The sequence below is a fragment of the Azoarcus sp. DD4 genome, from assembly GCF_006496635.1.
Taxonomy (GTDB): Bacteria; Pseudomonadota; Gammaproteobacteria; order Burkholderiales; family Rhodocyclaceae; genus Azoarcus.
The window spans coordinates 4,310,990-4,366,837 of sequence record NZ_CP022958.1 but is presented as its reverse complement, the minus strand read 5'-3'; the positions used below and the strand labels follow the sequence as shown (position 1 = coordinate 4,366,837).

The 55,848-nt window shown below is 63.8% G+C and carries 54 protein-coding genes and 1 tRNA gene (1 of these 55 running past the window's edge); 22 read left to right on the top strand and 33 right to left on the bottom strand.

The annotated features are described in order from the left end of the window. The 10 genes from CJ010_RS20135 to CJ010_RS20090 form a co-directional block, all read left to right on the top strand. Positions 1-49 carry the end of an XrtA/PEP-CTERM system amidotransferase gene (locus CJ010_RS20135; protein WP_141019706.1) on the top strand. 1,889 nt of this gene lie to the left of the window's left edge, so 49 of the gene's 1,938 nt are visible here — the last part of the coding sequence; the start codon falls outside the window, past its left edge; it ends in the stop codon at positions 47-49. 16 nt (positions 50-65) lie between these two features. After that, on the top strand, positions 66-1,067 hold the full coding sequence (locus tag CJ010_RS20130; protein ID WP_141019705.1) for a hypothetical protein: 1,002 nt from the start codon (positions 66-68) through the stop codon (positions 1,065-1,067). Between the two features lie 4 nt (positions 1,068-1,071). Beyond that, positions 1,072-2,277 carry a TIGR04063 family PEP-CTERM/XrtA system glycosyltransferase gene (locus CJ010_RS20125; RefSeq protein ID WP_141019704.1) on the top strand — a complete coding sequence of 402 codons (1,206 nt, stop codon included), beginning with the start codon at positions 1,072-1,074 and terminating at the stop codon, positions 2,275-2,277. Beyond that, positions 2,274-3,377, top strand: a complete 1,104-nt coding sequence (locus CJ010_RS20120) for a glycosyltransferase family 4 protein (RefSeq protein WP_141019703.1) — start codon at positions 2,274-2,276, stop codon at positions 3,375-3,377. The genes CJ010_RS20125 and CJ010_RS20120 overlap by 4 nt, the downstream gene beginning before the upstream one ends. A gap of 14 nt (positions 3,378-3,391) precedes the next feature. Next, positions 3,392-4,750 carry a phenylacetate--CoA ligase family protein gene (locus tag CJ010_RS20115; protein WP_141019702.1) on the top strand — a complete coding sequence of 453 codons (1,359 nt, stop codon included), beginning with the start codon at positions 3,392-3,394 and terminating at the stop codon, positions 4,748-4,750. Positions 4,751-4,758: 8 nt separating this feature from the next. Next, a complete protein-coding gene (locus CJ010_RS20110; protein ID WP_141019701.1) occupies positions 4,759-6,102 on the top strand; it encodes a putative O-glycosylation ligase, exosortase A system-associated in 1,344 nt (447 codons plus the stop codon). A 4-nt stretch (positions 6,103-6,106) separates the two neighbouring features. Next, complete coding sequence (locus CJ010_RS20105) at positions 6,107-7,081, top strand: polysaccharide deacetylase family protein (protein ID WP_141019700.1); 975 nt, start codon at positions 6,107-6,109, stop codon at positions 7,079-7,081. A gap of 80 nt (positions 7,082-7,161) precedes the next feature. After that, positions 7,162-8,127 carry a glycosyltransferase gene (locus CJ010_RS20100; protein WP_141019699.1) on the top strand — a complete coding sequence of 322 codons (966 nt, stop codon included), beginning with the start codon at positions 7,162-7,164 and terminating at the stop codon, positions 8,125-8,127. Continuing rightward, a complete protein-coding gene (locus tag CJ010_RS20095; protein WP_141019698.1) occupies positions 8,124-9,107 on the top strand; it encodes a glycosyltransferase family 2 protein in 984 nt (327 codons plus the stop codon). The genes CJ010_RS20100 and CJ010_RS20095 overlap by 4 nt, the downstream gene beginning before the upstream one ends. Before the next feature lie 166 nt (positions 9,108-9,273). Further along, positions 9,274-9,981, top strand: coding sequence for a class I SAM-dependent methyltransferase (locus CJ010_RS20090; RefSeq protein ID WP_141019697.1), 708 nt, complete (start codon positions 9,274-9,276; stop codon positions 9,979-9,981). A 38-nt stretch (positions 9,982-10,019) separates the two neighbouring features. Here CJ010_RS20090 and CJ010_RS20085 read toward each other — a convergent pair whose 3' ends face one another. From CJ010_RS20085 to CJ010_RS20035, 11 genes are all read right to left on the bottom strand, one after another. Further along, entirely contained in the window at positions 10,020-11,060 is a 1,041-nt protein-coding gene (locus tag CJ010_RS20085; RefSeq protein ID WP_141019696.1) for a polysaccharide pyruvyl transferase family protein, read from the bottom strand. Continuing rightward, positions 11,029-12,222 (bottom strand): glycosyltransferase family 4 protein, encoded by a 1,194-nt coding sequence (locus CJ010_RS20080; protein ID WP_141019695.1) that lies wholly within the window; start codon positions 12,220-12,222, stop codon positions 11,029-11,031. The genes CJ010_RS20085 and CJ010_RS20080 overlap by 32 nt, the downstream gene beginning before the upstream one ends. Before the next feature lie 9 nt (positions 12,223-12,231). Beyond that, complete coding sequence (locus CJ010_RS20075) at positions 12,232-13,761, bottom strand: lipopolysaccharide biosynthesis protein (RefSeq protein WP_141019694.1); 1,530 nt, start codon at positions 13,759-13,761, stop codon at positions 12,232-12,234. A gap of 72 nt (positions 13,762-13,833) precedes the next feature. Beyond that, positions 13,834-15,084, bottom strand: coding sequence for a pyridoxal-dependent decarboxylase, exosortase A system-associated (locus CJ010_RS20070; RefSeq protein ID WP_141019693.1), 1,251 nt, complete (start codon positions 15,082-15,084; stop codon positions 13,834-13,836). Between the two features lie 43 nt (positions 15,085-15,127). Next, positions 15,128-17,005 carry an asparagine synthetase B gene (locus CJ010_RS20065; protein WP_371415673.1) on the bottom strand — a complete coding sequence of 626 codons (1,878 nt, stop codon included), beginning with the start codon at positions 17,003-17,005 and terminating at the stop codon, positions 15,128-15,130. A gap of 93 nt (positions 17,006-17,098) precedes the next feature. Beyond that, entirely contained in the window at positions 17,099-18,712 is a 1,614-nt protein-coding gene (locus CJ010_RS20060; protein WP_141019692.1) for a glycosyltransferase family 39 protein, read from the bottom strand. Further along, a complete protein-coding gene (locus CJ010_RS20055; protein ID WP_141019691.1) occupies positions 18,709-19,647 on the bottom strand; it encodes a glycosyltransferase family 2 protein in 939 nt (312 codons plus the stop codon). The genes CJ010_RS20060 and CJ010_RS20055 overlap by 4 nt, the downstream gene beginning before the upstream one ends. A gap of 9 nt (positions 19,648-19,656) precedes the next feature. Next, positions 19,657-20,055, bottom strand: coding sequence for a GtrA family protein (locus tag CJ010_RS20050; protein ID WP_141019690.1), 399 nt, complete (start codon positions 20,053-20,055; stop codon positions 19,657-19,659). 10 nt (positions 20,056-20,065) lie between these two features. Continuing rightward, positions 20,066-20,917, bottom strand: coding sequence for a glycosyltransferase family 2 protein (locus CJ010_RS20045; protein ID WP_168224992.1), 852 nt, complete (start codon positions 20,915-20,917; stop codon positions 20,066-20,068). Positions 20,918-20,969: 52 nt separating this feature from the next. Further along, positions 20,970-22,553, bottom strand: coding sequence for an acyl-CoA ligase (AMP-forming), exosortase A system-associated (locus CJ010_RS20040; protein WP_141019688.1), 1,584 nt, complete (start codon positions 22,551-22,553; stop codon positions 20,970-20,972). A gap of 43 nt (positions 22,554-22,596) precedes the next feature. Further along, positions 22,597-23,355 carry a GNAT family N-acetyltransferase gene (locus CJ010_RS20035; protein ID WP_205754827.1) on the bottom strand — a complete coding sequence of 253 codons (759 nt, stop codon included), beginning with the start codon at positions 23,353-23,355 and terminating at the stop codon, positions 22,597-22,599. 177 nt (positions 23,356-23,532) lie between these two features. Between CJ010_RS20035 and CJ010_RS20030 the strand changes: the two genes are divergently transcribed. From CJ010_RS20030 to CJ010_RS20010, 5 genes are read left to right on the top strand one after another with little or no spacing between them, the layout of a single operon-like run. After that, complete coding sequence (locus tag CJ010_RS20030) at positions 23,533-23,781, top strand: acyl carrier protein (RefSeq protein WP_141019687.1); 249 nt, start codon at positions 23,533-23,535, stop codon at positions 23,779-23,781. Positions 23,782-23,787: 6 nt separating this feature from the next. Continuing rightward, positions 23,788-24,615 (top strand): hydrolase 2, exosortase A system-associated, encoded by an 828-nt coding sequence (locus CJ010_RS20025; RefSeq protein WP_141019686.1) that lies wholly within the window; start codon positions 23,788-23,790, stop codon positions 24,613-24,615. Next, complete coding sequence (locus CJ010_RS20020) at positions 24,612-25,583, top strand: hydrolase 1, exosortase A system-associated (protein ID WP_141019685.1); 972 nt, start codon at positions 24,612-24,614, stop codon at positions 25,581-25,583. The genes CJ010_RS20025 and CJ010_RS20020 overlap by 4 nt, the downstream gene beginning before the upstream one ends. After that, the gene (locus tag CJ010_RS20015; RefSeq protein ID WP_141019684.1) at positions 25,580-26,317 is read left to right on the top strand and encodes a tetratricopeptide repeat protein; all 738 of its coding nucleotides are present in this window, start codon (positions 25,580-25,582) and stop codon (positions 26,315-26,317) included. The genes CJ010_RS20020 and CJ010_RS20015 overlap by 4 nt, the downstream gene beginning before the upstream one ends. A 3-nt stretch (positions 26,318-26,320) precedes the next feature. Then, positions 26,321-28,792, top strand: coding sequence for a hypothetical protein (locus CJ010_RS20010; protein ID WP_141019683.1), 2,472 nt, complete (start codon positions 26,321-26,323; stop codon positions 28,790-28,792). On the opposite strand, the gene CJ010_RS20005 is transcribed toward CJ010_RS20010, so the two are convergent. The 13 genes from CJ010_RS20005 to CJ010_RS19945 all read right to left on the bottom strand — a co-directional run bounded on the left by CJ010_RS20005 (position 28,789) and on the right by CJ010_RS19945 (position 41,925). Continuing rightward, entirely contained in the window at positions 28,789-29,904 is a 1,116-nt protein-coding gene (locus CJ010_RS20005) for a hypothetical protein (RefSeq protein WP_240794423.1), read from the bottom strand. The genes CJ010_RS20010 and CJ010_RS20005 overlap by 4 nt on opposite strands. A gap of 104 nt (positions 29,905-30,008) precedes the next feature. Further along, entirely contained in the window at positions 30,009-30,908 is a 900-nt protein-coding gene (gene argB / locus CJ010_RS20000; protein ID WP_141019681.1) for an acetylglutamate kinase, read from the bottom strand. Positions 30,909-31,013: 105 nt separating this feature from the next. Next, the gene (locus CJ010_RS19995; protein WP_141019680.1) at positions 31,014-31,436 is read right to left on the bottom strand and encodes an Hsp20/alpha crystallin family protein; all 423 of its coding nucleotides are present in this window, start codon (positions 31,434-31,436) and stop codon (positions 31,014-31,016) included. Between the two features lie 116 nt (positions 31,437-31,552). After that, positions 31,553-31,996, bottom strand: a complete 444-nt coding sequence (locus CJ010_RS19990; RefSeq protein ID WP_141019679.1) for a barstar family protein — start codon at positions 31,994-31,996, stop codon at positions 31,553-31,555. Continuing rightward, positions 31,993-32,358 (bottom strand): ribonuclease domain-containing protein, encoded by a 366-nt coding sequence (locus tag CJ010_RS19985; RefSeq protein ID WP_141019678.1) that lies wholly within the window; start codon positions 32,356-32,358, stop codon positions 31,993-31,995. The genes CJ010_RS19990 and CJ010_RS19985 overlap by 4 nt, the downstream gene beginning before the upstream one ends. A 22-nt stretch (positions 32,359-32,380) precedes the next feature. After that, positions 32,381-34,033, bottom strand: a complete 1,653-nt coding sequence (locus tag CJ010_RS19980) for a tetratricopeptide repeat-containing response regulator (RefSeq protein WP_141019677.1) — start codon at positions 34,031-34,033, stop codon at positions 32,381-32,383. Between the two features lie 183 nt (positions 34,034-34,216). Next, positions 34,217-36,016 carry an aspartate--tRNA ligase gene (gene aspS, locus CJ010_RS19975; RefSeq protein WP_141019676.1) on the bottom strand — a complete coding sequence of 600 codons (1,800 nt, stop codon included), beginning with the start codon at positions 36,014-36,016 and terminating at the stop codon, positions 34,217-34,219. Between the two features lie 59 nt (positions 36,017-36,075). After that, on the bottom strand, positions 36,076-36,702 hold the full coding sequence (locus CJ010_RS19970; RefSeq protein WP_141019675.1) for a DUF502 domain-containing protein: 627 nt from the start codon (positions 36,700-36,702) through the stop codon (positions 36,076-36,078). 12 nt (positions 36,703-36,714) lie between these two features. After that, the gene (locus CJ010_RS19965; protein WP_141019674.1) at positions 36,715-36,975 is read right to left on the bottom strand and encodes an FmdB family zinc ribbon protein; all 261 of its coding nucleotides are present in this window, start codon (positions 36,973-36,975) and stop codon (positions 36,715-36,717) included. Positions 36,976-37,131: 156 nt separating this feature from the next. Further along, a complete protein-coding gene (locus tag CJ010_RS19960) occupies positions 37,132-37,983 on the bottom strand; it encodes an A24 family peptidase (protein ID WP_141019673.1) in 852 nt (283 codons plus the stop codon). 46 nt (positions 37,984-38,029) lie between these two features. Continuing rightward, the gene (locus tag CJ010_RS19955; protein WP_141019672.1) at positions 38,030-39,265 is read right to left on the bottom strand and encodes a type II secretion system F family protein; all 1,236 of its coding nucleotides are present in this window, start codon (positions 39,263-39,265) and stop codon (positions 38,030-38,032) included. Between the two features lie 23 nt (positions 39,266-39,288). Beyond that, a complete protein-coding gene (pilB, locus tag CJ010_RS19950) occupies positions 39,289-41,004 on the bottom strand; it encodes a type IV-A pilus assembly ATPase PilB (protein ID WP_141019671.1) in 1,716 nt (571 codons plus the stop codon). Between the two features lie 93 nt (positions 41,005-41,097). After that, on the bottom strand, positions 41,098-41,925 hold the full coding sequence (locus CJ010_RS19945; RefSeq protein ID WP_141020791.1) for an inner membrane protein YpjD: 828 nt from the start codon (positions 41,923-41,925) through the stop codon (positions 41,098-41,100). A gap of 51 nt (positions 41,926-41,976) precedes the next feature. Between CJ010_RS19945 and ffh the strand changes: the two genes are divergently transcribed. Genes ffh through gloA form a run of 5 tightly spaced genes read left to right on the top strand, consistent with a single transcriptional unit; the run spans position 41,977 to position 46,032 of the window. Continuing rightward, positions 41,977-43,335, top strand: coding sequence for a signal recognition particle protein (ffh, locus tag CJ010_RS19940; RefSeq protein ID WP_141019670.1), 1,359 nt, complete (start codon positions 41,977-41,979; stop codon positions 43,333-43,335). Positions 43,336-43,337: 2 nt separating this feature from the next. Beyond that, positions 43,338-44,120 (top strand): EI24 domain-containing protein, encoded by a 783-nt coding sequence (locus tag CJ010_RS19935; protein ID WP_141019669.1) that lies wholly within the window; start codon positions 43,338-43,340, stop codon positions 44,118-44,120. Next, a complete protein-coding gene (locus tag CJ010_RS19930) occupies positions 44,117-44,866 on the top strand; it encodes a molybdopterin-binding protein (RefSeq protein ID WP_141019668.1) in 750 nt (249 codons plus the stop codon). The genes CJ010_RS19935 and CJ010_RS19930 overlap by 4 nt, the downstream gene beginning before the upstream one ends. Beyond that, positions 44,848-45,633: a M48 family metallopeptidase gene (locus CJ010_RS19925; protein ID WP_141019667.1), complete on the top strand. Its 786-nt coding sequence runs from the start codon at positions 44,848-44,850 to the stop codon at positions 45,631-45,633. The genes CJ010_RS19930 and CJ010_RS19925 overlap by 19 nt, the downstream gene beginning before the upstream one ends. 3 nt (positions 45,634-45,636) lie before the next feature. Then, positions 45,637-46,032 carry a lactoylglutathione lyase gene (gene gloA, locus CJ010_RS19920; protein WP_141019666.1) on the top strand — a complete coding sequence of 132 codons (396 nt, stop codon included), beginning with the start codon at positions 45,637-45,639 and terminating at the stop codon, positions 46,030-46,032. 13 nt (positions 46,033-46,045) lie between these two features. On the opposite strand, the gene CJ010_RS19915 is transcribed toward gloA, so the two are convergent. From CJ010_RS19915 to rpsU, 5 genes are all read right to left on the bottom strand, one after another. Next, positions 46,046-47,080 carry an HD domain-containing phosphohydrolase gene (locus CJ010_RS19915; protein ID WP_141019665.1) on the bottom strand — a complete coding sequence of 345 codons (1,035 nt, stop codon included), beginning with the start codon at positions 47,078-47,080 and terminating at the stop codon, positions 46,046-46,048. Between the two features lie 128 nt (positions 47,081-47,208). Further along, a tRNA-Ile gene (locus CJ010_RS19910) sits at positions 47,209-47,285 on the bottom strand. Between the two features lie 38 nt (positions 47,286-47,323). Then, positions 47,324-49,303 carry an RNA polymerase sigma factor RpoD gene (gene rpoD, locus CJ010_RS19905; RefSeq protein ID WP_141019664.1) on the bottom strand — a complete coding sequence of 660 codons (1,980 nt, stop codon included), beginning with the start codon at positions 49,301-49,303 and terminating at the stop codon, positions 47,324-47,326. Between the two features lie 49 nt (positions 49,304-49,352). After that, positions 49,353-51,182 (bottom strand): DNA primase, encoded by a 1,830-nt coding sequence (gene dnaG / locus CJ010_RS19900; protein ID WP_141019663.1) that lies wholly within the window; start codon positions 51,180-51,182, stop codon positions 49,353-49,355. A gap of 78 nt (positions 51,183-51,260) precedes the next feature. Further along, complete coding sequence (rpsU, locus tag CJ010_RS19895; protein WP_004260978.1) at positions 51,261-51,473, bottom strand: 30S ribosomal protein S21; 213 nt, start codon at positions 51,471-51,473, stop codon at positions 51,261-51,263. A gap of 132 nt (positions 51,474-51,605) precedes the next feature. Between rpsU and tsaD the strand changes: the two genes are divergently transcribed. Then, complete coding sequence (gene tsaD, locus CJ010_RS19890; protein WP_141019662.1) at positions 51,606-52,625, top strand: tRNA (adenosine(37)-N6)-threonylcarbamoyltransferase complex transferase subunit TsaD; 1,020 nt, start codon at positions 51,606-51,608, stop codon at positions 52,623-52,625. A 2-nt stretch (positions 52,626-52,627) separates the two neighbouring features. Here the strand turns inward: tsaD and plsY are convergent, their stop codons facing one another. After that, on the bottom strand, positions 52,628-53,224 hold the full coding sequence (plsY, locus tag CJ010_RS19885) for a glycerol-3-phosphate 1-O-acyltransferase PlsY (protein ID WP_141019661.1): 597 nt from the start codon (positions 53,222-53,224) through the stop codon (positions 52,628-52,630). Positions 53,225-53,327: 103 nt separating this feature from the next. Here plsY and CJ010_RS19880 point away from each other — a divergent pair, with 103 nt between their 5' ends. Continuing rightward, positions 53,328-53,705: a dihydroneopterin aldolase gene (locus CJ010_RS19880; RefSeq protein ID WP_141019660.1), complete on the top strand. Its 378-nt coding sequence runs from the start codon at positions 53,328-53,330 to the stop codon at positions 53,703-53,705. A 148-nt stretch (positions 53,706-53,853) separates the two neighbouring features. Here the strand turns inward: CJ010_RS19880 and CJ010_RS19875 are convergent, their stop codons facing one another. The 3 genes from CJ010_RS19875 to xerD form a co-directional block, all read right to left on the bottom strand. Continuing rightward, positions 53,854-54,213 carry an H-NS family nucleoid-associated regulatory protein gene (locus CJ010_RS19875; RefSeq protein WP_141019659.1) on the bottom strand — a complete coding sequence of 120 codons (360 nt, stop codon included), beginning with the start codon at positions 54,211-54,213 and terminating at the stop codon, positions 53,854-53,856. A gap of 133 nt (positions 54,214-54,346) precedes the next feature. Beyond that, positions 54,347-54,838 (bottom strand): Cys-tRNA(Pro) deacylase, encoded by a 492-nt coding sequence (ybaK, locus tag CJ010_RS19870; RefSeq protein ID WP_141019658.1) that lies wholly within the window; start codon positions 54,836-54,838, stop codon positions 54,347-54,349. A 42-nt stretch (positions 54,839-54,880) separates the two neighbouring features. Continuing rightward, positions 54,881-55,798, bottom strand: a complete 918-nt coding sequence (gene xerD / locus CJ010_RS19865; RefSeq protein WP_141019657.1) for a site-specific tyrosine recombinase XerD — start codon at positions 55,796-55,798, stop codon at positions 54,881-54,883. Between the last annotated feature and the right edge of the window lie 50 nt (positions 55,799-55,848).

Here is a 55,848-nt window from a genome sequence, read left to right as displayed (position 1 = left end):
CCAGCAGGGCGCGAGTGCATCGCCGGTAGCGGCGGGTGTCGCCGCCTGACACATCGGAGCCGTTCATGAACCCGCCGCAGGTCGCCGCCGTCATCCTCAGCTCGCGCGAGTCGCCCGACACCCTGCTCGGCGCGATGGCTGCCGCCGCAGCGGATCCGGCGCTGCGCGACGGTGTGCTGGATGTGGTGGTGAATGGCAACCGCGAGCTTGCCGAGGCCTGCAATGCGCGGCTGGACAAGGGCGCCATGGGCGATCCGGGGGCGTTGGTACGTCTCTGGTTCCTGCCGCTCGGTGACAAGTCGCACGCCTGGAACACCTACGTCCACGAGCTCTGGCCCGATGCCGCATGCACCGTCTTCATCGACGGCTACGTCCGGGTGGCGCGCGGCGCGCTTGGCATCCTCCATCGAGGGCTGGCCGAGGCGCCGGAAGCGCTGGCAGTCACCGGCGTGCCGACGGTCGGGCACTCGGCCGCCAGGCTGCGGCGCGAGATGGTGAGCGGCGGCGGCATCCACGGCAATCTGTACGCTCTGGGCCGAACGGCCATGGACCTGGTGCGCTGCGAGGGTTTCCGGCTGCCGCTGGGGCTATACCGCACCGATCCGCTGCTGGGCGCCGCACTCCTGTTCCGGCTTGCCCCGGATTCCGACACATGGGATCCGCGCCGGATCAAGGTTCTGCCGGATGCGACCTGGCAATTCGATCCCTTGCGTTGGTGGCGGGCTGCCGATCTGGTGACGCAGGGCCGGCGTCTGCTGCGCCAGCGTCAGGGAACGCTGGAGAACCTGGCCTTCCGTTATCAGCTTTGCGTAGCAAAGCTCAAACCGTCCGCTCTGTCCAGGACCGCCGCGCAGATGGTGGACGCCTGGGTCGAAGCCTGCCCCGCAGAGGCTGGGCAGGTCCTGCGCTGGAGCCCGCTGCTCGATCACGCCCTGCGCCGCTTGCGCCGGCCGCGCGACTGGTCGTCGGCAGACCTGCCAGCGAAGCTGCTGTGGCAGTCCGGGCGCACGCCGAGCACCGGCGACAACCTTCACGCGGGGGCACTGGCGCCCGCGCCGAGTCGATAAGTCCATGCGCATCCTCCACATCCTCGATCATTCCATTCCCCTGCACAGCGGCTACACCTTTCGCACCGCGGCGATCCTGCGCGAGCAGCGCGCGCTCGGCTGGGAGACCTTTCACCTTACCTCGCCGAAGCAGGGCAAGGTCGGCGCTCAGGTCGAGGATGTCGATGGCTTGCGCTTCTACCGGACGCCTGCGCGGGCTTCCAACCCGCCGTTGCTCGGCGAAGTGCGCCTGATGTCCGATCTGCAGCGGCGCATCGCCGAGCTGGCCGAGGAGTTGCGGCCGGACATCCTGCATGCGCATTCGCCGGTGCTCAACGCGGTGCCGGCGATCCGTGCGGCGCAGCGCCTGGGCATTCCGGCTGTCTACGAGGTGCGGGCGTTCTGGGAAGACGCTGCGGTCGACCATGGCACCACGCGCGAGGGCAGCCTGCGCTATCGCCTGACGCGGGCGCTGGAAACCTGGGCGTTCCGGCGTGCCGACCATGTATTCACGATCTGCGAGGGCTTGCGGCGCGACATCGTCGGCCGCGGAATCGATGCCGCCAAGGTTACGGTGATCCCGAACGCGGTCGATGTCGACAATTTCCAGCTCTCGGGTGAGGCCGATGCGGACCTCAAGGCGAAGCTCGGCCTGGCGTCGGCCACGGTGCTGGGATTCGTCGGCTCTTTCTATGCCTACGAAGGCCTGGATCTCCTGCTCGACGCCTTCCCGGCGATGGTGGCACGCCAGCCGGCCTTGCGCATCCTGCTGGTCGGTGGCGGACCGCAGGAGGCAAACCTGCGCGCCCAGGCGGACCGTCTCGGCATCGCCGACAAGATCGTCTTCACCGGGCGGGTGCCGCATGGCGAGGTGTCGCGTTACTACGACCTCATCGATCTGCTGGTCTATCCGCGTCACTCGATGCGGCTGACCGAACTGGTCACGCCGCTCAAACCGCTGGAAGCGATGGCTCAGGGCCGTCTGTTCGTGGCGTCCGATGTCGGCGGGCACAAGGAGCTGATACGCGATGGCGAGACCGGCCGGCTGTTTGCCGCCGGCAGCGCCGAGGCACTGGCCGGCGCGGTGAGCGACATGCTCGCCGACCGCGAACAATGGCCACGGTTGCGTGCGGCGGGGCGCGAGTTCGTCGAGGACGTACGCAACTGGCGCAACAGCGTGGCGAATTACGCGCAGGTCTATCGCTCCCTGACCGGGCGGGTCGCCGCATGAACTGGGCAGACCTGCACATCGCACTGGTCGGGCCCCTGCCGCCGCCCGCGGGCGGGATGGCGAACCAGACGCGCCAGTTGGCAGAACTGCTGCGGGGTGAGGGGGCGTCGGTCGACATCGTTCAGGTCAATGCGCCTTACCGGCCGGTATGGGTGGGCGGCCTCAAGGGGGTGCGCGCTGTCTTTCGCCTGCTACCCTACCTCGCGACCTTGTGGCGGCGCTGCGGCACAGCGGATCTGGTGCACGTGATGGCGAACTCCGGCTGGTCCTGGCATCTGTTCGCCGCGCCGGCGGTGTGGGTCGCTGTTCTGCGTGGCAAGCCGGTGGTGGTGAATTATCGCGGTGGCGAAGCCGATGCCTTTCTGCAGCGCGCTGGCGGCGCGGTGCGGGCGACGATGCGCAGGACTGCCGGCCTGCTGCTGCCGTCCGGCTTCCTGCTGGAGGTCTTCTCGCGTCACGGCATGGCGGGGCGGGTGGTGCCCAACATCGTGGACCTCGCACGCTTCCAGCCCGCCCCCGAGCGCGGGAACGACGCTCCTCACCTTGTCGTTGCGCGCAATCTCGAACCGATCTACGGCATCGACCTTGCCTTGCGCGCCTTTGCCCGGATTGCCCAGGCGCTACCCGGCGCTCGTCTTTCGGTGGCAGGCTCCGGCCCGCTTGCACCGGCGCTGATGCAACTGGCCGGGCAGCTCGGCATCGCCGACCAGGTGCGCTTCACCGGTCGGCTCGACCGCGACCAGATGGCCGCGCTCTACCGCGATGCCGATCTCAGTATCAATCCCAGCCATGTGGACAACATGCCCAACTCGGTGCTGGAATCGCTGGCGAGCGGCGTGCCGGTGGTCAGCACCCGGGTCGGTGGCGTGCCCTACATCGTCGAGCATGAGCGTACCGCGATGCTCGTGCCGCCAGACGACGCCGAGGCGATGGCGGCGGCGGCCCTGCGGGTGCTGACCGACCGCGCGTTGGCTCATCAGCTGCGTGTGGCCGGCCTCGCCGAGGTTCGGCGCTATCGGTGGGAAGTGGTGAAAGCCGAGTTGCTGGCTGCCTACGAAGATGCGCTCGGGCCCGTGCGGCCGGCGCCCGATCCGGTCTGACCAAGGACGGCAACATGTCCGATCTGTATACCCGTTTCGTTTCAGGTGCGCTCTTCCCGCTGCAGGAGCGCTTCAAGCACCATGACACCGTCCGTGTCCGGCGTGACATGGAGCTGTCGCAATGGTGGCCGCGCGAGCGCATCGACGCGCTGCAGTTGGAGCGTCTGCAGGCGCTGTTGCGGGATGTCGGCGTGCGCGTGCCCTACTACCGTGAACTTTTCGCGCGTGCCGGCTTCGATCCGGCACAAGTGACGTGCAGTGCCGACCTTCAGCGCCTGCCCTTCCTCACCAAGGCGGACATACGCGCCCAAAGCGACGCGCTGCGTGCCGATGGAGCACAGGGGCTGGCGCGTTTCAACACCGGCGGCTCCAGCGGCGAACCCTTGATCTTCTTCATCGGCACCGAACGCGTGACCCACGACGTCGCCGCGAAGTGGCGTGCGACACGTTGGTGGGACGTCGACATCGGCGATCCCGAAATCGTCGTGTGGGGCTCGCCGATCGAACTCGGCACCCAGGACCGCATGCGCCTGATCCGCGACCGGCTGATGCGCACCGAACTGCTGCCCGCATTCGAGATGTCGGACGACAAGGTGGATGGCTTCATCGCCCGTATCCGCGCCCGGCGTCCGCGCATGCTGTTCGGTTACCCTTCGGCGATCAGTCACATCGCCCTGCGTGCCGAGCGGCGCGGCATTCGCCTGGACGATCTCGGCATCAAGGTGGTGTTCGTGACGTCCGAGCGCCTCTACGACCATCAGCGCGAAACCATCCGCCGGCTGTTCGGCTGTCCGGTCGCGAATGGCTATGGCGGGCGTGACGCCGGCTTCATCGCTCACGAATGCCCGTCCGGCGGCATGCACGTCACTGCCGAGGACATCGTCGTCGAGATCATCGACGAGGCGGGCAGGGTGCTGCCTGCGGGGCAGGCCGGCGAGATTGTCGTTACCCATCTCGCCACCCGCGACTATCCCTTCATCCGCTACCGCACGGGCGACGTCGGCGTACTCGGCGAGGCGCTCTGCGCCTGCGGGCGGGGCTTGCCCCTGCTGAAGGAGATCCAGGGGCGCAGTACCGATTTCGTGGTCGCCGCCGACGGGACGGTGATGCATGGCCTGTCCCTGATCTACGTGGTGCGCGATCTCGTGGGCGTACGGGCATTCAAGATCGTGCAGGAATCACGTGCGTGCACACGTGTCCACCTCGTCACCGAAGGTGGCGTGAAATCACCGGACATGGTGGGGACCATCGTTGCGGGCTTTCGCAAGCGACTGGGCGAGGAGGTCGAGGTCGTCGTCGAATTCAACGACTCGATTCCCGCCGAGCGATCCGGCAAGTTCCGCTACGTGGTCAGCCACGTGGCGCCGGTCTGAGGCGCAGCATGGATTTCCGTGACGTCTTCGTAGCCGGGGTGGTGCTCGTTTCTGCGGCGATGGCGCTCAAGCGGCCATGGATAGGCGTGATGCTGTGGACCTGGCTCAGCGTCATGAGCCCGCATCGATATACCTGGGGATTCGCCCACGATGCGCCGTTGGCGGCGATTGCTGCCGGCGCGACACTGGCCGGTCTGTTGATGACCGCTGAGAAACAGTCCCCGTTCCACGGCACGCCGGTGCGCTTCTTCGCGGTGTTTACTGTCTGGATGACGATTTCGTGGCTGCTGGGCGTGGATCCGGTTGATGATTATTGGCAATGGAACAAGGTCATCAAGGTCTTCCTGATGACCTTCGTGGCATTGGCGCTCTTGCACAACAAGATCCACATCATGGCTTTTGGATGGGTTACGGCCGGGTCGCTGGCAATCCTCGGCGCGAAGGGCGGTGTCTTCACAATTGCACACGGGGGCAGCTATCGGGTATGGGGCCCGGAGGGGTCCTTCATCGAGGACAACAATGAGTTCGCCCTGGCGCTCATCATCACCATTCCGCTGCTGCACTTCCTCCAGTTGCAGGTGAAGCGCGCCGGTGTCCGTCACCTTATCAGTATTGCCATGCTGCTTTGCGTGGCCTCCGCACTGGGAAGCCATTCGCGCGGTGGCTTCCTCGCCATGATCGCGATGGGGGCGATGTTCTGGTGGCGCAGCCCGCGCAAGGGGCCGATGGGCGTGCTGATCGCCTTCGTGATGCTGGCCATGCTGCCGATGATGCCGGAGGAGTGGTGGGCCCGGATGAACACCATCTCCGAGTATGAGCAGGACGGCTCGGCAATGGGCCGGATCAATGCCTGGCACGTCGCCTTCCAGGTCGCCCTGCACAACTTCTTCGGCGGCGGGATGAGCTACCAGTACCAGTACTTCTTCTCGCTGTATGGCGTGTACAACCAGAACATCACAGCGGCGCACAGCATTTATTTCCAGATTCTCGGCAACCACGGCTTCGTCGGGCTCGTCCTGTATGTGGCGATCTGGATCGCAACCTACCGTTACGCCGGCTGGCTGAGAATTCACGCCAGATCGATTCCCCAGGCGAAGTGGGCGGCGGATCTCGGCGGGATGGTGCAGGTCGGTCTTGTCGGTTTCGCCGCCGGTGGCGCCTTCCTGAGCCTTGCCTATTTCGATCTGCCCTACAACATGATGGTGATGGTGGTGCTCGCAAAGCACTGGGTGGAGACGCGGGGCTGGGAGCGCGAACCGAAGATGTCCTTCCTCGAATATGCGGGCTTGCGCCGCAAGCGGCCCGAGATCGGGGCAGGGCCTGCCCGGCAGCCGGCGGCAGGAGGGCATTGAGTCGATGTTGCTCAAGACGGCCTTCAATCTGGCCTCGCCCTCCGGTCCGCGGGGGCGCCTGTCCATCCTGATCTTTCACCGGGTGCTGCCCCGGCCGGACCCGCTGTTCCCGGGGGAGGTCGACATCACCCGCTTCGATGAACTCATGCAATGGGTCGCAGACTGGTTCAACGTGCTGCCCCTGTCCGAGGCCGTCGATCGCCTCGGCCGTGGCGACCTGCCGCCGCGCGCGGCAGCGATCACCTTCGACGACGGCTATGCGGACAACCTCCTGCATGCCGTGCCCATCCTGCGCCGCTACCGCCTGCAGGCCAGCTTCTTCATTGCCACCGGTTTTCTGGACGGTGGCCGCATGTGGAACGACACCATCATCGAGTCGGTGCGGGGCGCTGCCCACTCGATACTCGATGCGCGCTTGCTCGGACTGGATGAACTGCCGCTCGGCACCGTGGAAGAAAAACGCGCGGCGCTGGGCAAGTTGATCCCCGCCATCAAGCACAAGCCGGCTGAGCAGCGGGCCGATGCCGTGGCCCAGGTGGCAGCGGCCTGCGGAGCTGTCCTGCCGGACGACCTGATGCTCACCAGTGGCCAGGTGCGCGATCTGCGTGATCAGGGGATGAGCATAGGCGCCCACACGGTGACACACCCCATTCTCGCCACCCTCGACGACACCACCGCAACGCGGGAAATGGCCGACAGCAGGGACTTCCTGCAGGGCTTGCTCGGCGAGCGCATCGGCTTGTTCGCTTACCCTAACGGCAAGCTCGGTGCCGATTACGGTGCGGCGCATGTCCGCATCGCGCGCACGCTCGGGTTCGATGCCGCGGTGTCGACCAATCCGGGCGCTTGCACTCGTACCTCCGACCCCTACCAGCTGCCGCGCTTCAGCCCCTGGGACCGCAGTGCCTGGCGTTACGGCCTGCGCATGCTGGCCAACCTGCGCCGACCGGATGTCGCGCTCGGCGGGGAGGCGGCATGAGCCGTTCCACAAGCGTGGCGCCCGCTCCGGCATTTCGTGCCACAACTCTCCCGCGCTCCGTCGTAACCCGGTAAGCCAGCATGCAGTTCTCGGTAATCATCCCCACCTATAACCGCCGGCAGCAGCTAGGTCAGGCGATCGCGTCGGCGCTCAGCCAGGAGGACGTCAGCGTCGAGGTGATCGTTGTCGACGACGGCTCCACCGACGGGACGCTGGACTGGCTCGCCGCCGGCTTCACCGATCCGCGCATACGCGTCTTGCGCAACACGCGCAGCAAGGGGCCGGCCGGTGCACGCAATACCGGCCTGCAGGTGGCGAGCGGTGACTTCATTGCCTTGCTCGACTCCGACGACTGTTTCCTGTCCGGCCATCTGTCGGAGTGCGCCCGGGCCTTCGCTGCCCACCCCGGGGTCGATGTGCTCTTCGGTCGGGCCGAGTACGAGCAGAACGGCAAGCCGGTCGACTACATGGGGCCGAACTTCGACCGTAAGCTGGGACTGGCGCCGACCCGCCACGTCGATGCGCAGATGACGGTGTTTGCCCCAGACTACTTCAACCATCTGTTGCAGTACGGTTGCTACTTCAACCTGTCGACCGTCGTGTTGCGCGCCGGTGTCGTGCAGCAGCAATTGATGAACGAAACCCTGAGGATTGCCGAGGATTACGAATACTGGGTGCGCCTGTCGCGGTCGCACGGCTTCGCCTGCCTGCATCGCCCGCAGATCCGCTACACCTTGCACGACGAGAACATCTCGTTCGAGGCCGACGGTTCGGCGGCGGAACACGCGCCGAGCCAGATCGCGGCCTACGAGATCATGCTTGCCTATCCTGCTCTGGATGCGCGGCAGGTCCGCCTGATCAAAGTCAAGATCGCCGAGGTGCTGTTCAACTGGGCCTACCGTTGCCGCAAGCACAGGCGCCTGCAGGAGGCCATGCGCCTGCACCTGCACTCGCTGCGCTTCGGCCTGCGCCGCGCGAACCTCGCGGCCCTGTTGAAGCTGGGGCTCGTCGGCGCTTTCCCGGCGCTGGAGGCACGTGGCCGGTGAGCAACAGCAAGCCTGAGACGGCCAGCGTGGCGAAGCACATGCCGCTGTCTCAACAGCCCCTCGTCTCGGTCGTCATTCCCGCCTACAACGCCGAACGCTTCGTGCTGGAGGCGTTGCGCAGCGTCCTTGATCAGCACTATGAACCGCTCGAGATCCTGCTCGTCGACGACGGCTCGCAGGATCAGACCGTTGCCTTGGTAGAACGCGAAGTGCCGGGCGTGCGCATCATCCGCCAGCAGAATGCCGGTGCGGCGGCGGCGCGCAATACCGGTCTGCGTGAAGCGCGCGGCGACCTGATCTGCCTGCTCGATGCCGACGACGGCTGGTTTCCCGGCAAGCTTGCCGCGCAGGTCGAGCATCTGAGACAGCATCCCGAAGTTGGCCTGGTGTTTCACGAGTGGTTGGTATGGCGGCCGGAGCGGGATGGGCATTACGCCGCTCCCGAACGTGCCGCTGCGCAGCCACCAGGCCTCGACCTGACCTGTTCGGGCTGGATCTACCCGCGGCTCCTGCTCGACTGCATCGTTCATACGTCCACCGTGATGCTGCGACGTGAAGTGGTCGAAGAGATCGGCTACTTCGAGACCGAACTGGTCAATGGCGAGGACTACAACTACTGGCTGCGGGTGTCGCGCAAATATGAGATTCACAAGCTTGCAGCGGTCTATTCATATTATCGCGAGGTAGCCGGCAGCCTGACCAAGCTTGCCAAGCCCAAGCCCGAGAACTACGAATACCGGGTGGTGAGCGAGGCGATTGCGCGATGGGGGCTGGCTTCCCCCGACGGGCAGTCGATATCAGGACGCGATGCGGCGAAACGGCTTGGAAAACTCGCTTTCGACTATGGGGTAGGGCATTTTTTTGCCGGATCATCGGGTTTGGCCGCCAAGGCCTTCAGGGCAACGCTTCGGCATGACCCACTCAAGCTCAAGGCGGTAATCTTTCTCGTCGCGATCATGTTGAGGATTCGTCGCACCTGAATGTTCAGGGGGTCGCAAACCGGCAAGCTCCGGGGCTGCTGCCGTCCAGCAGATCCGACGCAGCCTGCGGACGATCGCTGTCCTGGAGGATGTCGCGCCAGCACGCAGTTGATCGCGATGCGGCAGTTCGATCTATCGGAACAAGTTTGCACTCCGGAGAGTTCAGATGCGCAATGACATCAAGTACGAAAGCCTTGAAAAGCTCAACGTACGACGGCCTGTCGATAGGCTTGCGTATATTTCAGATTCATGCCGCGGAAAGGTTGTGCTGGACGTCGGTTGTTTCGACGAGACTGCACTTGAGAAGAGGGACACCGGCCACTGGCTGCATGGGCGATTGAGTGGCCAGGCCCGGCGTGTGGTGGGCGTCGATAGTTCGGCATTGGTTCCTCCCGGCGGTATTCGTACCGGAGAAAACGCGGTGATCTATCAGGGCGACGGTGTCGATATCTCCCCCGATATATTGCAGAAGGAGCCCTACGAAATCGTTGTTGCGGGCGAATTCATCGAGCACATCGAAAGCCCGCTCACTTTCTTCAAGAACATGCGGGAAGCACTCCCCGGTCGCGAACTGATCGTTTCTACACCCAACGGGGTGTGCTTCGCGAACACGCTACTGGGGATCATCGGGCGTGAGGTCCAACACCCCGATCATCTCCATAACTTCACGTTCAAGATCCTGAATACGTTGTGCTTGCGGGCGGGTTTTCAGGAGTGGGAGATCATCCCGTATCGATTCTATGCGACAGAAATGATCCTCAACAGTACAGGAGTGCGCCGGGCCTTCGTGGTCTTCGTCGAGCGCTGCATTCGCATCGTCGAGCGTATGTTTCCACTGCTGAGTTTCGGCTACGTGCTGCGTGCGAAGCTGTGAAAGCCGGACGAACATCTGCATTGCCGGCCTCCGTGCGCTTAACCCGTGGCGCTGTATCTCTCCGAGGGTTTCAGCCGTTCGAGCAAACGGAGGTAGCGCTCCATGTGCTTGTCCAGAAGATGCTCGTCACTGAGGTAAGGAGCGGTGCGCGAGATTCGGTGCAGTTCGTCGAGCGCCTTGTCGATTTCCTTCCGCGTACTCGGGGCCGGTGGCGGTGGCGACCATGTGGAGGCGTAGACGCCCGCGCTGCGGAGCGTGCGTTTGGTGCTGACCTTCAGCCTTTCATACAGCGAGAGCTGATCGTCGCTATGAAGTGGAGGAATTCTCAGTGGTTTGTAGCTGAGGTTCAGCGTCGAGAGCCAGTCATCCCATTTGAACCCCAGCGTCTCGCCATATAGCGAAACTGGAATCCACGGGATGCGGAGCGCGTCAGCCACGATGGCGCCGTGCATTGCCTCGCACAGCACAAGTTCGCAATCCATGAGCGCTGCCAGGAAGCGGTCGACGTTCCAGTGGCAACTGATAAACGCGATGCCGGCTGTTTCGCAGACCTGCTCCCAGCCAAATTGATCAAGACTGTGCCCCGCCGGTACCAGCCCGACCGCGTGCTTCTTGGGTGTTGCCGCAGGTTTGAACATCCGGATCAGCACTGCGGCATCGGTGATTGCCTTGTCCGCCGGCAAGTTCAATGCTTTTGCACTCAGTGGTCCGCGGACGGCGTGAACATTGAAGCGGTCGGTGAGCGCCGGGGCGACGCCGTAGCCGACTCCACTCCCGAAAACATGTTTCGTCGGGGTAACGGGCAGTTTCTCATTCAGCAGCGTGCCGATTCCGACAAAAAGTTCGTTCTCTTCATCGTCGAGCAAGTGGGGAATCAACTTGGGCCAAAGCCATTGGTTGAGATCGTCGCCGAAGTTGCCCCTGGGGTCCTGATAGTAATATAGCTTCATCTGCTCGGTGGTCTTGTCTGGCGATGTGTCTGCAAGCATCGGTCTGGAGCGCACATCGGCGTTCCAGAAACGACGATCATTGTTGGGGTGAATTGAGTCAAAGGAAGGATTGTCGTGTCTGGCGAGCAAGCTTCCGAGCGATGTTGCGAGCGTTGTCGAGCATCTTCCTACCGAGAGTGTGTCGGGGCAGGTTGACAGTCGATCGCGCCATGCGTTTGTAATGTTCGACATAGCGTTCGCGCAGCCGTGCCATGTCGTAGATATCGGCTACTCGGCGCATCCCCAGCCTGCCCAGTTCGGAGCGTTCGCTTTCTCCGACGTTCTTCAACGCGCTTGTCAGCGCGCCGGGTACGGTCATGTCGATGAATATTCCGTTACCGACGATGTTGCGCTGATTCGGATGATTGGTGCAGAACACCGGCAGTCCCATCGCCATCGCTTCGATGTACACAATACCGAAGGTTTCGAACAGCGATCCCAGGGTGAAGGCGTTCGCTGCGGCATAAGCTTGCGGCAGTTCTTCATGGGGCAGGTTGGCGAAGATAATCCGCTGCCCCATCAACTGGTGACCCAGCGCACGGATAGCATCAGTATCGGCACATTCCTGACCGGCGATGATCAGGTAAGCCCTTTCGATCGCCGCGACCTCGCGGATCACGTAGTCCATGCGCTTGTGCCAGTAACAAATGGTTCCGACGCTGATTACCACGAATGCGTCTTCTGGAATAGCGTGTCGCCTTCGAAAGTCGCTGTGTATGCCGGGGTGGAAACGCGTTGTATCAACGCCGTGCGGAAGGTAAAAGGCCTTGCCACTGGTGTTTTTCTTCAGGTTGTATTCGGTGTGTTCCTGCACGAAATCGCATGCGGGGAGATCGGCGCTGGGTATTGCACCGCCATTCGAAAACAGGAATTTCGGCGTATTTTCGAAAAGATGACGGAATGCGTAAAGTTGATTGCAGACTTCTTGTTCAAGGCAGTGAATGACGTCAAAACCTCCTTCGAGCAAGGGACGAAGAGCACTGTGGGCAAATGTCGCAGTCTCGATGCGGAGGCGCTCTTGTTCCTGGGCCGCAGTCATCCATTTGGGCGAAACCGGGAGATGTATGTGCCGTAGAGTTGCAGCGTTTCGCGGAATGTTTTCGATCACCAACTCTCGTGGGGTGGTATCGCCACCACCTTTCAGGAGGGTGATGTCAACCGTGTCCTTAAGCAGTTCAAAAAGATCCCGCGCGAAGGTTTCATGCCCACGGTTGATGTTGCCGAGTCCGGAGCAGAGCAGCGCAATCTTCATTGGATGGTCTCAGTGTGCTCTAAGCAGTCTTCTGGATAGTTCACGGAATTCTGCAAGGTATTGGCGCGAAAGCAGATGCAGAAAAAGGCTATAAACAAGAGCTCCGAACGCAATATCGAGCAATAGCTTCAGCGATACATGTAGCGGGCTGGAGGCAAGGTTCTGCTGGAGGAGCAGGATGCAGCCCCACATGGCGCACGAAGCCAGTATTGGCCGCAGCAGCACATTGATGATGTCACCTGTGCCCAGAGCGATCAGTCCGAACGATACTCGAAGGGTAAGGACCGAGAATAGCGCATTGGCCGAGATTACCGCTGCCACGCTTGTGAGCCCGTGGGGCAGGGTCAAGAGCACCGAAACGACCAGAAGTATCATGCCGGCGAGGTTATAGCGAAATCCCAGGCCAACCTTGTTCTGGGAGTTGAACAGTGACGAGGCGATTGCAGTGGATCCCCTCAGGGCGGCACTGACGCCGAGCATCGAGAGTATCGGAATCATCGCGAGCCATTGATCGCCATAGAGCACGGGTACGAGATCAGAGGATATTGCGGCCAGGCCAAACCCTATCGGACAGATGATTGCTGCCAGCAGCCGGGCGCAACGCAGGACGGACTGCTGGAGACGGGCCTGATCATCCTGGAGGGCCGAAAGCGCGGGAAATAGAACGCGCTGCAACGGCATGGCGATACGGCCACGCACGTCATCACTGAGCGAGCGCGCATTCTGGTAGTAACCGAGAGCCTGTGCGCCCAGCTGGCGACCGATCAGGAAGATATCCACGTTCATGGAAACGTAGTAGATCACGGTGTTGCCCATGTAGCTGCCGCTGGCCTTCCAGCTGGAGATCAGGTACCGCAAGTGGAAGCGGAAGCGGGGCAGGTAGGGCACCGCGATCAGCAGGAGCACGGGGCCTACGATCGAGCCAGTGATCGCGCCCGCTACCAGACTCCACACGCCGAAACCCTGGTATGCGAGGATGATCGCGACAATGCTGCGGATGACGATGGTGCAGATCTGTATCCAGAATTCGATCCGGAACCGCATCAGACGAGATATCAGCGCTTCATGAACAGTAGCCAGACTGCCAAAGAGAAAAGTCAGGCACAAGACGCGAAGCAGGTCGCCGGTGACCTCGTCGGCAAACAGCCAGCCACTGGCAAAAGAGATCCCGAATACGAGCAGCGTGATGACTCCACCGATAAGGAGCGAAGCCCAGAATACGGTGTCCAGTTGCACTCGGGAAACGACCCGACGCTGGATGAGGATATTGGCCAAGCCGAAGCTATTCAGCAAACCGGCAAACTCGGTTACGACCGCGGCCATAGCGATGTAGCCGAAATCCGCTGGCGTAAGCAGACGGGCGAGAATCGACATCGAGCCGATGGTCAACAAGGTCCGCAGTACGATGCCGAGCAGTGTGAATCCGGCACCGCTGACAACACGTCCTCCGAGATTCCCCTTGTTGAGTACGAAGGCGCTGCGAACGACGATATGTCGCGCCGCGTTTCGGTGTGTGCCCGAAAGGTGATTACTGGACATGGATGGTCGATGCGAGGGGCGCGATGGCTGTCCGCGTAGCGCTCAATTGCGGCGGCAGCCCTCCAATGAAACTCATACCAGCAACTCGCTGACCGCCGGGTGACCCAGGAAGGCTTGCGGGCTGGCGCTGGCGCCATAGGCACCGGATTGGAAGACGACGACGAGATCGCCCGGTTCGGCTGCCGGCAGCGGCATGCGGTCGGCGAGCAGATCGAGCGGGGTGCATAGCGGGCCGACCACCGAGCAGGGCTCGCCAGGCGCGTCTGCCATGCGGTTACCGATAGCGACGGGGTAGTTCTTGCGGATGACCTGGCCGAAGTTGCCCGAGGCGGAGAGGTGGTGATGCAGACCGCCATCGGTGACGAGGTAGGTGTGGCCGCGTGAAACCTTCTTGTCGATCACGCGGCAGACATAGATGCCGGCCTCGCCGACGAGGTAGCGGCCGAGTTCGATGACGATCTCGGCGCCCGGCAGCCTTTCGGCTGCTTCGGCGACGATGGCCGCAAGGTTGTCGCCGATGGGGGCAAGGTCCAGGCGCTGTTCGCCGGGAAAGTAGGGAATGCCGAAACCGCCGCCGAGGTTCAGGAATTTGACTGGTCCCGGGGCGTAGCCGGCGAGGCGCAGGGCGAGTTCGAAGCTCTTGCGCTGCGCTTCCACGATGGCCTCTGCTTTGAGGTTCTGCGATCCGGCAAAAAGGTGGAAGCCTTCAAAGGCCAGGCCGGCACGGCCGATGTCGGCGAGCAGGTCGGGTACCGCTTCCGCATCGACGCCGAACTGCTTGGGACCGCCTCCCATCTTCATGCCCGAACTCTTGAGTTCGAAATCCGGATTGACCCGGACTGCAACCCTCGCCGGGACGCCCAGCGCTTGGGATACGCGGGCGAGGATGTCGACTTCGCGGAAGGATTCGATGTTGATCAGGATGCCTGCCGCAACCGCCTGACGGAGTTCTTCGTCGGTCTTGCCCGGGCCGGCAAAGCTGGTCTCCAGCGGATCGACGCCGGCGTCGAGGGCGATCTTGAGTTCGCCGGCGGAGGCTACGTCGATGCCGTCGACCAGGCCCACCATGTGGGCAACCAGCGCGGGCATCGGATTGGCCTTCATGGCGTAGTGCAGCTTTACCCCGGGCGGAAGCGCTGCGCGCAGGCTGGCGACGCGAGCGGCAAGCGCCTTGCGCTCGTAAGCGTAGAACGGCGTGCGGCCAGCGCGCACGGCAAGCCGGCTGAGCGGTATGCCACCGATGATCAGTTCGCCGTTTTCTATCGGAAACTGCTCCAGCGGGGCGTGGGTGGGACTGGCAGCGGTCGGGCGGGGAGCGGTCATGCGGATATCTCTGGGTTCTTGCCTGTACAGGGCTGCGGTGAGGTCAGAAGTCGGGGAGTTGGGCGCCGGTGTGCTGGCGCATCCAGAACTCCATCATCATCATGATCCACACCATCTCGCCGTAGTAGCCGGGGTGGGCGGGAAGGTGGGTGTCGAGCAGTTCGTCGATGAAGTGCGGGCGGACGATGCCGCGCGTCTTGAAACTGCCGAGCGCATCGGCGGCGAGTGCCTTGAGGCCGGCGTGCTGGCATGCCCAGACGCCGAAGGGCAGCCCGAAGCCGTGCTTCTTCTTGGCGATGATCTCGTCGGGCAGGAAACCACGCAGGGCTTCCTTGAAGAACCAGCGCAGGCTCAGCCCCTTGAGTTTCCATTCCGGCGGCAGATCGAGTGAAAACGCCAGCAGTTCGTCCGACAGCAAGGGAAAGCCGACATCCACGCCGGCCAGGCGCGTAGTGCCGATCACCTTGGGCAGGTCGTTGTCCGCCAGGGTGTATTTCCAGTCGAAGGCGAGCATGCGGTTGATCTGCGTTTCGGCTTCGGCGGCATGCCAGGTGCCGCGTTGGAGGCTTATGGGCCGGGTACTGTCGATGCCGGCAAGGAAGTCCGGCGTGAACACGTTCTGCAGGCCCAGCCGCTGCAGCATGTTGTACATCTGGATGCGGTCGGGCATCGGGACGCGGGCCTGCTCCACATAGCTCACGCCCTTGCGCAGCAGCGGGATGCGGTCCATTCCGGGCAGGGACAGGACGGGTTCGAGCAAACCCTTGCGCAGCAGGCCGGGCACGTTGAGGTAATGGCCGAAGATCCGTTGTTTGGCATAGCGCGTGTTGCCACCGAAGAGTTCGTCGCCACCATCGCCGGCAAGCATCTTGTCGACGCCGTCCTGGCGTGCGCGGCTGGCGCAGATCCAGGCCGGCACGGCCGAGGAGTTGCCGAAGGGCTGGTCGTAGGCGGTGGCGACGTGCGGAATGCCTTCCAGCAAGTCGTCGGGGGTGACGTAGTACTCGTGGTGTTCGGTGCCGTAATGCCTGGCGGCGATACGGGCATAGGCCATTTCGTCATAGCCGTTGGCGTCGAAGCCGATCGAATAGGTGCGCGCGGGCTGGCCGAGAACCTTGCACAGCATGCCCGATACGGTGGAGCTGTCGGTGCCGCCGGAGAGGAAGGCGCCGACAGAATGGCCGGCGGATTCGCGTTCGACCGCTGCACGAACGAGTTCGCGGAAGGCCTGCTTGCTGTCTTCGAGATCGGCGGCGCGGTGTTCGCCGAAGCGCGCCCGCCAGTAGGGGCGACATTCGGTCTTGCCCTGTCGCCAGTGCAGCACATGCCCTGCTTCGAGCCGGTGGATGCCGTCGTAGATGGTGGCCGGTGCAGGGATGACGTGGAAGTAGAGGTATTCGTAGATGGCCTGCGCGGAAATGCGCTTGTCGACCAGCGGCACCGAATCGGCACGGTCGGCGAAACACAGGAGGCCGTCTTGCTCGGCGTGGCAGATCGGCCAGGTGCCGAAGCGATCGCTGGCCATCCAGGCTTCGCGTCGTGCTTCGTCGAGGACGACTACGGCAAAGCGCCCCTTGACTGCTGCGGGAGCGTCGAGGCCGTGACGCCGGAAGGCTTCCAGCCATGCGACGGCGCTGCCCTGCTCGCGTGCGATCGCCGCCAGCGCGGGATCATCGAAGCGGGGCTCGCCCTGGGCGAGGCAGCGCATGTCGCCGTTGTGAACAAGACTGACGTCCGAGGTGTGGGCCAGAAAGCCGCCGGGAAAGACCTGGAAATCCAGGCCCTGCCGCGGCGCGCCGGGAGAGGCCTCCACTTGGTCCGTCGTGGCGGACGCGGCGAATGCACCGAGAAACTGTGCGGCCAATGCGCTCTCCATGGTCTGTGCCCCGGGGGCGTGGTTGCAGCGGGTTCGTGCGTTCATGCTCGTTCAGGCGCTAGGGCGTTTCAAGCCGGAAATCTACGCCGTGCCGTCGTGCGGCGCGGGTGTCGGTCGGGAGCGATGCTGGCGCTGCGTTCATCTTGTGGTGGCGGATGCCGTGTTGCGGCACCATGGATCGTCGGTGGGCAGCTGCCACAGCCGGGCCGGCTGAGGTGCGGCGAGCCGGGCGAAGGGGGTAGCCAGCCGATGGCCGATAGCCGGTATCGCGCTGAAGCCACGTGCCAGTCCGTCTGCCAACTCGGCAGAAAAGCCCAGGCCGCGAGGGGCGAGCGGGCCGAGTTCATGCCAGCAGGAGGGGATGTGCGCAAGCCTGTGGTCGTCGTTGGCGTGGCCGATGGTTTCGCGGTCTTCGACGACGATCAGGCGGCCGCCGGGGGCGGGCATGGGGAGTGGCTTGTCGGTATCGTCGGGCAACTGACGAACCCGCAAACCCAGGCCAGGCTCTCGCCGGGTCATGTCTTCGAAGTAGGCCAGTTGCGCATTGTTGCTGGCGCCGAGCAGCTGGTCGGCCGGGTGGGTACGTGCAAATTCGACAGCGGCGCGGCTGTTGGAAACGAATACCTGGTAGCTCTGCTGTTCCAGCATGGCAAGGGGAAGGGACAGGGCCAGCATGCCTGCCCAAAGCAGCTGACGGAGCCGGGGGGCGGCGAGCGACAGGCCGTAGGCCGCAAGTATTGCCAGGGGCGCAACGAACAGGACGAGGTAGTTCGACTGCTTCATCGCCAGCCGCAGCGGTGAAAGCGAGACGGGGAAGAAGGAGAGCAGCGAGATCAGCGAGATTGTCCAGAAGGCAGCCTGCCGCAGGCCGTTACGCTCGGCGGGCTCCTTGTTGCGTCGTATGCCCAGCACCAGGCCGAGCGCCGCAAGTGGCGCCAGCAGGGCAGTGTGGCGGACATCCGCGAACAGGTAGCGGAAGTAGTAGAACGCGCCGTCTTCCCCCACGCTGCCGCCAATGAAGCTGCGCTGGATCTGGCCGAGTACGGTGCGGAACAGGTGCAGCGGGTCACCGTTGAGGATCTGCATCAGCAGAAAGTGGCCGAACAGCATCACCAGGCCGCCGGCAATCACCCACAGCCAGCGGGTGCGGAGTTCTCGCACCACCAGCGGCCACGGCAGGAAGGCAAACAGCGCAAGGGACAACAGCTCTTTGGTCCAGAACACCATGCCCATGGCCAGTCCGGCAAGAAAGGCCAGCTTTCGGCTCTTGCGGTCTTCGGACTCGAAAAAAAGGACGAAGGACAGGGTCAGGAAGGCGCTCGCGACGGCGTCGGCGTGAAGACGGGTGGCCGCGGCGACATGGAGGGGAGCCAGCGCAACCATGAGCGTGGCCATCAAGGCGGTTCCGTCGTCGAAGCGAGACCGGCAGAACCACCATACAGCAGCGAGCTCGATCACCGAGCAGGTCAGCGGCCACAGGTTGGCGGAGAACTCGCTGATCCCGAACAACCAAACCATGACTCCCGCTGGGATGTTGAATCCATACCGAAGGGCACCGTTGTAGTTGGCCGGACTCCAGGTTCCGGTCGCGACATCCAGCGCTCTGGCGACGTATAGCACCTCGTCCGAGCCCAGCGGTCCGTTGAACAGGACGATGCGCCAGACAGTCGCGGCGAGCAGCAATAGAACCAGATAGACCCACGACCGCGCCGCGATGGGCGGGTTGAGGCTGCGCATGGCAAGTGTGGTCATAACACTCTCTCGACGAAATACCGGGGGCGCTGCTTGGTTTCGAGGTAGATCTTGGCGATGTATTCGCCGAGGATGCCGATGGACAGCAGTTGCACGCCGCCGAGGAAATAGGTCGGCACCACGGTCGAGGCCCAGCCGGGGACGGTGGAGTCGAGGACCAGGTGACCATAGAAGATCCACGCGACCATTGCCAGGCTGAGGCCGCAGGTCGCCAGCCCCAGCATCGAAATCAACCGCAGAGGCACGACGCTGAACGAGGTGATGCCGTCGATGGCGAGCGCAAGCATCTTGCGCAGGGGGTACTTGGATTCGCCGGCAAAGCGCTCGTGCCGCACGTAGCGGACGGTGGTGGTGCGAAAGCCGATCTGCGGGATGATGCCGCGCAGGAAGAGGTTGACCTCGCCGTACTCGCGCAGGCACTCGACGGCACGGCGCGTCATCAGGCGGTAGTCGGCGTGGTCGTAGACCAGATCGACGCCCATCCGCGACATCACGCGATAGAAGCCCTGGGCCGTCAGGCGTTTGAAGGCGGTATCGGTGTCACGCTGGTCGCGGACGCCGAAGACGATCTCGTGCCCTTCGCGCCAGGCCGCCAGCATCTGGATCACGGCTGTCGGGTCGTCCTGCAGGTCGGCGTCCAGTGACACCAGCAGATCGCCTTCAGCCGTGAGCAGACCGGCGAGGAGGGCGCGTTGATGTCCGCAGTTGCGCGACAGCTTGATACCGCCGAAGCGTTTGTCCTCGGTGCTGAACTGCTCGATCAAGCGCCAGGTTGCGTCACGGCTGCCGTCATCGACGAAATAGACGCGGCTGTCCGCCGCGATGTGCTCGTCAGCGACGAGCCTGTCGAGCAGGGCTGCCAGATGCCTGCGGGTTTCCGGCAGGACGGCTTCTTCGTTGTAGCACGGGATGACGACCCCTAGGCGCGGCGGCATGTCGAGTCCTCAGTCGCAGTGACGGGCGGGTGGCGTGGGTGAGAAGACGAAATGGCGCTGCAGCAGGAAGGACAGCGCGGTGATCGGCACCAGCGCCAGCGCACCGCCGAGATAGGCGTTGATGCCCATGCCCGCGAACGCGCCTATCAGCGCAATGTTGGCGAAGTAGAGCAGTGCCCAGACTGCGACGAAGCGCGGAAAACGGCCGATGCCGTTGTTGCCGAAGACGAATCGCCCCTGGGTGGTGAACGACAGGAGGATGCCGAAGATCAGGGCGCCGAGACTGGCAACACTGAAATGAAGGCCGAGGGCGAGCAGAAGTACGTAGGCGCCGTACGAGGCGCCGGTGTTGAGTGAACCGACGACCAGGAAACGCAGGAGCTGAGGAAGGCGGGGGGGCGACATCATTGCGCGCTGCTCACGATGTTTCCCGCTTGCCAGTCAGGGTCAGCGCGTAGATGACCCGGCGGGCGACGCCGTTGGCCCTGGCCCTGGCCCGGCCGATGAAACGGTCCTTGCCGTTGGCGAGTACCTGCGGCTGCTGTGCGATGCGGTCGATGAAGCGCTCGAATTCTTCCGCCTGCTTGCGTCCTATGGCGACGCTCCACGACTGGTGGGAGACGCGGAAGGATGCCAGGGCAGCCTTGTCGCACCAGGCGTCGCCCTGCGCCAGTAGCCTGCTCCAGTAATCGAGGTCGAGCACGTAGGGAATGGATGCGTCGAATGCGCCCGCCTTGACCGCAGCCGACCGGCGGAACAGGACTGCGCCCGGTTCGCCGATCAGGTTGGTCCCGCCTCTTACGCAACCGCGCAGGACGTCTCGTGCCGAAACCTGTCCGGTGGGCCAGGGCGGACGCTTGATGAAAAGCTGGCGGTTGCGGCTGTCGATAATGCGGCGGGCGCCGAAGGCCAGGACTGCGTCAGGGTGCCGTTCGAGCGCATCGACCTGGCGTTCGAGGCAGTCTGGCGACAGCAGGTCGTCGTGCGGAAGTACCTTGATGTAGCGGCCACGCGCGACGTCCAGACAGCGGTTCCAGTTGCCCTGCGCGCCGAGATTGCGCTCGTTGCAAAGATAGCGGACGCGCTTGTCATTCAGATGTTGAGAGACACGTTCCGTCGTGTCGTCGGGCGAGGCGTCGTCGATGACGACCAACTCGAAGTCCGGCCACGTTTGTTGTAGCACCGATTCGATGGCCTGGCTGAGAAAAGCGCCACCGCACCAGGTCGGGATGCAGACGGACACCAGCGGCGCTTGGTCGGATGCGCTCAAAGTTGCGTCTCCAGCCAAGCGGGCTCGTGTGCCCCGACCTGTCGAGGGGATGTCATGTCGTTTCGCTCGCCAGCGCCTTGCGGTCGATTTTTCCGTTCGGGTTGCGCGGTAGCGGGCCTTCGCGCACGTCGAAGCGGCTCGGGACCATGTAGGCTGGCATGCGTGCCCGGCACTCGGCCAGCAGCGCCACGGTGTCGAGCGTGCCGCCGGGCGGCGGGGTGACGACAACGACGATGGCCTGTCCGAGGGTTTCGTGCGGAACCCCGAACGCAGCGCATTCGCCGACCAGCTTGGTTGCGTAGAGAATTTCCTCGACTTCGGTCGGGCTGACGCGGTAGCCGGAGGTCTTCATCATTTCGTCGCGCCGGCCGATGAAGTAGAGAAAACCCTCCTCGTCGCGGCGCACGGTGTCGCCCGAGAACACCGCGATTTCCGGCAGCATCAGGCCGGCCTGGCGGCCGGGAGCCTGGGCAGGAAGCGGCTTGAAGCGCTCGGCGGTCTTGTCGGCATCGTTCCAGTAGCCCATCGCTACCAGGGCGCCACGCTGTACCAGTTCGCCGGGTTCGTTAGGCGCACATTCGCTGCCGTCCTCGCGCAGCACCAGCACGTCGGCATTGGGAATGGCCTTGCCGATGGAGTCGGGGCGCCGGTCGGCTTCCTGCGGTGGCAGATAGGTGGCGCGGAAGGCCTCGGTCAGGCCGTACATCAGGAAAGGCCGGGTCTGCGGCAGCATCGTGCGCAGACGGGTGAGTGTTTCCAGCGGCATGCGGCCACCGGTGTTGGCGATGTAGCGCAGGTGCTTGCCTACGCTTTCCGGCCACTGAAGTTGCGACAGCTGGATCCACAGCGGCGGCACGGCGGTCAGGCCGGTGACGCGCTCCTTCTCGACGGCCTTGAGCACGTCGCGCGGCATCAGGTAGTTCAGCAGCACGACACGCGCACCGGCGTGGAATGCGGTGCTGAGCTGGGAAAATCCGGCGTCGAACGACAGGGGAAGCGCTGCGAGCAGGGTGTCGCCCGGTCCGTTCTCAAGGTACTGCGCCACGCTCTTGCCACCCGTCACCATGTTCCGGTGGGAGAGTACGACGCCCTTGGGGCGCCCCGTGCTGCCCGAGGTGTAGAGAATCGCCGCCATGTCGGTGTCGATGATGCGGTGGCCGGCCACTGGCGGCGTATCGAGCAATTGTCCCCAGCGGTGTACAGAGGCGCCCGGCAGTTCGGGCAACTCGGGGGGATCATTGGTGAGGACGACGTGGCGCAAGTCGTGACACTGGGCCAGTGTGTCGCGCAGCGCATTGAAGCGCTCGGGGGAGGTGACGAGCACGCGAACGTTGCAGTCTTGCAGGATGTAGCCGACCTGTTCGGCCTTGAGGACGGGGTTTACCGGGACGAACACACCGCCTGCGGCGCTGCTGCCGAAGAAGGAAATGACCGTCTCGAAGCGCTTGTCTAGGTAGATGCCGACGCGCTCACCGCGATCCAGGCCCAGTGCGTGCATACCGGCCGCGAAGCGCGTGATGTCCCCGGCCAGTGCTGCGTAGCTTCGTGACTCGCCGGTGAAGCTGAGTGCGTCGGCGCCTGGGGTGCGTTCCGCGCTGGCGAGGATGAGCTGGTGCAGGAGGTGGGTTGCGTTCATGGACGGCGCTCTTCATCAGATCTGGATATGCCAAGTGCAGAGTCTAGCGGAACAGTTCCTTCTTTTTCGAGACATTGTCGGCGTTTGGCCAAACATCGTGGTTGCGGTCGCCAGGCGGGTGCAGTTGCAGTACTGGCCGGCAACGCTTCGACCATGACACATGCAGGAAGGGCCGGGTGTTGGCCACAGCCAACTGCAGCGGGCCCAGGCAGATGAAGGTCGCACTGGCAAGCTTGCGTATGCCGAGCCGGCCATGGGTTTGCATGGACACCGGGTTGAACGCGGAGATACGCGAGAAGCTCCAGCGTACGCCGTCCGCGGCGAGGTGGCGGTTCGCCGCGTCCCACAGGCGCATGAAGGTTCGACCGATGCGAAAGTCGGGTTCGACGTATACGTCGTAGTCCCAGGCGCTTTCCTGGGGTACGGCCAGTTCGTAGCGGCAGCGCACCTCGTCTTCGTCGTAGGCGCCGCGTGCCAGCCACAGGTATCCGGCAAAGCGATCTCCGGCGCGCGCTGCAAGGCAGAGGTCGCCGTTGCCGAAGCGGTTGGCGATGACCTCCGGCGGGCGCGGGAAGGTCGCGACCATGGGGTCGTCGGGCTGGATGGGCGCTACCGGGTTGCGTGCGCTCTCGCGGACCAGGGTGCCGCTGCCTGCCGGGGGAATCGGCTGGGCGACAAAGTAATAGCGGATGATGCGCGCGCGGCCCCGGCTCAGGGCTTCGAGGCTGCGCGTGGCCAGGTAAAGGAGGGCGTTCGTCCCACCCAGTTCGGCGAAATTCCGTGTTATGCGCTGGAGAGGCATCGGCTCAGGTCGTCGCTGCGAATGTATTACCCGGTTATCGATCCTGTGGTCCGGGCTCGAGTGACGCAAATTGCATCACGAGCGGGCACGTGCGGCGCCCATATAATACCAACCGGCCCCTGACGCCGTCGTAGAATCCGTCACGTGTCTTTCCCGAGTGGAACCCGGAGTCCCCAATTGGATATCAAGAAGGAAGTCCTCGCGATCATCGACGAGGTTTTGAGCCTGGGCGGTCGAGCCGCCGCGTTTGAACTGGATTCGCCCCTGCTCGGCGCCGTGCCGGAGCTGGATTCGATGGCCGTCGTCGGATTGCTGAACATGCTGGAAGAGCGTTTCGGTTTCATTGTCGAGGATGACGAGATCGATGGTTCGACCTTTGCCACCGTCGGCACCCTGGTCGATTTCGTCGAAGGCAAGCTGGGCTGAAAGCCCGTGGACGTCAGGCGCGAGGTCTTCTTCATCGATGGCCGTGCGGGGCAGCGCTTCTGCGTGCTCACGCGCCCGGTCGGGATGCCCCGTGGCGGCGTCCTGTTCGTCCATCCGTTCGCGGAAGAGCTGAACAAGTCGCGCCGCATGGTTTCGCTGGCGGCGCAGGCGTTTGCGGCAAGTGGCTGGATGGTGCTGCAGATCGATCTCCATGGTTGCGGTGACAGCGCCGGCGACTTTGGCGACGCGTGCTGGCAGGGATGGGTGGATGATGTTGCCCTGGGCTGGAGCTGGCTGCGTGCGCATTGCGAGGGCCCGCGTGTGCTGTGGAGCCTGCGTGCTGGCAGCCTGCTGGCTGCGGACTGGCTGCACGGCCCGGCGCTGGAGCAGCCGGCCCTGCTGATGTGGCAGCCGGTGTCGGACGGACGCCAGCACCTTACCCAGTTCCTGCGCTTGAAGGCGGCAGGCGAGATGCTGGCCGATGCCGACGCGAGGCAGGCGATGAGCCTGTTGCGCGAGAGCCTGCAGCGTGGCGATGGCGTCGAGGTTGCCGGCTACGGCCTTTCTGCGGCGCTGGCGGCTGGGCTGGATGCGGCGAGCCTGAGGCTGCCGCCGGGTTATACCGCACCGGTTGCATTGTTCGAGGTCGACAGTCGTCCACAGCCGGAACTCTCGCCGGCGCTTGCCCGCTTGACCGAACGATTGACCAAGGCGGGTAATCTGGTTCGATCCGAGGCGGTGAGCGGTGCGGCCTTCTGGCAGACACAGGAGATCGAGACCGCGCCGACCATGATCGAAGCCTCGTTGCGCATGCTGGAGCGGGTGGCGGCATGAGTGCGGTGCCGGCGGTCGATACCGCAAGCGCTGGCCGTGTGCCTGATGAGCGTGTCACCGACGCGGGGGGGGACGCGGAGCGCCAGCTGCGAGTCAGGGAGTCCGCTTTCCTGTTCGAATGTGCCGGCGAGTCCTTGCCGGCCGTGCTGGCTGCGCCAGTGGAGGGTTCGGCGGCGACGGGCGTTCTGGTCGTCGTCGGCGGCCCGCAGTATCGGGTGGGCAGCCATCGCCAGTTCGTGCAGTTGTCGCGCAGGCTCGCCGAAAGCGGCGTTCCGTGCATGCGCTTCGATTACCGTGGCATGGGAGATGCTACTGGCCTCATGCGCGATTTCGAAGCGGTCAGCGAAGATCTTCGCGCGGCGGTCGATGCTTTCTTCTCCAGTCAGCCGCAGCTGGAGCGCGTGGTGCTGTGGGGCTTGTGCGACGGCGCCAGCGCAGCCTGCCTGTATGCCCCCACCGACGCCCGCGTTGCCGGTCTGGTCCTGCTGAACCCCTGGGTGCGGACGCCCGAGGGCGCGGCGCGCACCCAGCTTCGCCATTACTATTTCAAGCGGATCCTGGAGCCTTCCTTCTGGCGCAAGCTGTTTGGTGGCGGGGTGGCGTTGGGGCGCTCGCTTGGCGGGTTGGTCGGTGCCGTGAGGGCTGCTCGCGTGCGCTCGCACGATCCGGCGCCGGCTGCTCATGCGATTCAGGATCTGCCGACCCGGATGGCCAGTGCGTTGGCTGCGAGCGCGGCGGAGTATGCCTTCTTTCTGAGTGAGCGGGATTACGTTGCACGGGAGTTCGAGGGGGGCGTCGCGAAGTCGTCGCGGTGGTGCTGCCTGCTTGAAGGACCACGGTTCCTGGGTATCAGGCGCTTCGAGGCCGACCATACGTTCTCGACAAAGAGGGCAAAAGAGGACGTCGCCGTTGCCACTTTGGCAATGGTGATGGAAATCGCAAGGCGCGGAGGGAGGATGGAGAAATGAGCGTGCGCAGGTGGAGGCTGCTGGGAGCCCTGCTGGCTTCCGGATGGCTGCAGTTGGGGATCAGTGCTCATGCCCAGGAGGTGCCCGGTTGCGGTTCGCTCAAGAGTGGGTATGGGCCGTTCGACTATCGCACGGGCAAGGCGAGTCTCCGCATCGTCGAGCAATACCATTTCCCGCCTTCGGTGGAACAGCTGAGAAAGGGGATCAGCGGCACCATCGGTGGCGATCTGGCGTACACGCTGCACGCGTCCCCGAATCATCATCGGGCCTTGATGTCGATGGTCAATCTCGGCGTGCGTGACCGGACTGCACATGCGCCGGGGGCCGCACATTCGGTCGAGTGCTATCTGATCCGTGCCGAAACCTACACGCCCGACGACGGGATGGTGAAGCTCATCTATGGGCTCTATTTCCTGAAGCATGGCCAACCGCAGCAAGCCTTGGCCAAGCTCGAGGAAGCCAGCGCGCTGGACGGGAACGACGCCAATATCCACTACAACCTCGGCCTGGCCTATTTCGATCTCAAGCAGTACGACAAATCGCTTGCCGGTGCGCATCGCGCCTATGCACTCGGTTTCCCGCTTCCTGGCTTGCGCGACAAGCTCAAGCGTGCCGGCAAGTGGCGCGAACCGCCGCCGCCCGCACCGGAGACGATATCCCCGGAGCCGGCCGCGTCCGGCGTGGAATCGGCCCCGCCAGCCGCAACCGGGCAGGTTGGCGAGTCGGCGCAGTAATCCATGCACGCAGGTGCGGAGCGAGGCCGGCGCCCGCACGCGCTGGCCGACGTGACGGTGCCGGTTGCGACTGGCGTGACGACAAGGCTTGCCTGGCTGATCCTGGCGCTGCTCGCGTGCGGTGCGCTCGTGGTGTTTGCCGGAACTCATCCGCTGGGCAGCCTGCGCGGCGCTGTCATCGTCGCGATCTGCCTGCTGGCGGTGGCCTGGCACCGTGACGCCTGGCTGGTCGCGGTGCCGGCCCTGGCGCCGGTCGTGGACCTTGCCGGCTGGACCGGCGCGATCCATCTGACCGAAAGCGATGCCCTGGTGCTGAGCGCTTTGGCCGTCGGGGGGGTGCGAGAGGCCTTTCAGCCGACTTCCTCGCCGCCAAGCCGCATGTGGCGATTCGGTGTGCTGCAGTGGGGGCTGGTCGGCTTGTTGTTGTCGAGCTTCATGCTGTCGACGGCCTGGTGGCCACTACTCGCTGTGTGGAACGACCCGAGCCTGCTGGCGGGCTATTCGACTCCGCTCAACGGTGTGCGGCTGGCCAAGGGTTTTATCTGGCCTGTCTTGCTGTTGCCCTTGCTGATCGTGGCGATGCGCGCGCGGCAGGCGCAGGCGGTCGGATTCTGGACGGCAGGCGTGCTGCTCGGCCTGCTGCTGGTGTCGCTGGGGGCGCTGTGGGAGCGCATGGTGTTTACCGGGCTGACCGATTTTGCCAGCGACTACCGGACGACCTCGTTGTTCTGGGAAATGAACGTCGGCGGCGCCACGCTGGATGGCTGGCTGGCGCTGACGGTGCCGTTCGCGGTGTGGATGGTGCTGCGCGAGCAGCGGGCCGCACGCCTGGTACCGTTGATGGCCTTGTTGGCGCTTGTCGGCTACGTGGCCTTCACGAGCTTTTCCCGCGGCTTGTACCTGGGTGTGGCGCTCGGTGTTGCGCTCACCGGCGTGTTGATGGTTCGCAGCGCAGCGCAGCGCGGTTCGGTTCGCCTCGCGCCGGGCGTCGTGCTGGCTTGGGGAGGCTTTGCGCTGGTCCTCGGATGGTCCTTCGTCGGCGTGTTCCAGAGCGGTGGCTACCGCGGGCTTGCGGCCATGCTGGGGCTGGCTGCCGGCGTGTTCGCGGTCGCTCCGCTGGTTGCAGTGTCGTCGGGCCGGCAACTGGCTCAGGCGGCTCTGCTCGGTTTGATCGGCGGCGGACTCAGTGTCGTGGCGATGTGGGGAATACCGAAAGGGGTCTATCTGGCCTATGCGTTGAGCGGGGCGAGCCTGTCATGCCTGCTTCTGCTGAGGCCGCCGGCGCGCTGGTTGCGCGTGGCGCAGGTCTGCGCCCTGGCCTGCGTGGTGTGGATGGCGATCGCCGCGGTGCTGATGTCGGAGTTCTGGTCCGAAGGACGGGGGCTGCTGGCGGGCTCGATTGCCGCGTTGTGGGTGCTGGCGCCGCTGGGGGTGGTCCACCGCTGGCCGACCGTCTGTTGGCGCCCGAATGCTGCCGCTTGGGTACGGGTCGCGCTGGCCTTGGGGAGCCTGGCGGCGGTCGTCGTGACCTTCAACACCTACTACGCGAGCAAGCGCTTTGAGACCGTGGCTGAGGATTTCGCCGGCCGGTTGCAGCATTGGTCGCTGGCAGCGGCGTTGCCGCAAGGGGATCAGGCCTTCTGGCTGGGAATAGGGGTGGGGCAGTTTGCCGAGCGCTTCTTCTGGCAGGTTCCGAACGGCATGTATCCCGGCAGCCACCGGATAGAGCGGGAAGATACGGGCAATCTGTACCTGCGGTTGGGCGGGCCGCGCCACGTGCTGGGGTTCGGCGAACTGTACCGTGTGTCGCAGCGCGTGCGGTCCGATCTCGAAGCCCCCTTCGTGCTCGCCCTGCGGGTCAGGGCGCCGGAGGGTGAGGTGATCCTGCATACCGAGATCTGTCGCAAGCATCTGCTCTACACGACCGAATGCACCGGTAGCGAGCAGCGGGTGATGGCGGGCGATACCTGGCGCCGGGTGCAGGTCGCCGTCGGCAAGGAGGGCCTGGGCTGGGGGGGCGGATGGCTACCGCGCCTGACGGTCTTCTCGGTGGCAAGCGGTAGTCAGGGGCGCCGGATCGAAGTCGATGACCTCAGCCTGATCGATGCGCAGGGCAGGGAGCTCATCGGCAATGGCGACTTTTCGGCCGCCAGTGATTTCTGGTTCTTCAGCAGCGACCGCCATCACCTGCCCTGGCATGCGAAGAATCTTTGGCTTCATTACTTCGTCGAACAGGGCGTGCTCGGTCTGCTCGCGTTCAGCGTGTTGTCGCTGGCGGCCTTTTTCCGGGTGACGGTCGGACGGGCGGCGCGGCATGCGCTGGCGCCGCCGCTGGCAGGTGGCATGGCGGCGTTCTTCGCGGTAGGGGCGTTCGATAGCCTGGTCGATGCTCCGCGGCTCGCCCTGCTCGCGTTCCTCATGTGCTTTCTCGCACTGGGGCTGCGCGCTCCGTCCGATGCGGCGAGATCCCGCTAGGGCGGGGTCGCAACGTGTTCCGATATCGTCGCTTGGTTGGCCGGTACGCGCTGGAACGCGCCTGGCGCCCATGATGCCGGTGGGGCGAGGGCCCTTGAGCTGGCCGGAGCGGTGAATTCGGCCGTTGGTATCAGCGCCGGAGTCGCCGGCGGCATGACTTTGCCGCGCAGCGGCGATGACGGCGGAAGGGTGAAGTCGGCGCCCCTTCCCGCGAAGTAGCCGGCAGGCAGCTTCTGGTTGCCGGCGTGATCGCCGGGGTGGATCTGGTCGAAGAAGCCTTCTCCGACGATCAGATTGTTGAGTGTCACGATACTGAGAGGGCTGGTCAGCCGCTCGGGCCAGGCGCGCAGGAAGTGGGCCGCTTGCGGTTTTTCGTTGATCAGCGTGTTGTGCGACATGCGCAGCCGGTTCTCCTGCCAGCCGGGCCCCTCGGCGCCGAACGCGATCAGGGCGAGGTTCTCGCTTCCCGGACTCTGACCGATGACATTGCCCACCAGCAGGGCGTCGCCGCCGTCCGGGAGGTCGATCTCATACGAGGCTCTGCCGGCCGGACCATCCACGATGAAGTTGTAGCGCAGTACGCTGGTACGCGCGCGCGACTTGATCAGGTGGCCGAAGTGACCGCCCTCGAAACGGCTGCCCTCCACATGGACGGTGTCGATGCGGCCGACGTAGAGCAGGTGCGGCAGCGGGGCGGATTGCGCGGGGGCGTTGGCGAACACGCTGTCGCGCACGGCCAGCCTTGCGTCGGCGACGTTGCCCGTCAACACGCCCATCTGGTTGTCTTCGAAAGTGCAGCCCTGGATTTCGAGCGCGCCGCTCTCTAGGCGTATTGCCGCGCCGTTGCCGTCGGCGGCACGGGCCCCGCGAAAGGCGAGGTTGCCGACCTTGATGCGGCCATTGCGAAACACCCAGATGGCCTTACCTTCGGCAATCTTCCCGTCGGCGATCAAAGTGGGCTGCGGAGAGAGACCGCGGATTTCCAGCGCGTGCTGTTCCCAGACCGCGACATCGCCGCGGTAGGTGCCGGGCTTGATGAGGACGAGGTCGCCGTCCCGGGCGATGCGGGCCGCGTCGGCGATGCGCGTGATTGCCTCGCCCTCGCCGACCATGATGACCGCGGCCGTCGACACCGGCGCCGACAGGCTCGCCACAAGGCCGCAAATCAGGAGGCGCATGGGGCCAGCGCGCCGGCGCGGTGTCGGGAAGGAGGCGCCTACTTGCTCTTGATCATCGTGCCGACACCATGATCGGTGAGGATCTCCAGCAGCAGGCAATGTTCGACGCGGCCGTCGATGATGTGCACCGACTTCACGCCATTGCGCGCGGCGTCGAGCGCCGAGCCGATCTTGGGCAGCATGCCGCCGGAGAGCGTGCCGTCGGCGACGAGATCGTCGATCTGGCGCGGGGTCAGGCCGGTGAGCAGGTTGCCGGCCTTGTCCAGCACGCCCGGGGTGTTGGTCAGCAGCACCAGCTTTTCCGCCTTGAGGATCTCAGCGAGCTTGCCGGCGACGACGTCCGCATTGATGTTGTAGGTCTCGCCGTTTTCGCCGACTCCGATCGGGGCAATCACCGGGATGAAGTCGCCCTGGTCGAGGAAGGAGATGAGGCTGGGGTCGATGCTGGTGATCTCGCCCACCTGGCCGACGTCGATGACATCGCCCGGCGCGTCCAGCTTCTGCATCAGCAGCTTCTTGGCGCGGATGAAGCTCGCGTCCTTGCCGGTGAGGCCGACGGCCTTGCCGCCGTGCTGGTTGATGAGGCTGACGATCTCCTTGTTTACCTGGCCACCGAGCACCATTTCGACGACCTCCATGGTCTCGGCGTCGGTGACGCGCATGCCCTGGATGAACTCGCCCTTCTTGCCGACGCGGGTGAGCAGATTCTCGATCTGCGGGCCGCCGCCGTGCACCACCACAGGGTTGAGGCCGACGAGCTTGAGCAGCACCACGTCGCGCGCGAAACAATCCTTGAGGTGGGGGTCGGTCATGGCGTTGCCGCCATACTTGATGACGATGGTCTTGTCGAAGAAGCGCTTGATGTAGGGCAGGGCTTCGGCAAGGATCTCGGCCTTGCGGGCGGGGGTGACGGCGTCGGTGCGGCTTTCAGCGGACATCGGGTTTCTCCGGAAACAGTCTGCCGATTGTAGTGGCCGAGGGGGCAAACAAAAAGCGGAAGACCGTGCGGTCTTCCGCCTGCCGTGTCGATCTGCGGATGGTGATCAGGCGATCGTCAGCCGCTTCGCCTGCGCTTCGGCCTTCTTCGGCAGCGTCAGTTCCAGCACGCCATCGTTGAACTTGGCGGTGGCACGTGCTTCATCGATGTCCTGGCCGAGTTGGAAGCTGCGCGACACCTTGCCGAAGTAGCGCTCGGTGCGAAGCACGCGCTCACCTTCCTTGGTTTCGCTCTCCTGCTTGCGTTCGGCGCTGATCGACACCACGGGACCATCGATGTGGACGTGGATGTCTTCCTTCTTCATCCCCGGCAGCTCGGCATGCACCGCATAGCCTTCCGGGTCTTCCTTTACGTCGACCCGCATCTGCGGGACTTCGCCGGCGTTGCTGCCGGAACCGAATTCGACCGGCCGCACGAAGAAACCGCGGAAGAAGTCGTCCAGGGGGTCACGACGGATCAGATTGCTCATTTGTCATCTCCTCGTTGTGCGCTATCGGGCTTGTCGCCTCACCCCGAATATAGGACCGGGTTGGGGCATTTCAAGAGCCGGAAGGGCTGTCCGCGTACGATGGGAAACGAGAACGACTACAGGCCGGTGCCGTCGCCGGGTGCTGCCAGATCCAGGAAGGCCCAGAAGGGCACCTTCTGTTCCGCCCACGCTTGGCTTGCCTCGCGCAGGATGTCGAGTGCGATGCCGAAGTCGTCGGCTTGCCGGTTGCGCAGGTCGGCGGCATGCCTCAGCAGCAGGACGTAGCCGGGTGCCGGCACCCAGGAAAGATCGCCGAGGCAGTCGGCGAGCGCATCCCAGTTGTGACCGAACCACTGGGGAAAGCTCAGCGCATCGGCCATGCGCTGGAGCAGCGCGGCCTTGTCCGCGCAGGCGCCGAGGTCGATGCTGCGGGCACAGTAGCCGAGCTGCGTGGCTGCGGCGAGCAGGCGGTCGGCGCTGCCGATGGGGAGCGGGCGCACGCCGGCGCGGGTGGTGTCGGCGAGGAGGGCGGGCAGCGTACTGGAGGAAGGGGTGTTCATGGACGAGGCTGGATCAGGCGGAAGCTGCGATAGTGGTCGTCGGTGTAGTAGTAGCTCGTCGGCGGATTGCCGCCGGTGACGATGCGTCTCGCACCGCGGTCGCGCTCGCCGGGTGTCGGCACGGTGTATTCGCGGTAGTAGCCGCGCGGTTTGTCGGGCAGCAGGCGCTCGCGGTTCTGGAACACGGTGCCGTCCTTGCGGTAGGGGAAAGGGCCGCCGCGGTCGATGAGTTGCAGGGTTGTAATGGCTTCGGCCGGCAGCGCAGCCGGATCGACACCGGATTTGCTGTCGGAAAAGCAGCCGCCGAGCAGGATGGTGAGCGCGAACGCAGCGAGCAGGCGGAACAGGGTGTTGCGCAGCATCGTGGGTGAGTTCCAGCGGGGATTACGGTACTGGCGTCCGCCGGGCAGGCGATGTGGTGGCAGGGCGCACGCCGTAGTGCTGGATCAGCGTGTGCATGAACTCGCCGATGGCGGCGAGCTTGGGGTAGCCGGGCGAAAGCTTGCGGGCGCGCTCGATGAGGTTGCGCGCCTGGCTGGCGAAGCGGTCGTTCCAGCCGCGATGCTCGATATGGCGCAGCAGTGCGAGCGCTGCGTTGAAGAGTACGTGCGGGTTGCCCGGCATCTTGCGGGCGGCGTTCATCATCTCGGTGACTGCGCCATCGTAATCACCGGCACGGGCCTTGTCGGCGCCGGTGGCGATCAGGGATTTGACCTCGGCCTGGATGCGCTGCTCTATCTGTTGCGACAATTGGGCCAGCCCGCGCGATTCAAGCATCGCACGGGTCGATTCGATGGTCTGATCGTCGCCGGCGTGACGCAGGATGTCCATGGCCACTTCGCTGGCGGCCGTGCCGAGGTTGTTGTCCACGCAGGCCTTGACCAGTTCCTGCTTGAGCGCAACGGACAACTGCGAGGCGCCGCCGCTGCTGCGGGCTGCAATGAGGAGCGCTTCCTGGGCGCGCGGGACGTCGCCCTGGCGGGCGCACAGCAGGGCGGTGGACAGTGCCTTGCACAAGATCGCCTTGGGCTGATGCCCCATGCTCTTGTCGAGGTCGGTGATGGTGCTCGCTGCCTCGTCGAGCTTGCCCTGGGTCAGTTGCGCCTGGACGAGACGAACATGGTCTTCCGGATCGCGGAAGTCCGAATACTTGCCTTTACGGACGACCTCGGCCATGACCGTTTCGGCCGTGCTGGCGTCGCCCAGTTCGAGCGAAACCTCGCCGAGATGGCGCAGGCGGGCGAGGCGATGAGGTGAACGCGCGGTGGCGGCCTGGAGCGATACGCGGGCGAGTTCGAGCTGACCGGCTTCCTCATGCAGACGGGCGAGGAGGTCGTAGGCGTCGATGTAGTTCTCGTTCTCGGCGATCAGGGCGTCGAGCAGTTCTTCGGCCTCGGCATGCTGCTTCTTCTGCAGGAGCATGCGGGCGAGCCCCAGTCGCGCCCACGGGATCGCCCGCGACTCGAGTATCTGCCGGTACAACGCCTCGGCCTGGTCGGCGTGGCCCAGCATGGCGTGGAGTTCGGCCTCAAGCCGCAACAGGTCGATGATGTACTGCGGATGGGTGTTCTCGGTCTGCTCGCAATAGGCGATGGCCTCGACGATGTCGCCCATTTCCAGCAGTCGCCATGCAGGGAGAAAGGCCTCGCGTTTTTCCACCGCCCGGAGGAGGCGCACGCGCAGGGTTTCGGATGTCAGCGGCTTGAGGATGTAGTCGTTCGGCGCGAGCTCGGCCGCGCTGATCACCCTGTCGTAGTTCCGTTCGCCGGTGATCATGATGAAGAGCGTCGCGAGCGGGATGATTTCGTGGCCGCGCAGGTCTTCGAGCAGATGCTGGCCGTCCTGGCCCTCGCCCAGGTGGTATTCGCAGAGGATGAGGTCGTAGCGCCTTTCGCGCAGCCGGCGGACCGCCATGCCGGCCGAAACCGCAAAGTTGACATCGTCCATGCCGATGGAAGACAGCATGGTGCGCAATTGAGTGCGCATGGTCGGTTGGCTTTCGACGACCAGTACGCTGAGACGATCGAGTGATGCCATGGTCGATATGCCTTGTCGGCCGCGGCTTGCGGCTCCGGAGAAGCTTACGGCAAGCAGCCCCAAAACCTGAAGAGGCAGTCGCGCTTTTGTCCGGCCGCCTGGGAGGGCCTTCCAAAACAAAAGGCGGGGCTTGCGCCACCGCCTTTCCGGTCGGGTCTTCGCCGGAGCGAATGGGCCTCTGCTTCAGCTCTTGCCGACTTCGACCTGCGTTTCCACCTTCTGGCGCAGGCGGATGTGCAGTTCGCGGAGCTGTTTCTCGTCGACTTCGCCCGGGGCGTTGGTCAGCAGGCACTGGGCACGCTGCGTCTTGGGGAAGGCGATGACGTCGCGGATGGATTCGGCGCCGGCCATCATGGTGACCACGCGGTCGAGACCGAACGCAAGGCCGCCGTGCGGCGGCGCGCCGAACTTGAGCGCGTCGAGCAGGAAGCCGAACTTGACCTGCTGTTCTTCGGCGCCGATGTTGAGCGCCTCGAATACCGTGGCCTGCACGTCGGCACGGTGGATACGCACCGAACCGCCACCGATTTCCCAGCCGTTCAAGGCCAGGTCGTAGGCCTTGGCCAGGCACTCGCCCGGATTGGTCTTGAGCAACTCGACGTGCTCGTCCTTGGGGCTGGTGAAGGGGTGGTGGCAGGCGGTCCAGCGCTTGTCGTCCTCGTCATACTCGAACATCGGGAAGTCGACCACCCACAGCGGGCGCCAGGCGTCGCCGGTGACGTAGCCCTTTTCATGGCCGAGCTTGATGCGCAGCGCGCCGATGGCGTCGTTCACCACCTTGGTCTTGTCGGCACCGAAGAAGATGAGGTCGCCGGACTGGGCGCCGGTCCGCTCGAGCACGCCGCGCAGCGCGGCTTCGGAGAGGTTCTTCACGATGGGCGACTGCAAGCCGGCTTCGTTGGGCTGGCTGACGTCGTTCACCTTGATGTAGGCCAGGCCCTTGGCGCCGTAGATGGCGACGAACTTGGTGTATTCGTCGATCTCGCCGCGGGTCAGGGTGGCACCGCCGGGGACCCGCATCGCCGCCACGCGACCGCCGCTGTTGGCCGGGCCGGAGAAGACCTTGAAGGCCACGTCCTTCATCAGGTCGGTGACTTCGGTGAGTTCCAGCGTGACGCGCAGGTCCGGCTTGTCCGAGCCGTAGCGGCGCATCGCTTCAGCGTAGGTCATGCGCGGGAAGGGCGCGGGCAGCTCGACGCCGAGCGATTCCTTGAACACGAAGCGGATCATCTCCTCCATCAACGCGGTGATCTCGGTTTCGTTGAGGAAAGAGGTTTCGATATCGACCTGGGTGAATTCCGGCTGGCGGTCGGCGCGCAGGTCCTCGTCGCGGAAGCACTTGGTGATCTGGTAGTAGCGGTCGAAGCCGGCCACCATCAGCAGCTGCTTGAAGAGCTGCGGCGACTGCGGCAGCGCGAAGAACTGGCCCGGATGCACGCGCGAGGGCACCAGGTAGTCGCGCGCGCCTTCCGGCGTGCTCTTGGTGAGCATCGGCGTTTCGACGTCGATGAAGCCGGCGCCGTCGAGGAAGCGGCGGAAGGCCATCGCCACCTTGTAGCGCAGCATCAGGTTCTTCTGCATCTGCGGGCGGCGCAGGTCGATGACGCGGTTGGTCAGGCGGACGGTCTCGGACAGGTTCTCGTCGTCGAGCTGGAAGGGCGGTGTGGCCGAGGTGTTGAGCACCTCGATCTCGTGGCACAGCACTTCGATCTCGCCGGAGGTGAGGTTGGTGTTCTCGGTGCCGGCGGGACGGCGGCGCACCTTGCCGGTCATCTTCAGCACGAATTCGTTGCGCACCGATTCGGCGGTCTTGAACATGTCGGGACGGTCCGGGTCACACACCACCTGGACGAGGCCTTCGCGGTCGCGCAGGTCGATGAAGATTACCCCGCCGTGGTCGCGGCGGCGGTGGACCCAGCCGCACAGGGTAACGATCTGGTCGAGGTCGGCGGCGGTGACTTGGCCGCAGTATTGAGTTCGCATGGTGTGGTTTCCGACTGTTCCGCGCGGCCCAACTGGCCGTGCGGCGTGGTGTGTGACGTTTATTCGTTGAGGAGGGCGGGGCGTTCGGTCGGTTTGCGCACCGGCGGTGCAACCACGCCCATTGAGATGATGTATTTCAGGGCTTCGTCCACGCTCATGTCGAGCTCGACGACGTCGGCTGCCGGCATCATCAGGAAGAAGCCGGAGGTCGGGTTGGGCGTCGTCGGCACATAGACGCTAACGAAGTCGCCGTCGAGGTGATGGGCGGCATCGCCCCCCGGTTTGCCGGTGAGGAAGGCGATGGTCCAGGAGCCTTCACGCGGGTACTGCACCAGCAGCGCCTTGCGGAAGGCCTGCCCACTGCTGGAAAAAAGCGTGTCGGAGACCTGCTTGACGCTGTAGTAGATGGACTTCACCACCGGGATGCGGGCGAGGATGGCTTCCCAAAGTTGCACCAGCTTCTGGCCGAGCACGTTGGCGGCAACAAGCCCCGTGACCAGCAGGATGAGGATGCTGAGCAGCACGCCGATGCCGGGGATGTTCATCCCGAACATGCTCTGCGGCTGCATGCCGTTGGGCAGCCAGAGCAGGATCTGGTCGAGCGTATTGATGATCCACGCCAGCACCATGAAGGTGATGGCCAGCGGAATCCAGATCAGCAGGCCGGTGATGAAGTACTTCTTCACTGAGCGCGCCGGTCAGGACGGGTGGCAGGCGCAGCTGCCGCCGCATCCGGCCGCCGGTGCGCTGTCGCTGCTGGCGGCCGGCTTGGAGCTGCCGCCCTTGAAATCGGTAGCGTACCAACCGCTGCCCTTGAGCTGGAAGCCGGCGGCGGAAAGCAGCTTGGTATAGCTTTCCTTGCCACAGGACGGGCAGGTGGCGAGCGGTGCATCGCTCATCTTCTGCAGGTGTTCCTTCTGGAACCCACAGCTTTCGCAACGGTATTCGTAAATGGGCATGACGACCTCCGGCAAGGCAAGTGCGCAAGTCTAACGCAATGCAGCATAAGGAAAAAGCGACAGCCGTCCGGCGTGCGCGCGGCAGCGCACCGTCCCGGACTGCTGCGCAGCAGATGAGGGTGGGCGCCCGGTTTTCAAGTCACCCGGCGCAGCCGGTCAGAAGGCGCCGAGGTACTGTGCGGTGATCCTGTCGCCCCAAAGCATGGCCACAATACCGGCTACCGCCAGATACGGGCCGAAGGGAATGGGTACGTTGCGGCCATGGCGGGCAAGCAGTATCAGTGCGATCCCGACGATGGCTCCGACCAGGGATGACAGCAGGATGGTGAGCGGCAGCATCTTCCAGCCCAGCCAGGCGCCAATTGCACCGAGCAGCTTGAAGTCGCCATAGCCCATGCCTTCCTTGCCGGTTGCGAGCTTGAACAGCCAAAAGACCGACCATAGCGACAGATAGCCCGCCATTGCGCCAATGACAGCCGACGGCAGTGCGGAGAAGGTTGAGCCTAGGTTGAAGGCCAGTCCGAGCCACAGGAGGGGAAGTGTGAGTTGATCCGGCAACAACTGGGTGTCGAGATCGATAAAGGCCAGCGCGATCATCGTCCACAGGAACAGCAAGGCACCGATGGCGGCGACGCTGAAACCGAAGTGCCAGGCGACGTAGCCGGAGAGGGCTGCACTCAAGCCCTCGATGATGGGGTAGCGGCTGCCGATGGAGGCTCCGCAGTGGCGGCAGCGGCCACGCAGCACGAGGTAGCTCACCACCGGGATATTCTCGATCGCTCCGATCAGGTGGCCGCAATGCGGGCAGCGCGAACGCGGCGTAGCGAGGTTGAAGCGCTCCTGTTCGGGTATGGGGTCTCCACGCAATTCGGCAGCCTGGGCATGCCATTCGCGCTCCATCATCCTGGGCAGGCGATGGATGACGACATTGAGGAAGCTGCCGACAAAAAGCCCGAGAAGGGCTGCAAGCGTACAGAAGGCGACCGGGTCGCGGAGGTAGTCGGGCATGGGGCAGGGGTGACGCTGCGACCGGCCTCAGCCAGTCGCAGCCATATCAGACGACGGAGCCGAGCTTGAAGATCGGCAGGTACATGGCGACGACCAGACCGCCGATGACGGTGCCGAGGAAGACCATGATGAGGGGTTCGAGCAGTTGGGATAGGCCGGCAACCGCTTCATCCACTTCCTGTTCGTAGAAATCGGCAACCTTGGCGAGCATGGAATCGAGCTGGCCCGACTCCTCGCCGATGGAAACCATCTGCACAACCATGGTGGGGAACACGCTGGTGTTCTGCATGGCCACCGTCAGGCTGGTGCCGGTGCTGACCTCGTTCTGGATCTGTTTGGTCGCGGTGAGGTAGATGTAGTTGCCTGCTGCGCCGCCAACGGAGTCGAGCGCTTCGACCAGCGGAACCCCTGCCGCGAACATCGTGGACAGGGTGCGAGCCCAGCGCGCGACCGTCGCCTTGCGGATCACGTCGCCGATGACCGGAAGCTTCAGGACGATGCGGTCCACCGCGATCTGCATTGCCGCCGAGCGTTTGTAGATGAAGGAGATGCCGACGATGATGCCGATGATGGAGCCGAATATGAGGTACCAGTATTCGGTGAAGAAGTCGGACATCGCGATCACCATGAGCGTCGGGGCAGGAAGGTCTGCGCCGAAACTGGTGAATACGTTCTTGAACTCGGGGATCACGAACAGCATCATGACCGCGACGACAAGCGCCGCGACGACGACGACCGCGATCGGATAGAACAGCGCCGACTTGATCTTGCCCTTGATGGCGAGGATCTTTTCCTTGTACGTGGCGATGCGGTCGAGCAGGCTGTCGAGAATACCGGCCTGTTCGCCCGCGCCGACCAGGTTGCAGAAAAGCTTGTCGAAATACAGCGGGTGTTTGCTGAAGGCCTGCGACAGGCTTGAGCCGGTCTCCACGTCGGTGCGCACTTCGTTCAGCAGGCGCGCCAGGCTGGGGTTGCCCGACCCCTTGATGCCGATGTCGAAAGCCTGCAGGAGCGGCACGCCGGCTTTCATCATCGTGGCAAGCTGGCGCGTGAAGAGCGCGATGTCCTTGTCGGTGATCTTGTGGCCGCGGGACAGCTTCTGCTTCCTCACCTTGGTGACCGTGACGCCCTGGCGGCGCAGGGTGGCCTGGACGACGGTGTCGCCCGTCGCGCGCATTTCGCCGCGGACGATCTTGCCGGTCTTGTCCTTGCCCTCCCAGTTGTAGAGGTCTTCCTTCGGGCCGGTCGTCGTGCGCTGAGGGGCGCGGGCTGCTGTCGCCATGAGTAGGGATTCCCGTTATTGCTTTATTCGTTGGTGGAGGCGAGGACTTCTTCCAGCGAAGTGACTCCCTGCTTGACCTTCAGCAGGCCGGACTGGCGCAGGTCGCTGACGCCCTCGCGCTTGGCTTGGGCTGCGATGTCCATCGAGTTGCCGTTGGTCATGATGATATGTGCAATCTCTTCAGTGACCGGCATGACCTGATAGATGCCTACACGTCCCTTGTAGCCGCTGCCCTTGCAACGATCGCAGCCGACCGGGCCATAGGGTTGCCAACTGCCGTCGAGGTCTTCTTCGCTGAAACCGGCCTGCAACAGTGCCTCGATCGGGATGTCCACCGGCTTCTTGCACGAGCACAGGCGCCGGGCCAGCCGTTGGGCAGTGATCATGATGACCGACGAGGCGATGTTGAACGGGGCGACCCCCATGTTCTTCAGGCGTTCCAGCGTGGTGGGGGCGTCATTGGTGTGCAGCGTGGATAGCACCAGGTGGCCGGTCTGCGCTGCCTTGACCGATATCTCGGCCGTTTCCAGGTCGCGGATTTCGCCGACCATGATCACGTCCGGATCCTGGCGCAGGAAGGCGCGCAGCGACGCGGCGAAGGTGAGGCCGGCCTTTTCATTGACGTTGACCTGGTTGATGCCGGGCAAATTGATTTCGGCCGGATCCTCGGCGGTGGAGATGTTTACGCCCGCCTTGTTGAGCAGGTTGAGGCAGGTGTAGAGCGATACAGTTTTGCCCGACCCGGTCGGGCCGGTGACGAGGATCATGCCGTATGGGCGTTCGACGGCGTCGAGCAGGGCCTTTTTCTGCTCGGGCTCGTAGCCGAGGGCATCGACACCGAGCATGGCAGAGCTAGGATCGAGAATACGCATCACGATCTTCTCGCCGTGCAAGGTCGGCAGTGTGGAAACGCGGAAGTCGATGGCCTTGTTCTTGGACAGGACCAGTTTCATCCGGCCGTCCTGCGGAATGCGTTTTTCCGAGATGTCCAGGCGCGAGATGACCTTGATGCGGGCGGCGATCTTTTCCTTCAGGACCAGTGGCGGCTGCGCGATCTCGCGCAGTATGCCGTCGGTGCGCACGCGGATCCGGTAGTACTTTTCGTAGGGCTCGAAGTGGATATCGGACGCGCCTTCGTTGATCGCGTCTATCAGTACCTTCTGGATGAACTTGACGACAGGGGCGTCGTCGACCTCTGCGCTGCTGTCCTCGCTGACCTGTTCTCCCGCAGTGTCCTGCTGCAGGAGATCCATGTCGAACTCTTCGCCGGTCAGATCCTTGAGCGTCTGCTCGGTCGACTCGGCAAGGGTGTCGGCAAGCTTGCACAACTTGTCGACCTCCACCACGATGAGATCGACCTGCAGCCCGGTCTGGAAGCGGATTTCGTCGAGCACCCGCATGTTCGATGGGTCTGCGACGGCAAGGGTGAGGCGGTTCTGGCGCTTGCCGAGCGCGACCACCTGATGCTTGCCCATCAGCTTGCGGTCGACCGCGTCGCGCGGGATCGAGGCTTTGTCGATGGCGCCGATGTCCAGCAGCGGGTAGCCGAACGTTTCGGCTGCGAAGCGTGCGATGTCGCGTGTGCTCATCAGACCGCGTTGTGCGATCTCGAGCAGGAAGGCGTTGCTTGATCCAGTACTTTTGGGTGAACAGGACAGGACGTCGGCCTCACTCAGCCGACCATGCTGGATCAGTGCTCGGGCAAGCCCGCTCAGTGCGGTCTGGGGGTTTGCTGCCATGTCCCACTCTTAACTAACTGACATGGAATCTTGCACGCCGCGTCCGGCCTTGTAAAGAGTGGCGAGTGCGCGGACGCGGTGGGCACTCGGGGCTCAGCTCGCCCGGTGCAGCAGGACTTCGATCACGAAACGGCTGCCGACGTAGGCCAACATGAGCGCTACGAACCCGGCGAGGGTCCAGCGCAGGGCGATGCGGCCGCGCCAGCCGCGCAGCCGGCGCCCCGTCAGCAGGGCGCCGAACAGCAGCCAGGATACGACGGCGAATACTGTCTTGTGGTCAACGCGGAACGCGGTTCCGAACAGGCTCTCTGAAAACATCACGCCGGAGGCGAGCGTGAAGGTCAGTAAAACGAAAGCAATACCGATGAGACGGAACAGCAGGGCCTCCATCGTCAGCAGTGGAGGCAGCGTTGAAAGTATCCGTGAAAGGCGGGCGTCGTGCAGGCGGCGTTCGGCGAAGGCCATCAGCATCGCGTGCAGCGCCGCGAGAGTGAACAGGCTGTATGCCAGCATCGCAATGATGAAATGGACGCGGAAGGCCGGTGATCCCGCGTTGGCCAGCACATGCTGACCCGGAAACAGCGCCGGAATCAGGCTGGCGACCGCGCCCGCCGGCATCGCCAGTGCGTGGAGCCCGCCCAGGCGGGTATAGAGGGTTTCCACCCAATAGAAGCAGATTGCCAGCCAGACCATCAGCGACAGGGCCACGCCGAATCCGAAGCGCATCTCCTCGCCCGGGAAAAGGGCGCGGTGGAGGGCAATGCCGTGGACTGCGAGTGCTGCCAGCAGCACGATCCGCTCGTAGGGCGTCATGTTCTGGCGCGACTTCGGGTCGGCGGCCTGGGAGCAGTTGTGCCAGAACCAGACGCTCAGGCCAGCGTAAAGCGAGGCAGGGATGAGATGAAGTAGAATCGGGGGCATAGATCTGCGCAGTTTACTCCAAGTCACCCCCGGTCGAAGGCCTCCCAAAACATGCTCGACAATCTTACCCAACGTCTTTCCAAGGTCGTCAAGACGCTCCGTGGCCAGGCCCGCTTGACCGAAGACAACATCCAGGAGGCGCTGCGCGAGGTCCGCATGGCGCTGCTTGAGGCCGACGTGGCCTTGCCGGTGGTCAAGGACTTCATCGCCAAGGTCAAGCTCAAGGCTGTCGGGCAGGACGTGGTCGGTTCGCTGACGCCGGGCCAGGCGCTGGTCGGGGTCGTGCACGACGAACTCAAGGCGCTGATGGGTGGGGCCAACGAAGGGCTCAACCTCGCAACTCAGCCGCCGGCAGTGGTGCTGATGGCCGGTCTGCAGGGGGCGGGCAAGACCACCACCACGGGTAAGCTTGCCAAACACCTCAGGGAGACGCAGAAGAAGAAGGTACTGGTGGTGTCGACCGACGTCTATCGTCCGGCCGCTATCGAGCAGTTGAAGACGGTGGCAGGGCAGGCCGGCGTCGAGTTCTTTCCGTCCAGTATCGAGCAGCGACCGGTCGACATCGCCTTGTCTGCCGTCGACTATGCCCGCAAGCATCACGTCGACGTGCTGCTGGTCGATACCGCCGGTCGCCTTGCCATCGATGAAGCGATGATGGCCGAGATCCAGGCTCTGCATGTTGCGGTCAAGCCGATCGAGACCCTGTTCGTGGTGGATGCAATGCTAGGCCAGGACGCAGTGAATACGGCTCGCGCCTTCAACGATGCCTTGCCGCTCACCGGCGTGGTGCTGACCAAGCTAGACGGCGATGCCCGGGGCGGTGCGGCCTTGTCCGTTCGTCACGTCACCGGCAAGCCGCTCAAGTTCGCCGGCGTGGGTGAGAAGCTCTCCGGTCTGGAGCCGTTCCACCCGGACCGGATGGCAAGCCGCATCCTCGGTATGGGCGACATACTCGGCTTGGTCGAAGAGGCTCGCCGTGGTGTCGATGAGGAGAAGGCCAAGGCCTTTGCCCAGAAGCTCAAGAGTGGCAAGGGTTTCGACCTCAACGACTTCAAGGAGCAGATCGCCCAGATGCGCAAGATGGGTGGCCTGTCGTCCATGCTGGACAAGTTGCCGGCGCAGTTTGCGCAGGCGGCCGGGCAACTGCAGGGCGGTGTCGAAGAAAAGGCGATCGGCCGTATTGAGGGCATCATCAATTCGATGACGCCGGTTGAGCGCGCCAAGCCGGAAGTCATCAAGGCCAGTCGCAAGCGGCGTATCGCGGCTGGTGCTGGCGTTACTGTTCAGGAAGTAAACCGCCTGCTCAACCAGTTCGAGCAGACGCAGAAAGTGATGAAGCAGTTCTCCAAGGGCGGGCTGCAGAAAATGATGCGTGGCATGAAAGGCATGCTGCCGGGAATGCCGCGCTAGACATGCGCAGCATCCTCCTCGCCTTTGGTCGTTCGCTGCGCAGCCTGGCGCGGCGCGACGTGCTGTGGCATCTGCTATGGCCTGGCCTGGCCGCGACCATCCTGTGGGTGGGCATCGGCGTGGCATCGTGGACGACGGTGGTCACCGCCATCATGGACTGGATCGCGGGGCTCAGTTGGGTCGGCTCCTGGCTGAATGCATCGGAAGCCGCTGCCGCAGTGACGCTGATCCTTGTGAAGATCGCCGTAGCCTTTCTTTTTGTGCCGCTGATTTACTTGACGGCTGCCGTGGTGGTGGCAGTGGTGGCGCTGCCGATGATGTTGGAGCGGGTTGCGCGCAAGGATTATGCAGATCTGGAGATGAGGCGCGGGGGCTCGAACCTCGGCAGCGCCTGGAACGCGCTGGCCGCAGGCGGCCTGTTCATGCTTGCGCTGGTGGCGTCCTTGCCGCTGTGGCTGATTCCCGGCGTCGGCCTGGTCGTTTCTGTCCTCTTGGCCGGTTGGCTCAATCAGCGTGCTTTCGGTTACGACGCGCTGATGCTGCATGCCGACCGGGACGAGCTGGCCCGTTTGCCCAAGGCGCTGCGCATGCCGATGTTGGTGCTGGGCGGCAGTTCGGCGTTGCTGGCATATGTTCCGGTGCTCAACCTGGTGGCGCCGGCATTTGCTGGTCTGGCTTTTGTACACTTCATGCTTGAGGCTCTGCGTCGCGAACGTGCAGCAAACGGCGTGGTCATCCTCGATCCGGCGCCTGCCACCAAATCCTTGCCACGGACGGTCGAATGAACTTCGGTGCGCTCATCATCGGCGACGAGATCCTCTCGGGGCGTCGCAGCGACAAACATCTCGCCAAACTCATCGAGTTGCTCGCAGCGCGAGGACTCAAGCTGAGCTGGGCGCGCTACGCCGGTGACGATAGGCCGCGCTTGATCGAAACCCTGAGGCAGACTTTCGCGACCGGCGACGTCGTATTCAGTTTCGGTGGCATCGGTGCCACGCCGGACGATCATACCCGCCAGAGTGCGGGTGCTGCACTGGGCCTGGAGATTGCGCTGCACCCCGAGGCCGAGGCCGAGATCCGTGCCCGTTTTGGCGTGGAGATCACCCCCGAGCGCCTGCAGATGGGGGTGTTCCCCGTAGGAAGCGAAATCATCCCGAATCCCTACAACCGCATCCCCGGCTTTTCGCTGAGCAATCATTACTTTGTCCCTGGCTTTCCGGTGATGGCCTGGCCGATGGTGGAGTGGGTGCTCGATACCCGCTATGCCCATTTGCATCACGCCGAAGACTACGTCGAGCAGGCGATTACGGTGTGGGATGCCTACGAAGGGCAATTGATCGATCTGATGCGCGAGATCACCGCTGATTTCCCGGGCGCGACCTTGTTCAGCTTGCCGACGATCGCCGGGGAAGGCGAACGCCGTTCGATCGAGCTGGGCATGAAAGGCCCGGCGGCGACAGTTGCGGATGCGATGAACCGCATCAAATCGGTTGTGGGCGTTCGCGGTTACGCATGGGACGACAAGGTCTGATCGGCGCGGCACCCCGTGCTGCGACCGAAGAGCCACACACCCTCGTGATCGAGGGGAAGTCCGTTGTGCTGACACTACGGCGCTCAGGGCGCCGTTCATTGGCTTTGCAGGTAGATGACAGGGGTGTGCGCGTCGCGGTGCCGCATGCTACGCCGCTGCCCGCGGTCGAACGATTTGTTCGGGGCCACGGCCGTTGGTTGCTCGATCGCCTGGCGGCCCGGGATGCCCGCGGACAGGCCACCCGTCTTCCCTTGGGCGAAGGTGCCGAGTTTCCCCTGCTCGGCGGTATCGCCTCGTTGAGCTTAGTGTCCGGTGGGCGACAAGCGACCTGGAGAACGGCTGCCGATGGCCGGGCAACCTTGTGTGTGCCACGCCTGCCGGATCCTGCGCCGCTGGTGGTGCGGGCTTTGCGGGCGCGGGCTTTGGCTTGGTTTGGTGGTCGCGTCGAGGAGTACTGCTACCGGCTTGGGCTACCGGTGCCGACGGTGAGGTTGTCGTCGGCGCGAACGCGGTGGGGCAGCTGCAGTCGCTTGAGCGGAATACGTCTGCACTGGCGGCTGGTGCATCTGGAACCGGCGCTGATCGACTACGTGGTTGCCCACGAGGTGGCTCATCTGCTTGAAATGAACCATTCCCCGCGCTTCTGGGCCGTGGTCGAACAGCTTTATCCGGGTTGGCGGGCAGCACGGCAGCGCCTTCGCGAGGCAGCGGCACGACTTCCGTTGATCGAAAGCGGAGCCGAGACTGAATTCCAACAAGAGGACTGAACGATGAGAATGCTGCATACGATGTTGCGCGTCGGCAACCTGGAGCGCTCTATCGCCTTCTACACGGAGGTGCTTGGCATGCGGCTGCTGCGCCGACATGACTATCCCGACGGAAAATTCACTCTCGCTTTTGTCGGCTATCAGGACGAGACCGACGGGGCCGTGATCGAGCTCACCCACAACTGGGGTGTGGAACAGTACGAACTGGGCAATGCCTACGGCCACATCGCGCTGGAAGTTGCCGACGCGAAGAAGGCCTGTGACGACATCCGTGCGCGCGGTGGCAAGGTGGTGCGCGAAGCGGGACCGATGAAGCACGGCTCTACGGTGATTGCTTTCGTCGAGGATCCGGACGGCTACAAAGTCGAGTTGATCGAGCACGGCACGCACGGCCGTTGATGATCGCGGGGGCTTAGTCGTCGCGAAACTGCGCGCGGATCGTGATGACTTCGTCCCAACCTTGTAGGAACGCATCCACGCAGGCCGGCTCGAAATGGCTACCGCGACCACTGCGCAGCAGCGCGATCGCCTTGTCGAACGGCCAGCTTGGTTTGTAGGGCCGCTCCGAGGTGAGGGCGTCGAACACGTCCGCAACCGCGACGATCCGCCCTGACAGCGGAATGGTGTCGCCGGCGAGGCCGCCCGGGTAGCCGCTGCCATCGAACTTTTCATGATGCGTCAGTGCGATCTGCGCGCCTAGCTGGACAATGCGGGAAGACGAGTCCTTGAGGATGTCGTGCCCGATGCTCGGGTGACGTTTCATGATCGCGAACTCGTCCGCCGTGAGCCGGCCGGCCTTGAGCAGGATCTGGTCGGGGATGCCGAGCTTGCCGACGTCGTGCATCGGGGCGGCCTGCATGATGGCGTCCGAGAATTCGGCATCGCAACCCATGCGGCGCGCAATGAGCGCCGCATAGTGCGACATACGCTGGATGTGCGCGCCCGTTTCGGGGTCGCGAAACTCGGCGGCTCGTGCCAGGCGGGTGATGGTTTCGCGTTCGCGCGTGTGGATCTCTGCCGTCGCCAGTCGCACGGCCTCCGCCAGGGTCTCCGCGCGCTGCTGGGTTGCGAGATGAGCCTCTCTCAGCTTGAGCATGTTGCGTACGCGCGGTTCGAATTCGTGCAGGTCGATCGGCTTGATGAGAAAGTCGTTGGCACCGCTTTCCAGCGCTTCGTAGCGCGTTTGGCGCTCGCTGTTTGCCGTGACCATGAGGATGGGAACGTCGTCCCTGTCGTGGCAGGCACGTACGCGGCGGATGAACTCGAGTCCATCGAGATCCGGCATCATGTAGTCGACGACGATGAGGTCGGGCTCGTTGTCCTGGCACCAGTTCAACCCGGCCTTTGGGTCTGAAAATGGCAGAGCACGACAGCCCGGCAGGCGCCGGACCATGGTTTCCATCAGGGTCAGATTCAGAGGCGTGTCATCGACGATGACAATCAGCATCGCGGCGCTCGAGTGCGGAGATGGCGCTAGTATCCATGACCGCCGATGCGGCGCGCCAGGACTTTTTCCCCGGTTGTGCGGGGCGGCCGAGATCGAACCCCGGTGACGACGCTGCTGCAAGAGTATGGTGGTGGGCCCTGCGGGACTCGAACCCGCAACCAAAGGATTATGAGTCCTCTGCTCTAACCGATTGAGCTAAAGGCCCAGCCGTGCCCCCGTCGGGCGACGGGGGAGGGGACAGGATCAGGCGTCGCTGTCGAGGAAGCTGCGCAGCTTCTCGGAGCGGCTGGGGTGGCGCAGCTTGCGCAGCGCCTTGGCTTCGATCTGACGGATACGCTCGCGGGTGACGTCGAACTGCTTGCCGACTTCTTCGAGCGTGTGGTCGGTGTTCATTTCGATGCCGAAACGCATGCGCAGCACCTTCGCCTCGCGCGGGGTGAGCGAGTCGAGCACTTCGGCCGTGGCATCGCGCAGGCCCGAGTACATTGCGGCTTCCGCCGGAGCCAGGGTGGCGGTGTCCTCAATGAAATCGCCCAAGTGAGAATCGTCGTCGTCGCCGATCGGCGTTTCCATTGAGATGGGCTCCTTGGAGATCTTCATGATCTTGCGGATCTTCTCCTCCGGCATCTCCATCTTTTCCGCCAACGTGGCCGGGTCGGGTTCTGCGCCGGTCTCCTGCAGGATCTGGCGGCTGATGCGGTTCATCTTGTTGATCGTCTCGATCATGTGCACCGGAATGCGGATGGTGCGCGCCTGGTCGGCGATCGAGCGTGTGATGGCCTGCCGGATCCACCAGGTGGCGTAGGTCGAGAACTTGTAGCCGCGGCGGTATTCGAACTTGTCCACCGCCTTCATCAGGCCGATGTTGCCTTCCTGGATGAGGTCGAGGAACTGCAGGCCGCGGTTGGTGTACTTCTTGGCGATCGAAATCACCAGACGCAGGTTGGCCTCGGTCATCTCGCGCTTGGCGCGGCGCATCTTGGCTTCGCCGGTGGACATCTGGCGGTTGATGTCCTTGAGTTCCTTCAGCGGGATGCCGATCTTGTCCTGCAGGTCGATCAGTTTCTGTTGCACTTCCAGGACGGCAGGGTGGATGCGCATCAGACCTTCGGCGTAGTTCTTGCCGGCGGCGATTTCGTCCTTCAGCCAGTCGATGCTGGTTTCCTGGCCCGGGAAGACCTTGATGAAATGCTGGCGCGGCATGCCGGCGCGGTCCACGCAGAGCTGCAGAATCTGCCGTTCGTGCGATCGTACCTGTTCGACCATGTGACGCACCGAGTCGCACAAACGCTCGATCGCCTTGGCCGTGAAGCGGATGTTCAGCAGTTCGTCGGAAATCTGCTGTTGGTTGGCAAGATAGACGAGATCCTGCGAACCCTTTTTGGCAAGTGCCGCCATCATCGCGTCGTAGTGCTCGCGGATGACGGCGAAGCGGGCCAGTGCGTCGGTCTTGAGCTGGAGGAGCGAGGCGGCGTTGGCGCTGTCGCCGCCGTCACCGTCGCCGTCTTCCTCGTCGTCCTCGACGTCGGCCTCCTCGTCGGCGGCTGCCGACTCTTCCTCCGCCTCGGCGAGTGCGGCTTCTTCTGTGGCCGCGTTCGGGTCGATCAGGCCGTCGACGAGTTCGTCGATGCGGATCTCGTCCCTGGTGACCTTGTCTGCGGTCTCCAGCATCTCCGCGATCGTGGTCGGGCAGGCCGAAATGGCCTGGACCATGTGCTTGAGGCCGTCTTCGATACGCTTGGCGATCTCGATTTCGCCTTCGCGGGTCAGCAGTTCGACCGTACCCATTTCGCGCATGTACATGCGAACCGGGTCGGTGGTGCGGCCGAATTCGGAGTCGACCGACGAAAGCGCCTGTTCGGCTTCCTCTTCGGCGACATCTTCGTCCACCGAGGTGGCAACGCTGTCCGACATGAGCAGGTCTTCCGCGGCCGGAGCCTCGTCGAAGACCTGGATGCCCATGTTGTTGAAGGTCGCGATGATGCCTTCGATCTGCTCGGCATCGGCGACATCGTCGGGCAGGTGATCGCTGATTTCGGCGTAGGTGAGGTAGCCGCGCTCCTTGCCGAGCGTGATCAGCGTCTTCAGCCGTGTGCGGCGCACTTCAGCGTCGAGTGGTGCGACCTCCGGGCTGTCGACGACCAGGGCGGTCTTGTCCTTGGCTTTGGAGACACGTCCTTTCGGGTTGTCCTTGCGCGAATCCTTGGCTTTTTCGCGTGCCATGGCACTCCTCGAATCTGTGGCAGATGAGAACGGGAAACAGAAAATTATACTATAAATCTGAGACTTTGCCTACGTTGACGAGGTTCCGCCGTTCGAGCAGCAGTTCGCTCAGCCGGTGGCGCTCGGTCGCTGACAGGCTGCCTGTCTTGGCAGCCTCCAGCAGCTCGGTGATCTCTCTCGTTACAGCATCGGCGCCGAGTTTGCGCAAGGCGTCTTCGAACAGTGTCTCGACGACGTTATCGTCGAATTCGGTGTCGATCAGTTCGATGGCGATGTGGGCGAGCGTTTCTCCATGGGGTGTGTCGCGGAAACGTTCTATCAGTGCGCCCAGTCCGCCTGAGGGGAGAGGCTCGCCAAGGCTGACGAGATCGATGATTGCGATGAGCGCGCGGCCTTCGGGGTTGTCGGCGGGAATCAGGTCGACGGGGAGGCGTGCGGCCCAGTTCGGATGATGAACGACAAGTCGCAGCAGCGTGCTGCTGGTGGAGGGTGCGCGACGGCGTCCCTGGGCGCGCGGCGGTGCTGCTTGTCTGTCGAAGCCTCGCTCGCCGCGGGGGGTATCCCGCCATTGCGGTTCGCGCTGTGTTCGGGTGTTGCTGGCGGATTGCAGGCCGAACGCATGCTCGACTTCCTTCTGGGTGAGGCCGCTGGCGTCGGCGATCATCTTGACGAGCTGGAGTCTGAGCAGCGGCGCGGCGACCCGCGTCACCAGCGGTTTGGCTTCGTGCACCAGCCTGGCGCGCCCCTCTGGTGTTTCGAGGTCGCATTGCTCGGTCAGCTCCTGCATCAGGACGCGTGCTAGCGGCGTGGCGTTGGTGGCGGCGTTGCGGAAAGCGTCGGCGCCTTTGTCTCGAACGAAGGAGTCGGGGTCGTGCTCGGTTGGCAGGAAGAGAAATGCCAGGGTGACGTCGTCACGCAAGGCTTCCAGTGCGTTCTCGAGGGCGCGGCGTGCGGCGCGGCGGCCCGCGCTGTCGCCGTCGAAGCAGAAGACGATGCGGTCGGTTTGTCGCAGCAGTGTCTGGATGTGATGGGGGGTCGTGGCGGTGCCAAGTGTTGCAACGGCGTTCTCGATGCCGAACTGGGCAAGGGCCACGACGTCCATGTAGCCCTCGACGACCAGCGCGAATCCGGCGTCGCGAATGGCTTTCTGGGCGAGGAACAGTCCGTAGAGCTCGCGGCCCTTCTCGAACAGCGGGGTCTCCGGCGAGTTCAGGTATTTCGGTTCGCCGCTGTCGAGGACGCGGCCGCCGAACGCGATGACGCGGCCGCGGCGGTCGTGGATGGGGAAGATGATGCGGTTGCGAAAACGGTCGTAGCGCCGCCCTTGATCATTGTCGATGACGAGGCCGGCGTCGGCGAGGTGTTTGGCTTGGTAGTCAGGGAAGATGCGCTGTAGCGCCTGCCATTCGTCGGGTGCATAGCCGATGTTGAAGCGCGCCGCGATCTCGCCGCTGAGGCCGCGGCGCTTGAGGTAATCGATGGCGGCGGGAGCGTTCTTGAGCTGTTCGCGGTAAAAGCGCGTCGTTGCGCTCATTGCTTCGAGCAGGCGTTCGGTGTCGCGATCGGGCTGGTGACTGGCCTGCTTGCCGTCGTCCGGAACCTGGACGCCGGCCTGTGCGGCGAGTTCCTTTACCGCCTCGACAAAGCCGAGGCCGCTGTACTCCATCAGAAACCCGATTGCGCTGCCGTGTGCACCGCAACCGAAGCAATGGTAGAACTGCTTGGTCGGGCTGACTGAAAAGGAGGCGGATTTCTCGCCATGGAAAGGGCAGCAGGCGAAGTAGTTCGCTCCGCCCTTTTTCAGGGGGAGATAGCGTTCGATAACATCGACGATGTCGATGCGAGAGAGTAGATCCTGAACGAAGGACTGGGGGATCATCGAAAAAAATACGGCGCCGGGCGGAAACCGTTCTGGTTTCCGCCCGGCGCGCGGGCTACTGGATCAGCGAGTGCTGGATCAGTAAAGCTTCGGCGGCAGCATCTGGCTGCGCAGGCGCTTGTGATTGCGCTTCACTGCGGCAGCGAGCTTGCGCTTGCGCTCGGCGGTGGGCTTTTCGTAGAACTCGCGGGAGCGAAGCTCGGTCAGCACACCGGTCTTCTCGATGGTGCGCTTGAAGCGGCGGATCGCAACTTCAAACGGCTCGTTTTCCTTGACGCGAATACCGGGCATTGCGTACTTCCTTGAGTGTCTGGTGAGCGGAAAGTGCGCGAGTTTACCCCCAGTTCGCAATGCACGCAAGATGACTGGAGAGAAAATCGGTCGGGCCGGGTAGAATGGCGGGCGGCTTTGTATGGGTGGTGCATGAGAGTACTCGGAATCGAAACGTCTTGCGATGAGACTGGCGTGGCTATCTACGACACGGAGACTGGTCTGCTCGGGCATTGCCTGCATTCGCAGATTGAACTGCATGCGGCGTATGGCGGTGTGGTGCCAGAGCTGGCCTCGCGCGACCATATCCGCCGGCTGCCCTTGCTTCTGAAGCAGGTGCTGTCGGAGACGGGGCTCTCGGCCGGCGATATTGATGGCGTTGCTTACACGGCGGGGCCAGGTCTTGCCGGCGCCTTATTGGTCGGTGCCAGTGTGGCAGAAGCTTTTGCGTTGTCCGCCGGCGTTCCCGCGTTGCCGGTTCATCATCTCGAGGGGCATCTGCTGTCGCCGTTGCTGTCTGCGAATCCGCCGCAGTTTCCGTTTGTCGCGCTGCTGGTCTCTGGTGGGCACACGCAGTTGATGCGCGTGACGGATGTCGGCGACTACGAATTGCTCGGCGAATCGTTGGACGACGCGGCGGGGGAGGCCTTCGACAAGACCGCCAAACTGCTGGGTCTTGGCTACCCGGGCGGTCCTCAGTTGGCGGCCCTGGCAGAGGGAGGTGTCGCGGGAAAGTTCAGGTTGCCGCGTCCGATGCTGCATTCGGGCGATCTGGATTTCAGTTTCAGCGGTCTGAAAACGGCGGTACTTAATTGTGTTTCGGGCGGCAGCTGGCGGGGCGAGCAGGCCGCGGACCTGGCTGCGGATTTCCAAGAGGCGGTCGTCGACGTGTTGTGTGCCAAGTCGATGTCGGCCCTGAAGCAGTCCGGATTGAACGCGCTCGTGGTTGCCGGTGGGGTTGGGGCCAATCGCCGCCTGCGTGAGCGCTTGGACGAGGCCGCGCGCCGGCGGCGTTGCCGTGTCTACTATCCCGAGCCGGCGCTATGTACCGACAACGGTGCGATGATCGCATTCGCTGGTGCATTGCGGCTGGCGGTCGGGGAGCGCGGTGATGGTCCGGCAATTCGCATTCGGCCGCGCTGGGTCTTGAGTGAATTGAAACCGCCGCACTGAGGTCATTTCTTTTTCTTGTCGCCGATGCGCCCCTCCGTGCCGTCACGCAGGCGCCGAATATTGGCAGCGTGGCGCCAGATCAGCACTGCCGATATTGCGCTCAGGACACCGATGGTGGCCTGTTCGTCGAGGAAATACAAACCGGCCACCGGGGCGCCGAGAGCGGCGGCGAGAGCGGCTGCGGACGAATACCGGCTGATCAGCGCGACGACCAGCCAGATTGCAAGGCAGGTCAATGCGACGCCGCCATGTATGCCGGCCAGTACCCCGAGCGCGGTGGCTACGCCCTTGCCGCCATTGAAGCGGAGAAAGACCGAGAAGACGTGGCCGAGAAAGGCGGCAAGGCCGGCGAGTGCTGCGTCGAATGCACTGAAGCCGAGTTGCTGCGCGGCCCAAACCGCCAGCCAGCCTTTAAGGCAGTCGCCTATCAAGGTGGTGATCGCAGCGCCCTTGTTGCCGCTGCGCAGAACGTTGGTTGCCCCCGGATTGCCCGAGCCGTAGCGGCGAGGGTCTTCAAGGCCGAAGGCGCGGCTGGAAACGATGGCGAAGGGAATCGAGCCGAGCAGATAAGCGACGAGCAGAAGTGCAACGAGGGGCATCGTAGATCCGGGAGTTTGCTGGAATGGGGGAGCGGGCGCCCGCTTGCGTCCAACGGGCCGTGCTTCCGGGATAGAATCGCTGCGATTCTAATCGGGAAGCAGCATGGATTTCATCTTCATCGAGGAGTTGCGGGTGCAGGCATGGGTGGGGATCTACCCGCGGGAGAAGGCCGCGCCCCAGACCGTGGAGCTCAACCTCACCTTTGGCGTGCCCGACGCGGCTGCGGAGCACGACGATATTGCCGATACCATCAATTACGCAGAAGTGATCGAGCGCATCCGCAGTGAATTGGCCGGGCGTCATTTCAATCTGATCGAAACGCTGGGGGAGTTCGTCGTCAAGCTTCTGTTCGACGAGTTCGGTGCGCCATGGGTAAAGATACGTATTGCGAAGATCGGCGTGATGAAGGGCGTCCGCCGCGTTGGTGTATTCATTCAGCGTGGCAAGGACGGTATTCACCTGCCTGCGGGCACGATCTGATTGCCGGATTGATCGTGCGCGGCCCGGGGATAATCGAAGGAATTGTCACTCCCCAGAAATGAGAACGCCACCCTTCAGGGTGGCGTTCTCGTGGTGCGGGAAGGTTGGTCTTGCGCAGGAGCGGGCGGCTGCTCCTGGCGCACTTCGATCAGACCGCCAATTCTTCGATCGACTTGCCTTGAGCCAGCCAGTCCAGTGCCCACTGCGGCTTACGACCACGGCCACTCCAGCCAATACCTGGTTTTTCAGGGTGGCGGAACTTGATCGGCGATGCCTCTTTCTTCTTGGGGCCTGTTTCGCGCGTACGCTTCGCTGCGGGCTTCTTTTCTGGGGCTGCGGTGGGCGTGGCGCCGAGCAGGTCGCTCAGCGACAAGCCTTCGTCGGCAGCCATCTTCTGCATTTTCTTGAGCAGGTCGCGGCGGGTGGAATCGCTACGCCGGCGGATCTCGGCTTCAACCTTGGATTGAAGGCGGCGCAGTTCGGTCAGCGACAGGTTTCCAAGTTCCATTCTTGCTCCCGGTGAAAACCGCGGTTCGTGCGCGGTGATTTGAATTCTCTTGTTGCGCTTGCGTATTTTCGCTGAATTGAAATTCAATTACTGACGGTAAGTTACCCTAAATGAAAACCGGGTGCAAATCGTGTCAGGGCAAGGCGGCCTGGACGAATTCCGGTTTGAGGCAGCGGACGATGTCGTGAGGGTGAATGCCGACGAGGTAGCCGCGCCGTCCTCCGTTGATGTAGATGAGTGGAAGGTCGAGAATTGATTTCTCCATATACACCGGCATGGGCTTGCGCGTCCCGAAAGGGGAGGTGCCGCCAACGAGATAGCCCGAGTGCCGGTTGGCAATTTCCGGCCTGCAGGGTTCGATGCGTTTGTGCCCGGTCTGGCGCGCGAGCTCCTTGGTGGAAACCTTGCGGTCGCCGTGCATCAATACGATCAGCGGATTAGCGTTCTCGTCTTCCATGATCAGCGTTTTGATGACTGCATGTTCGGGGACGTTCAATTCCCGCGCCGACACTGCCGTGCCGCCGTGTTCTTCGTAGGTATAAAGGTGATTCGAATGTGCGATTCCGTGTTGCCGCAGAAATCGCGTTGCCGGCGTCTCCGGCGCATGATTGGAGTTCTTGCTCATGGGATGACCTGATCGAAAGGGCGCGCGCCGGATGGGCTGCATTCAGCTTCGCGGGTGATGCACCTGGTGTAGTTGTTTGAGCCTTTCTCGGGCTACATGGGTGTAGATCTGGGTGGTCGATATGTCGGCATGCCCGAGAAGCAGTTGCACGACCCGCAGGTCTGCCCCGTGATTAAGGAGATGGGTGGCAAACGCATGACGTAGCGTGTGGGGCGATATGCGGTCGGCCGGGATGCCTGCTTGCGGCGCATATTGCTTGATGATGCGCCAGAACATTTGTCGGCTCATGCCGGCTGCCCTGCGGGTGACGAAGACCTCGTCGCAGACCTTGTTGCCGAGCAGGGTGGGGCGGGCGTTCTTGAGGTAGCGGGCCAGCCACTCGAGTGCGATTTCACCGGTTGGAACCAGGCGCTCCTTGCTGCCCTTGCCCATGATCTTGACGGCGCCGTCGGACAGGCTGACAGCAAAGAGCTTCAGTTCGACCAGTTCGGATACGCGCAGCCCACTGGCGTAGAGCAGTTCCAGCATGGCGCGATCACGCAGGCCCAACGGCGTGTCGACATCAGGCGCGGCAAGCAATGCCTCGACTTGCGCCTCGGACACGCTGCGCGGAAACCGCTCGGTCGGTAGCGGTGCGTCTAGCAACTGGGTGGGGTCGGTGGTGCCCTGACCGTTAGCCATCAGGTAGCGGTAGTAGCGGCGCCAGGCCGACAGGAGGCGCCGCTGACTGGCCGGTTTGGCGCGGCGGCTGAATTCCGCAAGATAGGCGCTCAAATCAGTATTGCTGGCGGCCTTGAGGTCGGTGCCGCGCTTCTCCAGCCAAGCGGCAAATAGCGCGAGGTCGCTGCGGTAGCTGGACAGTGTATTGCGGGACAGGCCGTGTTCCAGCCACATGGCGTCGCAGAACGCGTCGAGTTCGCCGCGGGTGTTGACGGGCAGAAACTGTTCGACAGCGGTCATGGAAGGGATGGGCCGGGAGGTGGGTGCGGCGAGGCCCGAGGACCCCGCCG

What these genes read in the sequence shown, in the direction of transcription:
- CJ010_RS20115 (WP_141019702.1), top strand. Translation starts at nt 3,392, where the DNA reads ATGTCCGATCTGTATACCCGTTTCGTTTCAGGTGCGCTCTTCCCGCTG.
- CJ010_RS20055 (WP_141019691.1), bottom strand. Translation starts at nt 19,647, where the DNA reads ATGCCGCCGCGCCTAGGGGTCGTCATCCCGTGCTACAACGAAGAAGCC.
- ybaK (WP_141019658.1), bottom strand. Translation starts at nt 54,838, where the DNA reads ATGAGCAAGAACTCCAATCATGCGCCGGAGACGCCGGCAACGCGATTT.
- CJ010_RS20035 (WP_205754827.1), bottom strand. Translation starts at nt 23,355, where the DNA reads ATGCCTCTCCAGCGCATAACACGGAATTTCGCCGAACTGGGTGGGACG.
- CJ010_RS20010 (WP_141019683.1), top strand. Translation starts at nt 26,321, where the DNA reads ATGCACGCAGGTGCGGAGCGAGGCCGGCGCCCGCACGCGCTGGCCGAC.
- CJ010_RS19875 (WP_141019659.1), bottom strand. Translation starts at nt 54,213, where the DNA reads ATGGAACTTGGAAACCTGTCGCTGACCGAACTGCGCCGCCTTCAATCC.
- argB (WP_141019681.1), bottom strand. Translation starts at nt 30,908, where the DNA reads ATGTCCGCTGAAAGCCGCACCGACGCCGTCACCCCCGCCCGCAAGGCC.
- CJ010_RS19930 (WP_141019668.1), top strand. Translation starts at nt 44,117, where the DNA reads ATGAACTTCGGTGCGCTCATCATCGGCGACGAGATCCTCTCGGGGCGT.
- CJ010_RS20110 (WP_141019701.1), top strand. Translation starts at nt 4,759, where the DNA reads ATGGATTTCCGTGACGTCTTCGTAGCCGGGGTGGTGCTCGTTTCTGCG.
- CJ010_RS20070 (WP_141019693.1), bottom strand. Translation starts at nt 15,084, where the DNA reads ATGACCGCTCCCCGCCCGACCGCTGCCAGTCCCACCCACGCCCCGCTG.
- CJ010_RS20050 (WP_141019690.1), bottom strand. Translation starts at nt 20,055, where the DNA reads ATGATGTCGCCCCCCCGCCTTCCTCAGCTCCTGCGTTTCCTGGTCGTC.
- CJ010_RS19980 (WP_141019677.1), bottom strand. Translation starts at nt 34,033, where the DNA reads ATGGCATCACTCGATCGTCTCAGCGTACTGGTCGTCGAAAGCCAACCG.
- pilB (WP_141019671.1), bottom strand. Translation starts at nt 41,004, where the DNA reads ATGGCAGCAAACCCCCAGACCGCACTGAGCGGGCTTGCCCGAGCACTG.
- CJ010_RS20125 (WP_141019704.1), top strand. Translation starts at nt 1,072, where the DNA reads ATGCGCATCCTCCACATCCTCGATCATTCCATTCCCCTGCACAGCGGC.
- CJ010_RS20020 (WP_141019685.1), top strand. Translation starts at nt 24,612, where the DNA reads ATGAGTGCGGTGCCGGCGGTCGATACCGCAAGCGCTGGCCGTGTGCCT.
- tsaD (WP_141019662.1), top strand. Translation starts at nt 51,606, where the DNA reads ATGAGAGTACTCGGAATCGAAACGTCTTGCGATGAGACTGGCGTGGCT.
- CJ010_RS20090 (WP_141019697.1), top strand. Translation starts at nt 9,274, where the DNA reads ATGCGCAATGACATCAAGTACGAAAGCCTTGAAAAGCTCAACGTACGA.
- CJ010_RS20040 (WP_141019688.1), bottom strand. Translation starts at nt 22,553, where the DNA reads ATGAACGCAACCCACCTCCTGCACCAGCTCATCCTCGCCAGCGCGGAA.
- aspS (WP_141019676.1), bottom strand. Translation starts at nt 36,016, where the DNA reads ATGCGAACTCAATACTGCGGCCAAGTCACCGCCGCCGACCTCGACCAG.
- CJ010_RS20005 (WP_240794423.1), bottom strand. Translation starts at nt 29,904, where the DNA reads ATGGTCGGCGAGGGCGAGGCAATCACGCGCATCGCCGACGCGGCCCGC.
- xerD (WP_141019657.1), bottom strand. Translation starts at nt 55,798, where the DNA reads ATGACCGCTGTCGAACAGTTTCTGCCCGTCAACACCCGCGGCGAACTC.
- CJ010_RS19925 (WP_141019667.1), top strand. Translation starts at nt 44,848, where the DNA reads ATGGGACGACAAGGTCTGATCGGCGCGGCACCCCGTGCTGCGACCGAA.
- ffh (WP_141019670.1), top strand. Translation starts at nt 41,977, where the DNA reads ATGCTCGACAATCTTACCCAACGTCTTTCCAAGGTCGTCAAGACGCTC.
- CJ010_RS19990 (WP_141019679.1), bottom strand. Translation starts at nt 31,996, where the DNA reads ATGAACACCCCTTCCTCCAGTACGCTGCCCGCCCTCCTCGCCGACACC.
- CJ010_RS20080 (WP_141019695.1), bottom strand. Translation starts at nt 12,222, where the DNA reads ATGAAGATTGCGCTGCTCTGCTCCGGACTCGGCAACATCAACCGTGGG.
- rpoD (WP_141019664.1), bottom strand. Translation starts at nt 49,303, where the DNA reads ATGGCACGCGAAAAAGCCAAGGATTCGCGCAAGGACAACCCGAAAGGA.
- CJ010_RS20015 (WP_141019684.1), top strand. Translation starts at nt 25,580, where the DNA reads ATGAGCGTGCGCAGGTGGAGGCTGCTGGGAGCCCTGCTGGCTTCCGGA.
- gloA (WP_141019666.1), top strand. Translation starts at nt 45,637, where the DNA reads ATGAGAATGCTGCATACGATGTTGCGCGTCGGCAACCTGGAGCGCTCT.
- CJ010_RS20105 (WP_141019700.1), top strand. Translation starts at nt 6,107, where the DNA reads ATGTTGCTCAAGACGGCCTTCAATCTGGCCTCGCCCTCCGGTCCGCGG.
- CJ010_RS19995 (WP_141019680.1), bottom strand. Translation starts at nt 31,436, where the DNA reads ATGAGCAATCTGATCCGTCGTGACCCCCTGGACGACTTCTTCCGCGGT.
- dnaG (WP_141019663.1), bottom strand. Translation starts at nt 51,182, where the DNA reads ATGATCCCCCAGTCCTTCGTTCAGGATCTACTCTCTCGCATCGACATC.
- CJ010_RS20065 (WP_371415673.1), bottom strand. Translation starts at nt 17,005, where the DNA reads ATGAACGCACGAACCCGCTGCAACCACGCCCCCGGGGCACAGACCATG.
- rpsU (WP_004260978.1), bottom strand. Translation starts at nt 51,473, where the DNA reads ATGCCCGGTATTCGCGTCAAGGAAAACGAGCCGTTTGAAGTTGCGATC.
- CJ010_RS19985 (WP_141019678.1), bottom strand. Translation starts at nt 32,358, where the DNA reads ATGCTGCGCAACACCCTGTTCCGCCTGCTCGCTGCGTTCGCGCTCACC.
- CJ010_RS19935 (WP_141019669.1), top strand. Translation starts at nt 43,338, where the DNA reads ATGCGCAGCATCCTCCTCGCCTTTGGTCGTTCGCTGCGCAGCCTGGCG.
- CJ010_RS20130 (WP_141019705.1), top strand. Translation starts at nt 66, where the DNA reads ATGAACCCGCCGCAGGTCGCCGCCGTCATCCTCAGCTCGCGCGAGTCG.
- plsY (WP_141019661.1), bottom strand. Translation starts at nt 53,224, where the DNA reads ATGCCCCTCGTTGCACTTCTGCTCGTCGCTTATCTGCTCGGCTCGATT.
- CJ010_RS20075 (WP_141019694.1), bottom strand. Translation starts at nt 13,761, where the DNA reads ATGTCCAGTAATCACCTTTCGGGCACACACCGAAACGCGGCGCGACAT.
- CJ010_RS19880 (WP_141019660.1), top strand. Translation starts at nt 53,328, where the DNA reads ATGGATTTCATCTTCATCGAGGAGTTGCGGGTGCAGGCATGGGTGGGG.
- CJ010_RS19915 (WP_141019665.1), bottom strand. Translation starts at nt 47,080, where the DNA reads ATGCTGATTGTCATCGTCGATGACACGCCTCTGAATCTGACCCTGATG.
- CJ010_RS20100 (WP_141019699.1), top strand. Translation starts at nt 7,162, where the DNA reads ATGCAGTTCTCGGTAATCATCCCCACCTATAACCGCCGGCAGCAGCTA.
- CJ010_RS19955 (WP_141019672.1), bottom strand. Translation starts at nt 39,265, where the DNA reads ATGGCGACAGCAGCCCGCGCCCCTCAGCGCACGACGACCGGCCCGAAG.
- CJ010_RS19965 (WP_141019674.1), bottom strand. Translation starts at nt 36,975, where the DNA reads ATGCCCATTTACGAATACCGTTGCGAAAGCTGTGGGTTCCAGAAGGAA.
- CJ010_RS19945 (WP_141020791.1), bottom strand. Translation starts at nt 41,925, where the DNA reads ATGCCCCCGATTCTACTTCATCTCATCCCTGCCTCGCTTTACGCTGGC.
- CJ010_RS20120 (WP_141019703.1), top strand. Translation starts at nt 2,274, where the DNA reads ATGAACTGGGCAGACCTGCACATCGCACTGGTCGGGCCCCTGCCGCCG.
- CJ010_RS19960 (WP_141019673.1), bottom strand. Translation starts at nt 37,983, where the DNA reads ATGCCCGACTACCTCCGCGACCCGGTCGCCTTCTGTACGCTTGCAGCC.
- CJ010_RS20060 (WP_141019692.1), bottom strand. Translation starts at nt 18,712, where the DNA reads ATGACCACACTTGCCATGCGCAGCCTCAACCCGCCCATCGCGGCGCGG.